The organism is Actinomadura chibensis NBRC 106107 (genome assembly GCF_001552135.1).
Lineage (GTDB): Bacteria > Actinomycetota > Actinomycetes > Streptosporangiales > Streptosporangiaceae > Spirillospora > Spirillospora chibensis.
In genome coordinates this window covers 111,476-167,062 of sequence record NZ_BCQP01000001.1, presented here as the reverse complement: position 1 = coordinate 167,062, position 55,587 = coordinate 111,476, and the positions used below count along the sequence as shown (strand labels likewise).

The following is a 55,587-nucleotide window of genomic DNA, read 5'->3' as shown; positions in this document are numbered from 1 at the left end:
CGCCGTACGCGCCGGAGCGGCGGATCCCGCTCGCCGGGCCGCAGGTCCGGATCGGGCGGCGCGGCTCGGCGCAGCCGACCCCGCCCGAGATCGACCTGCGCGACCCCCCCGAGGACCCCGGCATCTCGCACGTCCACGCCGTCCTGCTGGCGCGGCCGGACGGGACGTGGTCGCTCGTCGACCCCGGCTCCACGAACGGGACCTGCGTGAACGGGTCGACCGAGCCCATCCCCACCAACGTGGAGGTCCCGGTCTCCGACGGCGACCGGATCCACGTCGGCGCCTGGACCACCATCACTCTCGTCCGACACGAGGCCCCCCAGATAGGCAGGGCGACATGACGGCTGTGCAGCACGCTCCCCCGGCGGGGCAGCCCGCTCCCGCTCCCGCCCCCGGGCGGCCGGCCGCGCGGCGGCGCGGCGCGGCGCGGCCCTGGCGGACGCCCGAGCCGCCGCCGACCGGCGTCGCGCGGCTCGTGCCGCACACCGTCGCGGGCCGCGTCCGGGCGCTGACGGCGCTCGCGGCCGTGCTGCTCGTCGCGATGCTCGCGGTGTCGTGGTGGGCGATCGCGAACGCGCGCGAGGGCGTCCGGGTGATCGGGCACGACGCGGGCCCGCAGGTCGTCGCGACCGGCGACCTGTACTTCCAGCTCACCGACATGGACGCGCAGCTCGCCAACGCCCTGCTGATCGGCGGCGCGGCGGGCGGCGGGCGCGCGCAGGCCCTCGCCCGCTACGACGAGAACCGGCAGAAGGCGGGCGCCGCGCTGCTCAAGGCGGCGAAGCTCGCCGACGAGACGACCGAGGACAACACCGCCCGCGACGTCCTGGACGCCCTCGGCCGCTACGAGTACATCGCCGGGCGGGCGCTGCTGCTCGACGAGCAGTCGCAGCACGCGTCCGGGCCGCCGTCCGACAAGGTCATCGAGCTGTACCGGCAGGCGACCGACCTGATGAAGCTGGACGTGCTGCCGAAGGCGTACAACCTGACGCTCGACAACGGGACGCTCGTCCGGCACACCTACGAGGACAAGCGCTCGGCCGTCCTCGCGGGCCGCACCTGGATCATGGTCACCGGGGTGGCGCTGCTCGCCGTCCTGCTCGGCTTCCAGCTCTACCTGGCCCGGCGCTTCCGCAGGCTCCTGAACGTGCCGCTGGCGCTCGCGACGCTCGGCACGCTCGCGCTGCTCGCGGCGGGCGCGGCGATGCTCACCGGGCAGGCGGGCCACCTCCGCAAGGCCAAGGAGGAGGGCTTCGACTCGATCCTGGCGCTGTCGCGGACGCGCGCCATCAGCAACAGCGCCGCCGCCGACGAGACCCGCTTCCTGCTCGACCCGGGACGCGCGGACGCCTACGAGCAGGTCTACCTGAGCAAGTCGCAGACCGTCCTGTACCTGAAGGCGGGGAACCTGACCGAGTACAACCAGGCCGTGCAGAGCGACCTGTCGTTCGAGCCGGGACGCGCGAAGTTCCTGGGCTTCCTCGGCACCGAGGCCAACCGTCCCACCGAGTCCGACGAGCGGCGGGCGCAGCTCGCCGACGCGCTGGGCAAGGCGCTGAAGGACTACCAGAAGGTGCAGGCGAACGACAGCCGGATGAGGGCGCTCGTGCACGGCGGCCAGCGCGAGCAGGCCGTCGCCGGGCGGGCCGCGTCCGCCGCCGACTTCACCGAGTACGACCGGTCGCTGCAGGCGCTGGCGCGCGTCCACCAGAGGTCGTTCGACGAGGCCGTGAAGGACGGCGACGACGGGACGAGCGGCTGGTACGCCGTCCTGCCCATCGCGGGCGTCGTCATCGCCGCGCTGGTGTTCGTCGGGGTCCGTCCCCGGCTCGCGGAGTACCGGTGGTCGAAGTGAGGCGGCGGCCGGCGGCGGGGCGGCGGCCGGCGGCGGGCGCCCTCGCGGCGGCGCTGCTCGCCGGAGGGACGGCGTGCGGGATCGCCGACGCCGACGAGAACTCCGTGAAGGGCCGGGACCGGCTCGTCATCGGCGTCAACGCCGACCAGCCGGGCCTCGGCGAGCGCATCGCCGACGGCTCCTACCAGGGCTTCGACATCGACGTCGGGAAGGACATCGCGCGGCGGCTCGGCGTGCCCGGCGGGAACGTGACATTCAAGCGGGTCACGTCCGCGACCCGCGAGTCGATGATCCAGAACGGGGACGTGGACCTCGTCGTCGCGAGCTACTCCGTGACGCCCGAGCGCAAGGTGAAGGTCGCGTTCGCGGGGCCGTACTACGTCGCGCACCAGGACGTGCTCGTCCGCGAGTCCGACGCCCGGACGATCCGCGACGTCCACGACCTGCGCGGGCGGCGGCTCTGCCGGGTACCGGGGTCGGTGTCGTTCCCGCGCGTCCACGACGAGCTCGGCGTCGCCGCGCTGCCCGTCGAGGCGGACGGCTACACCGGCTGCCTCGACGCCCTGACGTCCGGACGGCTGGACGCGGTGTCGACCGACGACCTCATCCTCGCCGGGCTCGCCGCGAAGGCGTCCGGAAGCGGGCCGAAACTGAGGATCGTCAACGCGCCGTTCACCGACGAGCCGTACGGCGTCGGCGTCCGGCGCGGCGACGTGGACGGCTGCGAGGCCGTCAACAAGGCCATCACGCAGATGTACCAGGACGGTACGGCGCAGCGTCTGCTCCGCAAATGGTTCGCGCCCGTCGGGTTGGCGTTCACAACCACCGTCCCGCAATTCGAGGGATGCGTGTGAACGGCGATCACCCCCCGCACAATGGCGGTCACGGAATGGCGCGGGAAGGGCCGGTGCCACCGGCCGGTCACTGAGATCAGTCGGTTACGTAAGTGCCGGTCGGCGCGCGTGATCGTAAGTTATGGTCGCGTTCAAAACCCGTTCCGGTAACCACCGTCACGTCCGAGGAGTGCCATGACGACGGTCATCCTGGTGGTGATGTGCGTCGTCGTCGGGGCGCTCGAACTCTACGCGGGAAAGCAGAGCCGGGATCAGGCGAACGCCTTCACGCGGCGGATCGACGCGCTGAACGAGCAGGTCACGAAGCAGAACAACGTCCTTGTCACGGTCGGGGAACAGCTCACCGCCGAACTCGGACGGGTGAAGCAGGACGTCCTCCCCGCGCTCGACACGAGGCTCCGGCAGAACACCGGTCAGGTGGAGGAGCTCGCGGGCCTCGTCCACCAGGCCGACGACTTCCTGCGCACGCAGGCCGGGCGGCTCCGCGACCTGGAGCAGCAGCGGATCACGCTCGCCGCGCTGCGCCGCAAGCTCACCGAGGTGGAGACGTCGGTGCGGGCCGTCACCCGCGCGGGCTCGGACGAGGTCGAGGGCAAGGTCGACACCGCGCTCGACCGGCTCGCCGAACTGGAACGCGGCGGCGCCGAGATCCTGGAGCTCCAGCGCACCCTGACCCGCACCCTGGAGGACGTCGAGGACGTCGTCGCCGAACTCCTCCAGTACACCGAGGGCGAGCTTGACGACACCGTCACCGCCGCGCTGACCGGCCGCCCCCGCCCGGACGGCGAGTCGGTCACCGCGACCGGGCGGCTGTGGACGCGCGACGAGCAGCTCGACGACATCCTCGGCGAGATGTACGAGCGGTGCGTGCGGGCGAGCCGGCTGAACGTCCGGTTCCGCACGGCGGAGGGCCCGAACGGGTCGGCGCCGGGCGCGCCGGAGCGCCGCCGCTACTTCCTCGGCGGGCAGGCCGCCGACGACCTCGCGGGCGCGTTCAGCGCCCTGCTCATCTCGACCGGCGCGGACCTGCCGCACAACGGGAGCGCGGGCGGCGACGCGCGGCGCGGGCTGGCGCGGGTGGAGCCGGGCGTCCCGGCGGGCGTCGAGCCGCCCCGGCCGCCGGAGGACGAGGCCGCGCTGAAGGCGCTGCTGCGGACGCTGTCCGAATGCTCGGGCGCGGTCGCGCAGATCGGGCCGCTGATGGCCGTCCGGACGCGGGACGAGCTGCTGTGCGCCGTGCTGACCGCCGCGCAGTCACTGGAGCTGGAGAACGACGAGGTGTTCTGGGACCCGGCCGCCGCGACCGTCCGGCTGCGGCGGCTCCCGTCGCATCAGCTGTGGGACCTCACCGGTTGGGCGACCGCCCCGTAGGCGCGCACCGTCCGCACCGACGGGCTCCCGATCCGCACGTACAGCGGGCACGTCAGCGCGCGGGTGACCGGGTCGATCTCGGCGCACAGCCCGATCCCGGCGGCGCGGTCGAGGAACACCGCGTTCTCCACCGCCCGCGCCCCGCGCACCGCGTACGGGACCGAGTCGGGGTCGCCGGGGTCGAACAGCTCCTCGAACGTCAGCCGCCGCGCGAACCGCATCAGCGTGCCCGCGTCGACGACGCGGCTCCCGATCGCGGCGGCGGGGCCCGCGACGACGATGCCGAAGCTCGGGTTCTCCCGGCCCCGCACGTAGATCTCCCGGTCGGGCTCCAGGCCCTTGCGGCGGTCCGGGATCTGGACGCCGAACCCCGCGTCGCCGTTCAGGTAGGCGGGCGGGCCGAAGCCCGGGGACGGCGTCCCCTCCCGGACGCGGAGCGCGCCCGCGGGCATCTCCCAGCCCGGCAGGTACACGCCGAGGCCGCGCAGCAGGAGCCGCCACACGGGGCGTCCCGTCACGTCGGGCGCGAACTCGCCCTCCGGCCCGCGCGCCCCGCTCTGCCTGGCGGGGCGGCCGCCGTTGCCGTCCGCGTCCATCTAGTCGGGGGACTCGTCGATCGTGCCGAAGATGACCGAGGAGACCTCAAGGTAGAGCTGCTCCGGGTACGGCATGAAGCCGACGTTGCGGAGCGCCTGCTTCTGCCCGGCGGATTCCATCACGAATTCCCCGTACCCGAGAATCCGGCCGCCGACGGAGCGGTTCAACGCGATATCCGTCACTTTCGCGACGGGCATCATCGCCACCGTCCGGTTGAGCACCCCCATGACCACCATGACGCGGTGCTCGGTGACCAGGAAGAACTCCACCGACCAGGCGATGACCTTCCAGACCAGGTAGGCGATGGCGACGAGCCACGCCCACCAGATCCAGATCACGCCGCTGACCGCGCTGACCGCGGCGCAGGCGACGAGCCCGGCGACGACGATCCCGACGGGCAGCAGCAGGACGGCGGGGTGGCGGCGGACGGCGATGACACGTCCCTCGTAGGACATCAGGTACTTGTCGACGGTGCGCGACGAGCTGTCGTGCTGCACCATCATGTCCTGCAGGTTCACGGCGGCGTCCTCGTCATGATCCGGGTGGTTCAACGGTAGCCGACACGGCCCTGCCGGTGCAGTGATCAACCCATTGCCTCGCCCTCACTTCCGGCGCCCGGGACGGAGTTACGAGTCGAATCCGGCGCCGAGGCGGTCGAGGAGGCGGAGCCAGCGGCCGCGGCGTCCGGCGTCGCGGTCGGCGCGGGCGATCGCGCGGCGGGTCAGCTCGATGACGCCGTAGCGGAGCGGCTCCGGCGGGAACGGGACGGGCCTGCCGCGCACCATCGCGAGCCGCGTCCGCTCCGTCCGCTCGCCGGGGGCGAGGCCGACGCCGAGCAGGTCGAGCATGACGTCCGCGCCGAAGCGGGTCGCGCCGACGCCGAGCCCGGTGTAGCCCGCCGCGTAGGCGAGCCTGCGGTCGTGGGCCGTTCCGAAGAACGCGCAGAAACGGCTGCACGTGTCGACGACGCCGCCCCACTTGTGGCTGAACCTCACGCCTTCGAGCTGCGGGAACGTGGCGAGGAAATGCGCGGCGAGCGTCGCGAACGTGGCGGGGCGGTTCTCCAGTTCGGGACGCATTCCATTCCCGTAGTGGTACACGGCGTCGTAGCCGCCCCACAGAATCCGGTCGTCGGCGGTGAGCCGGTAGTAATGGAACTGGTTGGCGCTGTCGCCGACACCTTGCCGGTGCCGCCAGCCGATGGATTCCCGCTGGTCGGCGGTGAGCGGCTCGGTGACGAGCGCGTAGTCGTACACGGGGACGACGAAATGGCGCACGCGTTTCAGCAGCGGCGGGAACGCCCCCGTGCCGACCGCGACCCGGCGCGCGGAGACCGTCCCGCCCCCGCCTTTCCGGGTCGCGGTGGTCAGGTGGAGCGCGCGGGCGTCGGAGCGCAGGCCCGTGACGCGGGTGTCCTCGTAGACGCGGACGCCGAGCGAACGGCACGCGTCGGCGAGGCCCCACGCGAGCTTGGCGGGGTGCACCATCGCGACGGCGTCCCGGTCCCACAGCCCGGCGAGGTAGGTGGGCGAGGCGACCTCGGCGCGGACGGCGTCCGGTCCCAGCAGGACGGGCTCCCAGCCGTACTCGAACGCCTTCTCCGCCGCCTCCGCCAGCGCCGGGACCTGCCACTCCTCGGTCGCCACGCTCATCTCGCCGGTCGGCTCCCACTCGGCGTCGACGCCGTACCGGTCGAGGGTCGCGGCGATGGCGCGGAGGTTGTCCCAGCCGAGGCGTTCGAGGGCGTGCATGTCGTCCGGCCAGCGCGCGAGGCCGTTCTCGAGGCCGTGGGTGAGGCTGGCGGCGCAGAACCCGCCGTTGCGCCCGGACGCGGCGGCGCCGATCCGCCCGGCCTCCAGCACGGCGACGTCCAGGGACGGGTCGCGCTCCTTGGCGCGCAGGGCCGTCCACAGGCCGCTGTAGCCTCCGCCGACCACGGCGAGGTCGGCCTTCAGCGCGCCGGTCAGCGCCGGACCGGCGGGCGGACGGGCCGCGTCCCGCAACCAGAACGGGACCGGCTCGGCGTCGGCGAGCGCCTTCTCGGCGGCGTCCATCGCGTACCTCGCGTTCACGGCGTCCTGGCGTGCATGGCGTGCATGGCGTACCTGGCGTTCACAGCGTGCTTTGCGTTCACGGCGTCAGCGGGACGCGCGCAGGCCGCGCCGGGCCGAGACGACGGCGACCAGCACGCCCGCGAGGAAGATCAGCGTGCCCATGACGTTGACCTGCGGCGGGGTCCCGGTCCGGGTGGAGCCGTAGATCCACAGCGGGAACGTCACGGTCGTGCCGCTGGTGAAGTTCGTGATGACGAAGTCGTCGATCGACAGCACGAACGCGAGCAGCGCCCCCGCGACCACCCCCGGCCTGATCATCGGCAGCGTGACGAGCCGGAACCGCGTCCACGGACCGGCGCCGAGATCCTGCGCCGCCTCCTCCACGGCGGGGTCGAGCCCGACCACGCGTGCGCGCACGGTCACCGCCACGAACGCGATGGAGAACATCACGTGCGCGACGAGGATCGTCAGGTATCCGCGCGGCAGGTTGAACGTGACGAACATGGACAGCAGCGACGCGCCCATCACGATCTCCGGGCAGGAGATCGCCATGAACAGGACGAGGTTCGTCGCGCCCTTGCCGCGGAACCGGTAGCGGCCGAGCGCGATGCCCGCGAACGTCCCGAGCACGGTCGTGATCAGCGTGCTGAGCAGCGCGATCGTCAGCGAGTTGACGACGGCTGCGGTCAGGTCGCCCTTGTCGAACAGGTGGGCGTACCACTTGAGCGTGAAGCCCTCCCAGCGGAAGTTCTGCTTGCTGTGCGTGTCGTTGAACCCGAAGAGGATCATGACCGCGATGGGCAGGATCAGCCAGGCGACCAGCAGGAGGGTGTAGACGTGCAGGACGGAGATCCGGCGGCGGCGCTTCGTGCGGAGGGCCGGTCGCGTCTCGGTGGGGGTCGTCGTCATCGCCTCGCCGCCTCCAGGACGTCCTGCGTGCCGAGCGTGCGCGCGTACGCGAAGATCCCGACGAGCAGGATCGCCATCAGCGTGAACGACAGCGCCGACGCCGTCGGGTACGCGCTGTTGTCGAAGTACTCCGACTGGATCACGTTGCCGATCATCGTGTTCCGGGGGCCGCCGAGCACCTCCGCGTTGACGTAGTCCGCCGACACCGGCACGAACGTCATGATCACTCCGGCGAACACGCCGGGCAGCGACAGCGGCAGGACCACGCGCCGGAACACCTGGACGCGGCTCGCGTACAGGTCGTAGGCCGCCTCCACCACGCGCGGGTCGATCCGCTCCAGCGCGACGTAGATCGGCAGCACCATGAACGGCAGGAAGTTGTAGGCGAGCCCGGACACGACCGCGACGCCCGTGTCGAGGACGTGGAAGCCGTCCGGCAGCACGCCGTGGTCGCGCAGCGGACCGAGGATCGGCCCGTTGTCGGTCAGGACGAGCTTCCACGACACGGTCCGCAGGATGAACGACACGAAGTACGGGAGGAGGAGCAGGAACAGGTACGTGGGTTTGTGGCGTCCGCCCCGGAACGCGATCCAGTACGCGGCCGGGTAGGACAGGACGATGCACGCGAGTGTCGCCAGCAGCCCGTACCAGAGGGACCGGACGAACTTGTCGCCGTACACGTCCAGGCCGTCGGTGTAGTTCCGCCAGTGGAGCGTCTGCCGGAACCCGTCGATCAGGTTCCCGGTCTGCAGCGACAGCGAGACCATGAGCAGCATCGGGACGAGGAAGAACACCGCGAGCCACAGCCCGGACGGCAGCACCATGAGGTACGGCGTCAGCCGCGCCCGCCCCGCCGCTCCGCCGGAACGTTCCGACGCGCGGCGGCCGCGTGCCCGCGCCATCACGAGCCCTTGGCGATCGGCTCGAAGATCTTCTGGTACTCGGTCTCCTCCGCCTGGGTGAGCCGCCGGTAGTGCCGCAGCCGCGCCAGGTCCGCCTGCGTCGGGAAGATCAGCGGGCTGGTGCTGAGCCGGGTCAGGTCCTTCTTGTCGTCCCCGCGCGCCTGCTCCGCCTTCTGCGCGATGATCTGCTGCGTGGCGGGGATCGGCGGCATGTAGTTGATGAACTCGGTCAGCGGGACGTTGTTCTGCGGGACGTACAGCCAGTCCATGAGGGCGAGCGCGTCCACCGGGTTGGCGGCGGTCTTCGGGATGCACAGGTTGTCGGTCCAGATGGTGCCGCCCTCGCGCGGCACGACGAACTTCACGTCCGGGCTCGTCAGGCTGTACACGTCGCCGGACCACGCCATGGTCAGCCACACGTCGCCCTTGCTGACGGCGTCGACGTAGTCCTGGCTGTAGTACTTCCGGACGATTCCGTCGTCGCGCTGCTCGCGGAGCTTGGCGGCGGCCTTCTCCCAGTCGGACCTGGTCGACTTCTCCGGGTCGACGCCGAGCGCGAACATCCCGAAGTTGCCGAGTTCCTGCGAATCGGCCATCATCCCGACCCGGCCCTTGTACTTGGGGTCGAAGAGCTGGGCGATGCCGGTGATCTCCTCCTTGACGTACTTGGTGTTGTAGGCGATCCCGGTGACGCCCGACTCGTACGGGATCGTGAAGGCGTTGCCCGGGTCGTACGACGGGTTCTTGAACGCCGCGCCCGCGTTCGCCGCGAAGTTCTTCAGCCGGGCGTGGTCGAGCGGCGCCAGGTAGCCGAGCTGGCGGCACTGCTCCAACTGGATCCCGTTCGTCATCACCATGAGGTCGAAGCCGATGGACTGCCCGGCGGCGAGCGGCGCCTGGATCTTCCCGAACCACGGGCCCATCTCCTGGATGACCTCCTTGTAGGTCACCTGGATGCCCGTCTCCTTCTCGAACGCCTTGATGGTCGCGTGGTCGTCCTGCATGTAGCCGGGCCAGTTCGCCCAGCTCAGGCGGCCGCTCCTCGCCTTGCCCGCCCAGTACTCCTGGACGTCGCTCTGGCTGACCTTCTCCTTGCCGCCCTGCCCCTGCACACCGCACGCGGCGAGCGCGAGCCCGGCTCCGGCGGCCCCCATCATCCGCAACACGTCCCGCCGCGACGCTCCGCGCGCGATGGCCGCAGCGCGTGCATCAGCCACCGCGTGTGCGCTGAAGGCGGCGCGCGCACTGGACGCGGCGCGCGCACTTGACGCGGCGGGCGCGGAGGCGATGCGCGCGGAGGCGGCGCGCGCGCTTGAGCGCGGGCGCGTGAGGCCGCGCAGGAACGCGGGGTCGGCGTAGGGGTTCCGCTCGCCCTCGCCCGGCCCGGCCGGTGGGGGGACGTCCCGTGGGTTACCGCTCACTGGGGGCTCCTATGGCGTACGAGTGCCGGGGGTCCCACGACAGCCAGACGGCGTCGCCGCGCGCGGCGATGTCGTCGGCGGACGCGGCGTTCTGCAGGAACACGACGACGTCGGCGCCCGCCGACGTGGTGACGTTGTAGTTCGTGGACGTCCCGAGGTAGGCGACCTCGGTGACGGTCCCCCGGACGCGGCACAGGCCGTCCGCCGGCCGGTCCGCCCCGAGCCCGATCTTCTCCGGACGGACGGTCAGCTCCAGCCGCTCCCCCGCCGCGACCGTCATGCCGTCCCGCACGGGGACCTCGATCCGCCCGTCCGGACCGTGGGCGAGCACGGCGGTGCCCGCGCCGGTCTTGGCGACGTCCCCGCCGAGCAGGTTGGACGTCCCGATGAACCCGGCGACGAACCGGGTGGCCGGGCGCTCGTAGATCTCGCGCGGCGTGCCGAGCTGCTCGATCAGCCCGTCGTTCATGACCGCGATCCGGTCGGACATCGTCAGCGCCTCGCCCTGGTCGTGCGTCACATACACGAACGTGACGCCGACCTCCCGCTGGATCCGCTTCAGCTCGACCTGCATCGCCTGCCGGAGCTTCAGGTCGAGGGCGCCGAGCGGCTCGTCCAGCAGCAGGGCGCTCGGCCGGTTCACGAGCGCCCGGGCGAGCGCGACCCGCTGCTGCTGGCCGCCGGACAGCTCGGCGGGACGGCGCCGCTCCCGGCCCGCGAGGTCGACGATGTCGAGCATCTCCCCGACCCGCCGCGCGACCTCCGCCTTCGCGACGCCGCGCCGCCGCAGCCCGAACGCGACGTTCTCGAAGACGCTCATGTGCGGGAACAGCGCGTACGACTGGAACACCATGTTCACGTCGCGCCGGTTCGGCGGGACGCCCGTGACGTCCTTGCCGTGCAGCCGGACCTCGCCCGCCGTCGGCTCCTCGAACCCGGCGACCACGCGCATGGTCGTCGTCTTGCCGCACCCGGACGGGCCGAGCAGGGAGAAGAACTCCCCCTGCGCGATCTCCAGGTCGACGCCGCGGACGGCGGGCACGGTCTCGCCGTGGGCGTGGTACGCCTTCTCGACCCCGGTGAGCTGGATGGCGGGAACGGCGCGACCCGGGTCGTCGCGCGCCGTGGCGGTCTGGGTCTCGGTCATGACCGGGCTTCCTTCACGAACTAGTTGCACCACGCCCCCGACCGACAAGAAACCGCCCTACCGGATCCACCGGATCCACCGGACCGTCCGGCCTGGCCAGGCCGGGCCGGACGGCCGGATGGTCGGGCGTCAGGAGGCGGATCAGCCGCCGATGTAGTGCATGACGTGCTTGACGCGGGTGTAGTCCTCGATTCCGTACATCGACATGTCCTTGCCGTAGCCGGAGTGCTTGAAGCCGCCGTGCGGCATCTCCGACACCAGCGGGATGTGGGTGTTGACCCACACCGCGCCGAAGTCCAGGGCCTTGGTCATGCGCATGGCGCGGCCGTGGTTCTGCGTCCAGACACTGGCGGCAAGGCCGTACTTGACGCCGTTCGCCCACTCGACGGCCTGGGCCTCGTCCGTGAAGCTCTGGACGGTGATGACCGGGCCGAACACCTCGTCCTGGATCATCTCGTCGTCCTGGCGGAGTCCGCCCACGACGGTCGGCGCGAAGAAGTAGCCGCGGTCGCCGACCCGCTCGCCTCCGGCGAGGACGCGCGCGTGCCCGGGGACGCGGTCGATGAACCCCTGGACGCGGTCGAGCTGGTTGGCGTTGTTGACCGGGCCGTAGTAGGCGTCCGTGTCGCTGGGCGGGCCGACCCTCGTCCCCTTGGCGGCCTCGGTGAGCGCTTCGGTGAAGTCGTCGTGCAGCCGGTCGGCGACGAGGACGCGCGTGGCGGCCGTGCAGTCCTGGCCCGCGTTGAAGTATCCGGCCTCGGCGATGCCCGCGGCGGCGGACGCGACGTCCGCGTCGTCGAACACGACGACCGGCGCCTTGCCGCCGAGCTCCAGGTGCACCCGCTTGAGGTCCTTGGCCGCCGACGCGGCGACCTCCATCCCCGCCCGGACGCTCCCGGTGATGGACACCATCTGCGGCGTCGGGTGCTCCACCAGGGCGCGTCCCGCGTCCCGGTCGCCGCAGATGACGTTGAACACGCCGGGCGGCAGGAACTCGGCCGCGATCTCCGCCAGCAGCAGCGTGCTCGCCGGGGTCGTCTCGGACGGCTTCAGGACGACCGTGTTGCCCGTCGCCAGCGCGGGCCCGATCTTCCAGACCGCCATCATCATGGGGTAGTTCCAGGGCGTCACCTGGGCGCACACCCCGATCGGCTCCCGCCTGATGGAGGACGTGTGGTCCGCCATGTACTCGGCGGTCGCCTTTCCTTCCAGGACGCGCGACGCGCCCGCGAAGAACCGGAGGTTGTCCACCATGGGAGGCACTTCCTCGTCCATGGTCAGCTGGAGCGGCTTGCCCGTGTCGCGGCTCTCCGCGGCGACGAGGTCCCCGGCCCGTCTCTCGACGGCGTCGGCGAACCGCAGCATCGCGAGGCTCCGCTCGCCCGGCGTCGCGTCCCGCCAGGCGGGGAACGCCTCGGCGGCCGCGCGGAAGGCGGCGTCGACGTCACCGGGGCCGGACGCGGGGGCCTCCGCGTACGCCTCGCCGGTGCTGGGGTCGACCACCTCCATCGTCCGGCCGTCCTTGGCGTCGACGTACTCGCCGCCGATAAAGTTACGCAGCCGCTCGCCGCTCATCCTCAGGTCCCTCCTGGGCTCCGTCGCCCGTTGTGTCCTGTTGGCCCGACCCTTACAGAGGCTTCCGTCCAATACAAGTGATTCCGTTGTTACGATCCAGTTTCACGACTGATTCACTTGACGCAGACGCCTCATGCCCTCGATGCCGCAGATCAGGGAGACCACCGATGGAACGCGCAGCCCGCGTCCAGCTCGACGAGACCGCCAAGCAGATCATCGAGCAGCTCCAGCAGGACGGCCGCCGCTCCTACGCCGCCATCGGCAAGGCCGTCGGGCTCTCCGAGGCCGCCGTCCGGCAGCGCGTGCAGAAGCTCCTCGACACCGGGGTCATGCAGATCGTCGGCGTCACCGACCCGCTCATGCTCGGCTTCCACCGGCAGATGATGATCGGCGTGAAGTGCGAGGGCGACCTGGAGAAGACCGCCGACCAGCTCGCGGCCATCGACGAGATCGACTACGTCGTCATCACCGCCGGGTCGTTCGACATCCTCCTCGAACTCGTCTGCGAGGACGACGAGCGCCTCCTCGAACTCCTCGGCCGCATCCGCACCGTGCCCGGCGTCGTCTCCACCGAGAGCTTCGTCTATCTCAAATTGCGCAAGCAGACTTACTCCTGGGGTACTCGCTGACTCCTCCCCGGGGCGCGCAATTCTCGTCCTCAGTGGGGATGTCCAGTCCACACCTCGCGGCGTACGTTGAGATGCCGCAAGGAAGGAGACCGGCCATGTCTGAGTCGGTTCGCCAGGACCTTCCCGCCGCCCAGGCCGACCTCGCCCTCCGGCCGTCCGCGGAGCAGCTTCTCGTGATCCGCAAGGCCGCGGAGCTGATCGGCTGGACGGTCACCGACTACGTCCTCTCCACGGCCCTGGACCGGGCCGAACGCGACCTGTACGAGGCGGCGGCCCAAGACGCCGACCTCTCCCCCGACACGGACCCTTCGGGGCCCTTCACGGCCGTCCTACTCGCCCTGACCTGACCCGACCTCCCCGCCGTCCGCACCGAGCGCCGCCGCCAGACGCCCGGCGTACTCGGCCGCCTCGTTGTCCGACTCGTACTTCTGCCGCGGCCAGAAGAACCCGCGCAGCCCGTCCTTCCGGTTGCGCGGCACCACATGAACATGCAGATGCGGGACGCTCTGACTCACCCGATTGTTCATGGCCACGAACGACCCGGCGGCCCCGAGCACCGACTCCATCGCCCCCGCGAGCAGTTGCGCATATCCGAAGAACGGCCCCAGCAACTCCCCCGGCAGATCGGTGAGCGTCTCGTAATGCACCCGGGGCACCAGCAACGTGTGCCCCTTGAACAAGGGCCGCGAATCAAGAAACGCCACCGCCTCAGGCCGCTCCATCACAACATGCGCACCCCTCTCCCCCTTGACGATCTCGCAGAACAAACACCCCTGATCACCCATCCGAACCTCCACCCCAACCCAACTAAACCCCACCCCACCCCTCAACCCCCACCACCGACAAGAAGGCCAACCCCCAGCACACCGAGGCAACCGCCAGCTCACCCCGGCAAGACACCCAGAAAACCAGCGCCATACCCACCGCCCCCTCACCCCGCGCAACAACAGCCCCCACCAACCCGACCGGCCCGCCAACCACCCACCAACCGCTGCCGCGGACACCAACTGCTGTCGCGGACGGAAGGTGTGGGCGGAGGTGGTGGAAGGAGCTGGTGGCCGAAGGTGATGGAAGGAGGCCGCTGCGGAGCTGGTAAGCGAGCTTGGAGCTGGCGAGCAAGCTTGAAGGTGGCGAGCGGACTAGAGGGTGGCGAGCGGGCTCGAAGCTAGTGAGCAGCCTTGGAGCTAGTGAGCGGGCTTGAGGGTGGCGAGCGGGCTTGGAGGTGATGAGCGGCCTTGAAGGTGGCGAGCAGGCTTGGAAGTGATGAACAGGTTTGAAGCTGGTGGGCGGGCTTGAAGGTGGCGAGCAGCCTTGGAGCTAGTGAGCAGCCTTGGAGCTAGTGAGCGGGCTTGGAGCTAGTGAGCGGGCTTGAAGGTCGTGGGCCAGCTTGAAGGTCGTGGGCCAGCTTGAAGGTCGTGGGCCAGCTTGGAAGTGATGAGCAGGCTTGAAGCTGGTGAGCAGGCTTGAAGGTGGCGAGCAGGCTTGGAAGTGATGAGCAGGCCTGGAACTAGTGAGCGGGCTTGAAGCTGGTGAGCGGGCTTGAAGGTGGCGAGCAGGCTTGAAGGTGGCGAGCGGGCTTGGAAGTGATGAGCGGACTTGAGGGTGGTGGGCGGGCGGAAGTGGTGGGCGGGGGTGAAGGTCGTGGGCGGGGTTGGGAGTGGTGGGCGGGGGTGGGGTTGGTGGTTAACGGTGGGCTTACTCGTGGGCGGCTACGGTTCGGGTTTCATGCGGTTGGAAGGTGTCGCGTTTCGATATCGCCGGAAAGACCCGTGGGTGTTCAGGGACGTGACGTTGTCGCTTCCTCCCGGCGGTGTGACGGAAGTGACCGGACGCAACGGTGCCGGGAAGTCGACTTTGCTCCGAGTGATCGCCGGTTTGCGGAATCCGGGTCAGGGGGTCATCAGCGACCGGCCCAAGCGCGTGGGCTACGCGCCGGAGCGCTTTCCGGTGAACCAGCCGTTCACCGTCCGGAGCTACCTCGACCACATGGCAGCGATACGCCGCGCCCCCGCAGAATCCGTCGGGATGTGGGTCGAGCGTCTGGGACTTGATCACCTCCTTGGGGTACGGCTCCCCGAGTTGTCGAAGGGCAGCGCGCAAAAGATCGGCCTCGCACAAGCCCTCCTGGACGATCCGGGACTGCTCATCCTGGACGAGCCCTTCGCCGGTCTGGACGCGGCCACCCGCGACCTCCTGCCCGCCCTGATCTCCGAGATCGCGACGGGCGGCACCACGGTGGTCGTCAGCGACCACCAGCGCTGCATCGAGGCTCTCCCGGAAATCGACCGGCTCCGCGTGGCCGACGGAAAGGTGACCCCCCTCTCGTCCATCAAGACGGAATGGACCGTCCTGGAAATCGACGTCCCAACCGATCAGGCCGACACCGTGGAGACCAAGCTTCGCGCGGACGGCTACCGAGTGCGAAGGCCAGAGCGGTGACGGCGCTCGTCAGATTCCAGGTCGCGGGCTATGTCCGTTCCCTGCGCGTGCTGTATCCGTTGATCGTCGTAGCGCTCGTCGTGGTGCTCGTCCTCGTCCAGGGGCCCGCCGGACGGAAGGCCTCCGATCTCGCCATCGGCACCTTCGGGGACGTGGCGGCGTTCATGTTCCCCATCTGGGCCTGGGCGGCCCGCGCCCTCCTCGACACCCAGCCGGACGAACAGCGCGCGCTGACCGCCCTCGCCGCCCGGCGCCCCTCGACTCCCACATTGGCAGGACTGCTCTCGGCCTACTGCGTGAACCTCTCCCTGGGGGTCGTCGCATTGGTCATCCCTCTCTTCCAGGCGGTTCAAGTGGGGTCGCCGGGATCGGCGATCCTCGCGGGTTGTGCGCTCAACCTCCTCGTCGCCGTTCCCGGCACGCTCATCGGCGCATGGACGAGCCGAGCCCTGATCCCCGACCCCGGCGTCTCCCTGCTCGCGCTCCTCGGCACGCTCACCGCCACGACCCTCCTGGGCATTGGACGTCTCTCCTGGCTCTCTGTCCCTCTAATCGGTTGGCTCCGCGCCGCCCACGACGGCGCCAACGAATTCACCTCACATTTCCCAGAGATCGCACTGCATCTAGCCGTCTGGTCTGCGGTGGTAGGAGTCGCCTACATCACCACTGCGGTCCGCCACCGTCCCTGATCTCGCGGCACCCTGCGCACTTGCCCGGTCGAATAACCGGGCCGCGCGTCACGTGGCTTGCAGGCTCAGCCAGGATTCCTCTAAGGGGACGTTGGGGCGGGCACAGAAGTAGACGCGGCCCGGGTCGCCCCAGTACCACCCCAGGCGCTGGTCGGAGTCGAGTTGGAGCAGGAGGCTCCAGTCGTCCACGGTGCCCTCCTCATCGGGTGACAGCCTCGGGGGCTGGGGCGAGTCCAGCGCGCGGCCCGTGGAGGCGTACAGGCAGTCCGGCCCGAGGGGGCGCTGGACGAGCGTCGGCCAGCCGCCCAACTGGTGCGCGGGCATCCCGTCCGGCCAGGCGTACTGGGACCAGGCGGCATGCAACTGCTCGTAGACCGGCAGGAATCCCCGGCACGCGGCCTCCAACCGGCGCATGGGCAACTCCTGCGGCGAGGGCAGCGACAGGAACGGGCTGGCGTACAGGTGCGTCTCGCGGAAGGTCAGTGCGTCAGCGGGCGGCGTCGCGGGCCTGAGGTCGCCGCTCAGGACGCGCCAGCCGTCCCGCTGCGCCGCCTCGTCGCCCCAGGGGCGCGGCGTCGCCGTCGCGTAGTAGAAGGCGGCCCGGCCGGACGTCGGAAGACCCCGGATGTCACCGAACCCGGCGAGTTCGGCGAAGTCGATCGCGCCGAGGAAGTCGAGCGGACGGCCGTTCCAGCGCGGCCACGACACCCCACGCGGAAGGAGCGGCGTGCCGCCGAGGTGGACGGGCGCCCCACCGCCCGCGCCGAGCCTCAGCGCCGGCCTGATCAGCGGGAGCAGCGCCGCCGTGAACTCGGGGAGCAGGAAGGCCGCGAGGAGGGCGCGGAGCCGCCGGTACTGTGCCGCGAAATCGTCCATGCACGTAGCGTGACGCGCCCCGCGCCGCCCGCACACCCTCCGCCGAAATTGTGGATAACTTCGTCAGCGGCCTTCGAGGGCGCTCGCGAGCTGCACCAGGAAGCGGTCCACTTCCTGCTCGTCGTAGCCGGGTCCGAGGCGGACGACGCGGAACGCGCTCTCCCGGATGTCGCGGGCGCTGACCGGCGGGGCGGCCCCGCGCAGCCCGGCGATCACGCGGTCCAGGAAGGCGTCTACGTCGCGGACGTCGTAGCCCGAGCGCAGACCGGCGCCCGAGAAGCGGGCGTTCTGGATCCAGTTGATCAGCCAGCTGGGGTTGGCGCGCGGACGGCCGGGACGCTCCGCGATCGGCCCCCTGGCCTCGAGCTCCCTGATGCACTCGCGCACCAGCTCGTCCACGGCGCGGGGCTCGTAGCCGCGCAGGACGACGTCGAACCGCGTCGTCCGTATCTCGTCCGCGTCCATGGGCGGGCCGCCGTTCAACGCCTGCGAGATCCGCTTCAGCAGACCGTCCACCTGGCCCCGGTCGTACCCCCGCAGGACCACCGGCAGCCGCGCACTGGGTCGCACCGCGCACCGCTCCTCAGCCGTATCCCCGGCGCCCGCGGGACGACAGGGACACGCCCGCGCCGCGCTCAGTCCTTCGTCGCCGCGGCCAGCTGGCCGCAGGCCCCGTCGATCTCCCTGCCCCGAGTGTCGCGCACCGTGACCGGGATCCCGTGGGCCTCCAGGCGGCGGACGAACTCGCGCTCGTCCGACGGCCTGGAAGCGGTCCACTTGGAGCCCGGCGTCGGGTTCAACGGAATCAGGTTGACGTGTACGAGATTCCCGCGCAAGAGCCTTCCGAGAAGATCGGCCCGCCATGCCTGGTCGTTGACGTCCTTGATGAGCGCGTACTCGATCGAGACACGGCGTCCGCTACGGTCCGCGTAGGCCCACGCCGCGTCCAGTACTTCGGAGACCTTCCACCGGTTGTTGATGGGGACGAGTTCGTCGCGCAGTTCGTCGTCGGGCGCGTGCAGGGACACCGCCAGCCGTACGGACATGTCCTCGGCGGCGAGCTTCTCAATGGCCGGGACGAGCCCGACCGTGGACACGGTCACCGCACGCTGAGAGATGCCCAGTCCCGCCGGGGCCGGGTCGGTGATACGCCGTACCGCGCCCATCACCGCCTTGTAGTTGGCCAGCGGCTCACCCATGCCCATGAAGACGATGTTGGAGACGCGACCGGTCCCGCCAGGGATACGGCCACGAGCCAGAGCGCGCGCGCCCGCGGTGACCTGTTCCACGATCTCCGCCGTGGAAAGGTTGCGGGTGAGCCCTGCCTGACCGGTCGCGCAGAAGGGGCAGTTCATACCGCACCCCGCCTGGGACGACACGCACATGGTCGCCCTGTCCGGGTACCGCATCAGCACTGACTCGAACAGGACGCCGTCGAACGCCTTCCACACCGACTTGAGGGTCGTGCCACCGTCACACGTCAGCTCCCGTACCGGGGTCAGCAGCGACGGCAGCAGCTCGGACACGAGACGTTCCCGGACGGCCGCTGGAAGGTCCGTCATCTGGGCCGGATCGTCCACGAGGCGCGCGAAGTAGTGCCGGGACAACTGGTCGGCCCGGAACGGCTTCTCGCCCAGCTCGGCCACCGCCTCGCGGCGCTCCGCCGCGGTGAGGTCGGCGAGGTGCCTCGGCGGCTTGCCGCGCCTGGGCGCGGCGAACACGAGCTTCGCCGGGGTCTTCTTCGGCGCAGGGTCGGCGGGGGCGGATCGGGTGGCAGCCATGGTCCCTCCAGTGTGGCAAACACCTGGGTGTGCGTCGTCCGCCTGCGGACACGCCTTCTCGTCCGCCACGCGACATCGCTGCAGATGACCTTGTCTGCGACTAAGGTCTCGATCATGTCGGTATTGCGCAGGGGAGCGTCCCCGCCCCGGGGATCCACGGCCGCGGTCCTCCACACCGCGGCCAGCCCGTACGGCAGCCGGCGGCTCACCGTCGAGACCGACGGCGACGTTACGGCGGCCTTCCTGAAAGACGCGCGGGACTCGGTGGTCGGGGCGGTATGGGTCGCGAACCACCGCAAGGCCCCACCGGACCTGGACCGGTCCCGCCTGGACGCGGGCCGAGCGCCCCTCATGCCGGAATCCCATGTACGCCACCCGGCGGGACGCAAGGAACTGGACGTCGACGCCCTAGAAGTCGTGTGGTTCGAGGAGGGCGACGGGGTCGCCGTCCTGGAGGCGGGCGATCCGCTGTTCGTGATCCCCGGCTGGTCCGACATGGGGCGCGGCATCCCCGGATACGCCCGCGACGCCGTCCGGCAGAGCCCGTTCGCCTTCCCCCTGGAGGAGGAGATCGAGGACTTCGGACCACGCGTCGACCGGGCCCGCGAGCACTGGAAGATGTGCCGCGCGGATGGTTCCTGGGCCGAGTTCCAGCAGTCCGTGCTCGGCCACCTCCTGCAGAGGCTCGGCCCGGGTGGCCACTACTGGCACGATGTCGGACGCCAACTGGGCGGCGGCCGGACGAGCGTGGCCCCGACCGTAGGGGTCTCGGAACGTCCGGCAAGAGGCGACCGGGGATTCACCGTGCTGAGCACGGTCGGGATGTGCCGCCAACGGATGCCCACGGTCGAACTGTACGAGGACGACGTCGCCCCCTTCGGACGCATCGAACTCGCCGTAGCGAGCACCCTGCCGAGTCAGCGCGCGGGCAGCATCTTCCCCTGGCTGGCCCAGTACCCGTGGCGTTCGGTGACGTGGTTCGCCCCAGGGGACGTCGTCAAGTGGTACCACGAGGCCCGCACGTTCCCCTTGCGCAACGGCGAGTCCGCCTGGGAAGGCGTCCTTCTCCTGGACGATCCGAGCCGTCTGCCTGGCCCCGCCTCCCCCGACCTGACCGGGTTGACGCAGAACGAGGACCCCGTCCGGTGGCTGTGGCTCGTGCCCATCACCGGTGACGAACACCGCTTCGCCAAGAGCGAGGGATCGGACGCGCTCGTCCGCCGCCTCGCCCAGCAGGGCCGTTCCTGGGTCGTCTCCTAACGCCCACGCCCCAGTTCGCAGCACCCCCGCCTAGGAGCCCCTACGGGCGGCCCTAGGCGGGAACGAACAGTTCCAAGAGAAGCCACACGACGGGTGCGGTCGCGACCAGTGAGTCCAGGCGGTCCATGACGCCGCCGTGGCCGGGCAGGATCGTTCCCAGATCCTTGATGCCGAGATCCCTTTTGATCATCGACTCGACGAGGTCGCCGGCGGTCGCGGTCACCACGGCGGCGAGGCCGATCAGGACGCCCTGCCAGACGTGGCCGCCCTCCATCAGCCACCAGACGAGCCAGCCGCCGACGGCCATGCAGGTGAGGGCCGATCCCGTCACGCCCTCCCAGGTCTTCTTGGGGCTGATCGTGGGCGCCAGCTTGTGCTTGCCCAGGAACGACCCCGCGAAGTACCCGCCCGTGTCGCTCGCGACGGTGATGGCGATGAAGATGACGATGCGGTGGTCGCCGTCGTCCGGGCGCAGCAGGAGCGCCACGGTGCCGCCCATGAGGACCAGGTAACCGGCGACGAGGGCGCCCGCGGCGACGTCCCGCACGTACCCCTCGGCGCCCTCGGTCATCCGCGTCATCAGCAGCGCGAGCACCGTGAGGGACAGCGCCGCGACCGTCGCGGTCGGCCCCCACACGTAGGTCACGACGGGCGTACCGACCATGCCCGTCGCGACCGGGATGAACGGGACGCGGATGTCGCGGCTCTTGAACGCCTCGGTCAGTTCCCGCATACCGACGAACAGGAACACGACCATCACGGCCAGGAAGATCTCCTTGACCGTGTAGAGAGAGAACAGGACGAGGGCCCCGAGCCCGAGGCCCACGGAGATGGCGAGCGGAAGGTTACGGCCCGCCTTGCCTTCGCGCTTGCCGCCGGACGTCCCGTCGGCGGACGCCTCGTCTCCGGGCGTCCCGCTGCCGGACGTCGCCTCGGGGGACGTCCCGTTGTCGGAAGGGCCCGCATACGCGTGCGCGCCCGTGGAGGGGGTGGGGCCGGAGGACGAGGTGTCCCCGGTGGACGTATCCGGCGTCCGCCCGGCCATGTCGGCCTCCGGCTCATCCGGGGAGCGGGAGGGCTCCCCGGCGTCGTCGAGTCCCATCAAACTTCGAGCAGCTCAGCCTTCTTGTGCTCAAGGAGCTCGTCGATCTGCGCCACGTAGCGGTGCGTGGCGTCGTCGAGCTCCTTCTCCGCACGCCGGACCTCGTCCTCCCCCGCCTCGCCGTCCTTGGCGAGCTTGTCGAGGGTGTCCTTGGCGCGGCGGCGGATGTTGCGGATGGAGACCCGGCTCTCCTCGGCCTTGTGGCCCGCGACCTTGATGAACTCCTTGCGCCGCTCCTCCGAGAGCTCGGGGAAGACGACGCGGATGACGTTGCCGTCGTTGGTGGGGTTCACGCCCAGGTCGCTGTCCCGGATCGCCCGCTCCACCGCCTGCATGGACGACTTGTCGAAGACCTGGACGATGACCATCCGGGGCTCCGGCAAGGTGAACGACGCGAGCTGGTTGATCGGCGTCGGCGTCCCGTAGTACTCGGCGGTGATCTTGTTGAACATGGCGGGGGTGACCCGTCCGGTGCGGATGGCCTGGAAGTCCTCCTTGGCGACCGCGACCGCCTTCTCCATCTTCTCCTCTGCTTCGAGGAGGGTCTCGTCGATCACTGTGACTCCCGTGTCATCTGGTCGGCCTGGTCGGACGGTTCCGCTCCGCGCCCGGCTCCGCGTCCGGCGCCGCGACGCGTACTGCGGCTGGAGGGCTGCCGGTCAGCCCTCCTCCGGGCTGACCAGCGTGCCGATCTTCTCACCCCGGACGGCCCGGACGATGTTGCCCTGCCCCATGAGGTCGAAGACCACGATGGGGAGCGCGTTGTCCATGCAGAGGCTGATGGCCGTCGCGTCCATGACCTTCAGCCCCCGCTGTAGGACTTCACCGTAATCCAAACGGTCGAACTTGACCGCGTCAGGATTCTTTCGCGGATCGGCATCGTAGACGCCGTCCACTTGGGTGGCCTTCAGGACGGCCTCCGCACCGATCTCCAGCGCGCGCTGGGCGGCGGTGGTGTCGGTGGAGAAGAACGGCTGCCCGAGACCGGCGCCGAAGATGACGACACGCCCCTTCTCCAGGTGCCGGATGGCGCGCCGCGGGATGTACGGCTCGGCCACCTGGCTCATGGTGATGGCGGTCTGCACGCGGGTGTCGAGCCCCAACTTCTCCAGGAAGTCCTGGAGGGCGAGGCAGTTGATGACGGTCCCGATCATGCCCATGTAGTCGGCGCGGCCGCGGTCCATGCCGCGCTCGGCCATGACCGCGCCGCGGAACATGTTGCCGCCGCCGCAGACGACCGCGACCTGGACGCCGTCCCGCACTGCCTCGGAGATGGCCTCCGCCACGTGCTGGACGACCTCCGGGTCGATCCCCAGCGGGTCGCGTCCGGCGAACGCCTCGCCGGACAGTTTCAGCAGGACCCGCCTCCACCCGGCACGCGGCGCGTGCTGCCCGGGTACGGGCGACGAGGCCGCCGTCGCGCTAGTGGTCGTGTTGTCCGGCACGTCGGCGGCCTCCTCTTTGCCTCGCGTCGTCTTTCGGGTGTCCGTCTCCAGAGCGCCCTTACGCCTGCCCGACCTTGAACCGGGCGAAGCGGACGACCTTGACCCCGGCCTCGTCCAGGACCTTCGCGATCGTCTTCTTGTTGTCCTTCACGAACGCCTGCTCCAGGAGGACGAAGTCGCGGAAGTAGGCGTTCACCCGGCCCTCGACGATCTTCGGGATGGCCTGCTCGGGCTTGCCCTCGTCCCGGGTGAGCTGCTCGGCGAGCGCCCGCTCCTTCTCGACCGCCTCGGCGGGGATCTCCTCGCGGGTGAGGTACTTCGGGGCCATCGCCGCGATCTGCTGGGCGACGTCCTTGGCGACCTCGGGGTTCTCCTTGTCCAGCTCGACCAGCACGCCGGTGGTCGGCGGCAGGGACGGGTCGGACTTGTGCAGGTAGCTGGCCACGTAGGCGCCCTGGTAGTGGGCGAAGCGGCGCAGCTCCAGCTTCTCGCCGATCTTGGCGCTGTTCTCCTCGATCAGGGCCTGGACGGTCTTGCCCGGCTCGATCTCGGCGCCCAGCAGGCCCGGCGCGTCGGCGGCGCCGCTGCCCGCGGCGAACTCGACGAGGCGGTTCGCCAGCTGGATGAACTGCTCGTTCTTGGCGACGAAGTCGGTCTCGCAGTTCAGCTCAAGGAGCGCCCCGTCGCCGGAGTTCGCGAAGTACTCGGCGACCAGGCCGTTGGCGGCGGTGCGCTCGGCGCGCTTGCCGACGTCCTTGGCGCCCTTGAGACGCAGCAGCTCGGTGGCCTTCTCGAAGTCGCCGTCCGCCTCGGTGAGGGCGTTCTTCACGGCCATCATTCCGGAGCCGGTCAGGTCGCGCAGCCGCTTGACGTCGGCGGCGGTGAAGTTAGCCATTGCTCTCTTCGCTTCTCTCGTCGTCGTTGGTCGTGGGACCCGCGACGGTCCCGGCGCCGTCCGCACCGGACGGCCGGGACCGCGGGATCAGGCCTGCTCGGCCTCGGCGGGCTTCGGCGCCTCCTCGGCCGCGGCCTCCTCGACCTTGGCCTCCTCGGCGGGAGCGTCCTCGGCCGGGGCCTCCGCGGCGGTCGCGGCGGCCTCCGCCGGAGCCTCGGCGCCCTCCTCGGACGGCTTCAGCAGGTCCCGCTCCCACTCGGGAAGCGGCTCCTCGGAGACCGCGGTGGCGGCGCCCTCGGCGGGCTTCTCGTCCCCGCCGGGCGCGGCGCCCGCGCGGGCGATGAGGCCGTCCGCGACGGAGTCGGCGACGACGCGGGTCAGCAGGCTGACGCTGCGGATGGCGTCGTCATTGCCCGGGACCGGGTAGTCGACCTCGTCCGGGTCGCAGTTGGTGTCCAGGATCGCGACGACCGGGATACCGAGCTTCTTGGCCTCGTTGACCGCGATGTGCTCCTTCTTGGTGTCCACGATCCAGATGGCGCTCGGAACCTTCGCCATGTCGCGGATACCGCCGAGGGTGCGCTCCAGCTTGTCCTTCTCGCGGCGGAGCCCGAGGAGCTCCTTCTTGGTCATGCCCGAACCGGCCACGTCGTCGTAGTTGATCTCCTCCAGCTCCTTGAGCCGGGTGAGGCGCTTGTGGACGGTGGAGAAGTTCGTGAGCATGCCGCCCAGCCAGCGCTGATTGACGTAGGGCATGCCGACCCGGGTCGCCTGCTCGGCGATGGACTCCTGGGCCTGCTTCTTGGTGCCGACGAACAGGATCGTCCCGCCGTGGGCGACCGTGGCCTTGACGAACTCGAAGGCGCGGTCGATGTAGGACAGGGACTGCTGGAGGTCGATGATGTAGATGCCGTTGCGCTCAGTGAGGATGAAGCGCTTCATCTTCGGGTTCCAGCGGCGGGTCTGGTGGCCGAAGTGGACGCCGCTCTCAAGGAGCTGCCGCATGGTGACGACGGGTGCCATTGCCCGTGTTCTCCTTCTCTGGCCCTGCCGGGCCGCATTTGGTTGTCCTCTGCGCCCGGGTGCCGTCCCACCGTCGCCGCGGCGACGGACCTGGGGACGGCGCCCCACCATGTCTGCGGTGGCATGCGGGCGCGTGAAATCAGCCGCCGGGACATCCCCAGGCGGCTGTGACCCGTTTCCGGGTCTGTGACCTCGCCGCTCACCGCGGCTTCTCGTCTCTCCCCCCTGCGGACGGATCGTCGACGGCCTGGCCCTGGCCGGTGCCCTCTCGGACACTGCTACAGATTATCAGGGCGCGGGGGTGTCCGGGAATGAACGGCGGGCGAGGTTATCCACAGTTGGCGGAGCCTCTGCCGCCGCGTCCGGCGGGGCGGCAGGCTGCGATTCATGACGTTGCTGACACTGCTCCTCACCTGCACGATCGCCCTCGGGACGCCGAGTCCCGGAGTCTGGCGCTGGCCGCTCGGACCGCCCGCGCCGCCGGTCGTCCGGGGCTTCGCACCGCCCGCCTCGCCGTGGGGTCCCGGCCACCGGGGCGTCGACCTGGCGGCCCGGCCGGGGCAGCCCGTCTACGCCGCCGGTGCGGGACGCGTCTCCTACGCCCGGCCACTGGCGGGACGGGGCGTGGTCGCGATCGATCACGGCGTGCTCCGGACGACGTATCTGCCCGTCCACGCCAGCGTCCGCGTAGGGCGGCGGGTATCGCCGGGCACGCGGATCGGGGTCCTGGAAGGAGGCGTGGCACACTGCCGGGTGCCGTGCCTGCACTGGGGGCTGCTGCGGGGCTCGCTCTATCTGGATCCGCTGAGCCTGGTCCAGCGCCAGGTGCGGCTGCTGCCCTACTGGCCGAAGTCCACGGCGTCGCCTGCTCCTGCCCCGAGGGCGTCACACGAGCCCGCCATGGCGCTCCGGGACGCCACCATGGCGACGGGAGGAGCGCTGACCGGGGTGTTACTCACCCTCGCGTTGGCGTTCGTCTGGCGCCGGACCGGGCTCCGGTTCCGACTGCACCGGCGGCGCCGCCCGCCGCCGGGGGTGATCAACCTGTCCCGGGAACGCCGCCTCCGCCGCGCCCGCTGACACTCGCTCCCGCCGTCCCGCCCCCCAGACGCGGGACGGCGCACTACTCCACCACCGACCTCCGGCCACAGCCGCCAGTGCTGCCGCGCGTCCTTGCTGGCCTTGGGGATCGAGCAGGGCTCGTAGCAGCAGATCGTCCCGCTCACCAAGTCGCGCCCGCTGCCACACCCCGTTCTGTCCGGGACATGGAAGCCGCCTGATACGCCTTAGCAGTCGTAGTTGGGTGGGGGCGGTCAGGTGGGTTGGGCCCCGCGGGGGTGGGCCTGCCGATGGACGTGCTTGAGGCGTTCGGGCGACACGTGGGTGTAGATCTGGGTCGTCTGCAATGAGGCGTGGCCGAGGATCTCCTGGACGCTCCTCAGGTCCGCCCCGCCTTCGAGCAGATGGGTGGCGGCGCTGTGGCGCAGGCCGTGCGGGCTCAGGTCGGGGACTTCGCCGACCTCGTTGATCCGGTCGTGGACGATGCGGCGCGCGCTGGTCGGGTGCAGGCGTCCGCCGCGCACGCCCAGGAACAGGGCGGGGCCGCTGCTCTCGGTCGCAAGGGCGGGGCGCCCGGCCCGGAGCCAGTCCTGGACGGCCCGGACGGCCGGTTCTCCCACCGGGACGGTCCGCTCACGTCCGCCCTTGCCCAGGACGCGGACCGTGCGACGGCCGGTATCCAGGTCGTCGATGTCCAGACCGCACAGTTCGCTGACCCGGACGCCCGTCCCGTAGAGCAGTTCCAGGACGGCCAGATCGCGGAGGCCGAGAGGGCCCTGGGCGTCCATAGTTTCTAGGAGACGTGCGGCTTCTTCCTGGGTGAGTGCGGTCGGCAGGTCCCGTTGCCGTTTCGGAGTGCCGAGCAGCAGCCCGGGATCGTCTTCGAGCAGACCTCGCCGGTGCAGGTGGCGGGTGAAGGCGCGGACGGCCGCCGTCCTGCGGGCCAGGGTGGCGCGCGACCGGCCCAGCGCGTGCTGGCGGGCGAGCCAGGCGCGCAGGAGCGGGACGTCCAACTCCCCCGGTTCCGTCACGCCGACGCCGGCGGCGTATCCGACCAGGTCGTTCAGATCGCCGAGGTAGGCGCGCAGCGTGTGCGGCGAGACGTCGCGTTCCGCGCGCAGATGGCGGCCGAACTCGGAGACGGCTTCCTCCAGCGCAAGGGTCACAGGCGTCACGCTGCGCCAGACACCCGGCCGAAGCAAGGACCCGCCGCCGTTTCGCCGTGATCGTCGCGAATGTTCCCGAGGTTATCCACAATTCGCGTTCCCTCTGTCACGCGCCGTCACCGCACGGCATCGTCGAAGTCCGGAGGTGAGGCCATGAAAGCCCACATCAGCCTCGGCAGGCGCGGCGAGGACGCCGCCACCGACTACCTGCTCGGACTCGGCTGGAGGATTCTCGACCGCAACTGGCGGTGCCAGGAGGGCGAGCTCGACATCGTCGCCCACGACGGCCGCCGACACGTCGTGTGCGAGGTGAAGACGCGCGGTTCCACCCGCTTCGGCGACCCCCTCGAAGCGATCACGGCGGACAAGGCCGCCCGGTTACGGCGGCTGGCCTGGCGGTGGGCCGCCGCACACGGCGTCGGGTCGGCGACCGTGCGGGTGGACGTCCTCGGCCTGATCTCCGACGGGACCGGCTTCTCCATCGACCACCTGAAGGAGGTGTGCTAGATGACGCTCGCGAAGACCCGTTCAGTGTCGCTCGTCGGGGTGGACGGCCTCGTCGTGGACGTCGAGGCGGCCATCACCAGCGGTGTGCCCGGCCTCCACCTGGTCGGCCTCCCGGACACCGCGCTCAGCGAGGCCCGCGACCGCGTTCGGGCCGCCATCTTCAACTCCGGCGAAGATTGGCCCAACCGGCATGTCACGGTGTCGCTGTTCCCGGCGAGCGTGCCTAAGAAGGGCTCGACCTTCGACCTGGCCATCGCGATCGCGTTGCTCGCGGCGGCGGAGGCCGTCCCGGCCCGCGCCTGCGCCGACCTCGTGCTGATCGGCGAACTCGGCCTGGACGGCCGGCTGCGGCCGATCCAGGGCGTGCTGCCCGCCGTGCTGGCGGCGGCGAACAACGGCTGCCAGACGGTGGTCGTCCCGCAGGCGAACGCCGCCGAGGCGGAACTCGTCCCGGACATGAAGGTCGTGTCGGCGAGGACGCTGCGCGCTCTCCTCTGTGTGCTGCGCGACCAGCCACCGCCCATCGAAGAGGAGCAGGACGAGGGGACGCCCTCCCCCGTCGACGGGTATTCGGTGCGGCGGCACGACATCCCGCCCGACCTGGACCTGGCCGACGTCCGCGGGCAGGCGGAGGCACGCCGCGCCCTGGAGATCAGCGCGGCGGGAGGGCACCATCTCTTCTTCGCCGGGCCTCCCGGCTGCGGCAAGACCATGCTCGCGGAGCGGCTGCCGACGCTGATGCCGCCCCTGGAGCCCGACGTCGCACTGGAGGTCACGGCGATCCACTCCGTCGCGGGCACGCTGCGGCCGGGCCAGCCGCTGATCGTCCAGCCGCCGTTCTACGCGCCGCACCACTCGGCGTCCCGGGCGTCGCTGGTCGGCGGCGGGTCGGGGCGCGTCCTCCAGCCCGGAGCCGTGTCCCTGGCCCATCGAGGGATCCTCTTTCTGGATGAGGCTCCGGAGTTCTTGGCCGGAACGCTCGACGCGCTGCGTCAGCCGCTCGAAGAGGGCGAGGTGCGGATCAGCCGGATCGAGGGCATGGCGCGGTTCCCCGCGCGGTTCACGCTCGTCCTGGCGGCGAACCCATGCCCGTGCGCCGCCGCCAAGCAGATCGACTGCTCATGCGCCCCCGGCGCCCGCCGCAAGTACGCGTCCCGCGTGTCCGGCCCGCTGCTCGACCGCATCGACCTCAAGCTGGAGCTGACCCCGGCCAGCCGCGCCGAACTCCGCTACGACCTGGAGTTCGCCGAGTCCAGCAAGGTGGTCGCCGAACGCGTCCTGCTCGCCAGGGACCGGACGCTCAGACGCCTGGCGGGCACCCCGTGGAGATCCAACTCCGAGATCCCCGGGCCGGAGCTGCGCCGCCGCTTCACCCCGCCGGCGGAGGCGATGCAGGGCGCCGACCAGGCCCTTCAGCGCGGCGCGCTCAGCGCCCGCGGGCTCGACCGCGTCCTGCGGGTCGCCTGGACGCTCGCCGACCTCGCGGGCCACGACGAGCCCGGGCCGGACGACGTCGGCGGCGCGCTCGCCCTCTGGTCGGCGGTGCGCCAATGAGCGACGAGCGCACCGCCCGCGCCACCCTGACCGCCGTCGCCGAACCCGGCGACGCCTTCCTCAACCGGATCATCGACAGGTCCGGTCCGGAGCGGGCCCTCGAAGCCATCCACACCGGACGGCTCCCCGACGACGTACCGGCCAACCCGAAGGAGATCGACCGCCTGGCACACTGGCGGATCCGGCTGATCGCCGCCGAACCCGACCAGGACATGGCCGTCTGCGCCCGCTTCCACGGACGTCTCGTCTGCCCCGGCGAGCCCGAATGGCCGACGACCCTCGACGACCTCGGCAGTGGACGCCCCTACGCCCTGTGGCTGCGCGGTCCCGGCGACCTGCGCTACAACTGCCTGCGCTCGGTCGCCGTCGTCGGCTCCCGCGCCGCGTCCCCCTACGGCATGCGCGCCGCCTCCGACTTCGCCTCCGAACTCGCCGACGAGGGCTGGACGGTGATCTCCGGCGGCGCGCTCGGGATCGACGCCGCCGCCCACCGGGGCGCGCTCGCCGCCGACGGGCGCACCGTCGCGGTCCTCGCGAACGGTGTCGACGTACCTTATCCGGCATCCAACGAGGGGCTCTTCGCCGAGATGGCCCGGCGGTCCCTGCTGGTGAGCGAGTCGCCGCCCGGCACCCACCCGCACCGGCTCCGCTTCCTGATCCGCAACCGGGTGATCGCCGCCCTCTCGCGCGGGACGCTCGTCGTCGAGGCGGAGGCCCGCAGCGGCGCCCTCAACACCGCCGCCTGGGCCGCCAAACTCGGCCGCATGGTGATGGCCGTCCCGGGTCCGATCACCAGCCGGACATCGGTCGGCTGCCACCGGCTCCTGCGCGAGGAGAACGCCACCGTCATCACCCGCACCGAGGAGATCATCGAAACGGTCGGCCGCCTCGGCACCGACCTCGCTCCGCCCCCGCACACCCCGGTCTTCCCGCGCGACCGCCTGGAGCCGGTCACCCGGTCCGTCCTCGAAGCGTTCCCGTCCCGTGGCGCGGTCGGTCCCGCCCAGCTCGCCGTCAAGGCGGGGACGGACCTGCCGACCGTCAACGCCAAGCTGGGCCTCCTGGCCGCCGCGGGCTTCGTGGAACGCACTTCCAATGGCTGGCGGTTGGCGACGGCGGCGAAGTCCGCCAGCACCGCCACGCCCGCATCCCAGGGCCCGCCGGAATGAACCGCATAGGCACGGAAGGAGGGCGGCCCTTCGCAATCCGCGACTACGGGTTCCCACCGTTTTCGCCGGTCAGCCCAACACGTCAGGAGTCGAACGACCGCAGTTCTGAGGAGGTCCGATCGCTTTGGAGGAGGCCGAGTCTGTCCTGGCCAGGGGGTGGTCAGCCGCGTCCAGGCGGGAGACGGCTATTGGTCGGACGGGAGTTCGAAGTCGCTTTTGGCGAGTTCTTCGACGTTGACGTCCTTAAAGGTGACGACACGCACGTTCTTGACGAAGCGGGCGGGGCGGTACATGTCCCAGACCCAGGCGTCCTGCATCGTGACCTCGAAGTAGACCTCGCCGTTCTCGACGCTGCGCACCTGGAGGTCCACGGAGTTGGTGAGGTAGAACCGGCGCTCGGTCTCGACGACGTAGCTGAACAGCCCGAGCACGTCGCGGTACTCGCGATAGAGCTGCAGCTCCATCTCGGTCTCGTACTTCTCGAGATCCTCGGCGCTCACGCTCGTGCCCCTTCCGTCCGGCCCTCGCCGGGGACCTCTCCTTCGGTCTCCTCCTCCAAGGCCACCTCTCCATTGTTACGCAAGGCACGCCCAACGTTGACGTAGGAGAACCGATGCTCTGGACAGGGTCCGTGCACCGAGAGCGCCTTGCCGTGCGCGCGGGTGACGTATCCCTTGTGAAGGTCGAAGCCGTACTCCGGGTACCGCTCGTGGAGGTCCACCATGATCCGGTCCCGGGTGACCTTCGCGACGATCGACGCCGCCGCGACGCACGCCGCAACCTGGTCGCCCTTGATCATCGGGAGGCCGGGGACGTCCAGGCCGGGGACGGGGAAGCCGTCGCTGAGTACGTAGCCGGGCCGCTTGTCCAGAGCAGCCAGGGCCCGGCGCATCCCCGTGACGTTGCAGCGGTGGAGGCCGATCCGGTCGATGTCGTGGCACGGGATGACGACGGCGCTCCAGGCGTAGGCGCGCCGGGTGATCTCCTCATAGAGCTCCTCGCGGCGCGCTGGAGTGAGCATCTTGGAGTCGGTGAGGCCGTCGATCCTGCCCCGTCCGCCCTGAAGGATCACCGCGCCGACGACCAGCGGCCCGGCGCACGCCCCCCGTCCCGCCTCGTCGACCCCGGCCACCGGGCTGAACCCGGCATGCTCCAGAACGCGCTCGTACGCGTGCAACCCCGCGTCACGACGCGGCGTGAAACGAAGTGGGCGACCCTTCATGCTCCGCAGCGTACGTCCCCGTCCCCGGCCGCCGCTCGCCGATCCGCATCCTTCCCGCCATGGCCCTGATCACCCCCATCCCAGACACCTGCTCAGAGGAATCGCGATGACCGAGTACACGGAATCAGCCCCCGCCTTGACCTGCCCACATCCCCAAACCGGTAGGGCGCTACACACAACCGTCACCCAACGCGCCGCCCCAGTGCAGCAACACCACCCACCCGACGACGTGTTACGCGCAGCGCTCGACCAGAGCCCCACTCGGCCGCACCGCCCCGATTCCGCCTTCCACACCCCCGCCGATCAACGCCCCGGCCTGCCGAACCCACACCGCCGACCCGACCAGGCGCCATGCGCTGCGCATGGTCAACACCCCAGCCCAGCGGGCCCACACCACCGACCCGACCACACGCCATGCGCGGCAGATGATCAAAAGTCCATCCCAGCGGCCCCGCACCGCCGATCCGACCAGGCGCCATGCGCGGCAGATGATCAACCACCCAGCCCGGCAGACCCGCACCGCCGACCTGACCGGGCGCCATGCGCTGCGGATGGTCAACAACCCGGACCAGCGAGCCCACACCACCGAGCTATCCAGGCGCTATGCGCTGCGGGTGATCAACGGCCCGGCCTGACGGGTCCGCACCGTCGGGTCGAGCAGGCGTTATGCGCTGCGGGTGATCAACGGCCCGGGTTGGCGGGGTGGCATTGTCCGGTCGACCTGGGGTTGTGGGCCGTGGGACGGCGGCGTCGTGGGTGGGCGCGGTGGCTTCGGCTGGTCGGCCGTGTGCTGCGCGTCGCGGTCCTGTGCGGGGTCGGCCGTTGCCGTCAGGAGTCTCTCAGGCGGCGGCGACGCAGGAGGTAGGCGAGGGGCAGGGTGCCGATGACGCCCAGGGCGTACGGCGTGGCGGGAAGGGCCGCGGCGGAGGACTTTTCGAGGGCCTTCTGCTTGAACGTGTCCGGGATCGGGAGGTTGTCCATGCGGTCGAGGGGCCAGACGATGACGAAGGCGCGGCCGATCACGCGGTCGATCGGGATGGTGCCGCCGCCCGGGTCGCCGCGGTGGGAGCGGGAGTCGAAGGAGAGTTCGCGGTGGTCGCCCATGACCCACAACTGACCCGGCTTCACGGTGACGTCGAAGGGGTCGTTCGACGGCTTGTTCCGCTCGTGCGTGATCGGGTCGGTGTAAAGGTAGGAGTTCTCGTCCAGCGGGACGCCGTTGACGGTGACGCGGCCCTGGGCGTCGCAGCACTTGACGTGGTCGCCGGGGATGCCGATGACGCGCTTGATGTAGTCCTTCTCGTTGGGCGCGACGCCGAAGGCGGTGCCGACGGCGCGCAGCGCCTTGGAGACGGGGTTGCCCGGCTCCTTGACCTGGACCTCCGGGTCCCAGGAGTCGAGGCCGTTGAAGACGATGACGTCACCGCGGGCGATGTCGCGGGTGTGGTAGACGATCTTGTTGACGAGGACGCGATCGCCGACCTGGAGGGTGTTCTCCATCGAACCGGACGGGATGTAGAACGCCTGGACCGCGAACGCCTTGATGACGAGGGCGAGCACGACGGCGACGACGATGAGGACGGGGAGCTCTTTCCAGAACGAGCCCTGCCGCTTCTTCTTTTTGCCCTTGGCGTCGTCTTCGGAGTCGTCGGCCGCGTCCTCGGTCGAGTCCACGGGCTCCTTCTCTTCGGGCACCGCGCCCTCGGCTTCGGATCGCACGTCTCTCCGATCGTCCTCGTCAGTCATCAGAGCGAAAGCCTAGCGGCGCGCGGCACGCGGGACGCCGCACGCGGGCGTGTCGCCGCCGTCCTGGCCGACCATCTCCGTCCGAAACGGGCAACGCCCCGGTCACCGTCGCGGGTTCCCGGGGCGTCATCGTTCATCGGCTCAGTGGTCGCGCTTCTCCTTGATGCGCGCGGCCTTGCCGCGCAGGTTCCGCAGGTAGTACAGCTTGGCGCGGCGGACGTCGCCGCGCGTCACGACCTCGATCTTGTCGATGGAGGGGCTGTTGAGCGGGAAGGTCCGCTCGACGCCGACGCTGTAGCTCACCTTGCGGACGGTGAAGGTCTCGCGGGCGCCGCCGCCCTGGCGCCGGATCACCACGCCCTGGAAGACCTGAATTCGGCTCCGGTTGCCTTCGGTGACGCGCACATGCACCTTCAGGGTGTCGCCCGGACGGAAGTCCGGGACGTCGGTGCGCATCGCGGCCTTCTCGATCTCCTGGATCAGGGTGTGCATCGCAGCGGTTCCTCATGGTCGAACGCGGGCGTCGAGAGGCCCCGGCAGGTCTGGCGTGGGGGCGTCGCGCCGCGGAAAGTGGTCCTGGGGCGCCGTGCGGTCTGGACGCACGGACGCTCTAGTCTGCCATACGTTCGCCGTCAACCGGAAAACCGGCAGCACGGAGGACCTCCCGGTCCCGCTCGTCGAGGGACTCGGGGGCGAGGCGCGCGAGAAGCTCCGGACGGTGCCGCGCGGTGCGGCGGAGCGCCTCGTCCCGCCGCCAGCGGGCGATCGCGCCGTGGTGCCCCGACAGGAGGACGTCCGGGACGCGCCGTTCTCGCCAGACCGGGGGCTTCGTGTACACGGGGCCCTCCAGCAGCGACTCCATGGCGCCGGGCGCGAAGGAGTCGTCGGCGATCGAGTCGGCGTTGCCGAGGACGCCGGGAAGCAGGCGCCCGATCGCCTCGACCATGACCAGGACGGCGACCTCTCCCCCGGCGAGCACGAAGTCACCGAGGCTGATCTCGTCCACGGGCATGCGGGTGCGGGCCTCGTCGGCGACGCGCGAGTCGATGCCCTCGTAGCGTCCGCAGGCGAACAGCAGCCAGGGCTCGGACGCGTATTCGGCGGCCAGCGCCTGGGTGAACGGCCGCCCGCTCGGGGTCGGGATGACCAGCCGCGGGACAGCTCCAGAAGACGAGGAGGCACCCGGCGTCCGCGAGACGGAGGCAGCGGACGGACCAGGCGGGTGGAAGCCAGAAAATGCGGACATTTCGGGCGGCCCGGAAGTGCGGGGCGCGGAGCTGTCCGGTGGCGACGGGGCTGGTTCCGAGAGCGGCTCTGGGTGGTCGTCTGAGGCGGACGGTCCTGAGGGACCTGGTTCGGAAGGAGGTTGATCTTGTCCGGATGGTGGTGCGGGAGGGGCGATGGCGTCGAGGGCCTCGCCCCAGGGGTCCGGCTTCATGACCATGCCGGGGCCGCCGCCGTAGGGGGTGTCGTCGACGGTGCGGTGCCGGTCGTGGGTCCAGTCGCGGAGGTCGTGGACGTGGACGTCCAGCAGCCCCGTCCGCCGCGCCTTGCCGATGAGGGAGATGTCGAGGGCGGCGAAGTACTCGGGGAAGATCGTGACGATGTCGAGTCTCATGGGCCGTCGAGCAGTCCGGGGGGCGGGTCGATCACGAGCCGCCCCCCGGGGACGTCCACCTCGGGGACGAGCGCGGCCACGAACGGGACCAGCGTCTCCCCTGCCGGTCCGGTCACGACGAGGAGGTCCTGGCCGTGATGGAGGACGTCGGCGACGCGGCCGACATCCGCGCCGTCCGCCGTGACGACGGCGAGACCGATCAACTCCCGGTCGTGGAAGTCGTCCGGGTCGGCGGACGGGGGGATGTCGTCGGGGTCGACGACGAGCCAGACGCCGCGGAGGGCCTCCGCGGCGTCCCGGTCGCCGACCCCGGCGAAGCGCAGGAGCAGGCGTCCCGAATGCCAGCGGGCACGCTCGACGGTGAGGGGGCCGGCGGCCGCCGGGTCGGTGCGGATCTCCGCGCCGACGGCGAACCGGGACTCCGGCTCGTCCGTGCGGACGTCGACGGTGATCTCACCGCGTATTCCGTGCGGCCGTCCGATCCGTCCCACCACGAGCGGTTCGCTCATCGGGACGCCACTCAGCGGACCTCGTTGACGTCGAGGAGGTCGACACGCACGTACCGGCCCCCGGAAAGGGCGCTGATCACGGTGCGGAGGGCCTTGGCGGTGCGACCGCTGCGGCCGATGACCTTTCCGAGGTCCTCGGGGTGCACGCGCACCTCAAGGACCCGGCCGCCCCTGATCCGGCGGGCGCGGACCCGGACGTCGTCCGGGTTCTCCACGATCCCGCGGACCAGGTGCTCGAGCGCTTCTTCGAGCACGTCAGCCCTCGCTCTTAGCTTCGGTGTTCTCGGCGGCCTTCGCCTCGGACTTCTTCGGCTCGGCCTTCTTCTTGCTCCGGGTCGCGGTGGCGGCGGCCTCGTCCTCGCCCAGCGACTCCTTGACCGCGGCCTCGAACGCGGCCTTCTTGTCGGCCTTGGGCTCGGCGACCTTGAGGGTGCCCTCGGCGCCCGGCTCGCCCTTGAACTTCTGCCAGTCGCCGGTGATCTTCAGCAGGTTGAGGACGGGCTCGGTCGGCTGCGCGCCGACGCCGAGCCAGTACTGCGCCCGCTCAGAGTCGATCTTGATGAGGGACGGGTCTTCCTTGGGGTGGTAGAGCCCGATCTCCTCGATCGCACGCCCGTCACGCTTGGTGCGGGCGTCGGCGACGACGACCCGGTACTGCGGGTTCCGGATCTTCCCCAGACGCTTCAGCTTGATCTTGACTGCCACGGGTGTGGTGTACTCCAGACTTCATTACAGGGTGGACGGGCCCGTGCCAGGTGGGGAACACCGGCTCACGGCCGCCCATGGACTCCGGCCGCACAGGACGAGAGAGGGCGCCTGGCGACTCCGGGTTTCCAGCGTGTCATTCTGCCAGACGATGACGCCAAAAGCGCAATCGCGCGCTCCTGTGTCGACACCGCGGACCGGGCTCTTTCCGACACCGGCGTTCGCCCGGAGGTCAGGGCCGCTCCGCCACGTGCTGTGACGCGAGCGGACAGGGTCACCCGCGCGCCCCGCATTCCGCCGACGCAGGTGTGGTTACTTCTTCTTGCGGCTCTGGAGCTTGCCCAGATCGGGCATTTGGAAGCCGGGCGGGAGCTGGCCGCCCAGGCCCGGCGGGAGCGCGCCCGGCTTGCTGCCGGGGGTGCCGCCCAGACCTGGGGGAAGGCCCTGGGGAGCGCCGTCCGCGGCGGGCTGCTGGTCCTGGCGGGGCTTGCCGGCGGCGCGCTTGCGCGGGTCGCCGCTGCGCTGCTTGCCCTTCTTGTTCTTGGCCGCCTTCGCCGCCTTCGTGGCCTTCCGGCGGCCGCCCGGCATGCCGGGGATGCCCATGCCGCCCGCCATCTGGCGCATCATCTTCTGCGCGTCGAAGAACCGGGTGACGAGGCTGCTGACCTCACCGACGCTGACGCCGGATCCGGCGGCGATGCGGGCCCGCCGCGAACCGTTGATGATCTTCGGCTGGCTGCGCTCCTGCGGGGTCATCGAGCGGATGATCGCGGCGATGCGGTCCAGGTCGCGGTCGTCGATCTGGCTGATCTGGTCGCGGACCTGGCCCATGCCGGGCATCATCCCGAGCAGGTTCCCGATCGGGCCGAGCTTGCGGATCATCATCATCTGCTCGAGGAAGTCCTCGAGCGTGAAGTCCTCGCCCGAGGCGAACTTGCTCGACATCTTCTCGGCCTGCTCGGCGTCGAACGCCTGCTCGGCCTGCTCGATCAGGGTGAGGATGTCGCCCATGTCGAGGATCCGGCCCGCCATGCGGTCCGGGTGGAAGACGCTGAAGTCCTCAAGCTTCTCGCCCGTCGAGGCGAACATGATCGGACGTCCGGTGACGTGCCGGACCGACAGGGCCGCGCCGCCGCGCGCGTCGCCGTCGAGCTTGGTGAGGACGACGCCGTCGAAGCCGACGCCGTCCATGAACGCCTGCGCGGTGTTGACGGCGTCCTGGCCGACCATGGCGTCGACGACGAACAGGACGTCGTCGGGCTTGACGGCGTCCCGGATGTCGATGGCCTGCTGCATCATCTCGGTGTCGACGCCGAGGCGTCCCGCCGTGTCGATGACGACGACGTCGTGCTGGGCGTGCCTGGCCTGCTCGATGGACCGGCGCGACACGTCCACCGGGTCGCCGACGCCGCTGCCCGGCTCGGGCGCGAACACCGGCACCCCGGCCCGCTCGCCGACGACCTGGAGCTGCTGGACGGCGTTCGGACGCTGCAGGTCGGCGGCCACGAGCAGCGGCGCGTGCCCCTCCTGCTTCAGCCAGCGGGCCAGCTTGCCCGCGAGGGTCGTCTTACCGGCGCCCTGCAGACCGGCGAGCATGATCACGGTCGGCGGGTTCTTGGCCAGCCGGATCCGGCGCGTCTCGCCGCCGAGGATGTTGATGAGCTCCTCGTTGACGATCTTGACGACCTGCTGCGCCGGGTTCAGCGCCTGCGAGACCTCCGCGCCCCGCGCCCGCTCCTTGACCTCGGCGATGAAGTCCTTGACGACGGGCAGCGCGACGTCGGCCTCAAGCAGCGCGACACGGATCTCGCGGGCCGTGGCGTTGATGTCTGCCTCGGAGAGCCTGCCCTTGCTGCGCAGCGAGGAGAAGACCGTCGTCAACCGGTCGGAGAGCGTCTCGAACACGTGTCTGGACCGTCCTTGAAAGCTTCTGGGATCGCTTATCAGCGTATCGGGTCACCGGCCGCATCCTGCCCGTCCGGCAAAGCCCGTTCGCCAAGGGGCCCGCCCAGCCCGCCCGCCCGTCCGCAGACCGCGCCCGCTGAGCCCACCGGAACCGAGCCGCCCAACCGCCTACTCAGGCCGGGGGGGTTAGTGGAGGGTGGCTAGGACGCGGGAGCGGAGGTGGGCTAGGGCGGCGGGGTCGTTCAGGGGGAGGCCGGTCTCGTCGACCACATAGAAGACGTCGACGGCCTCCGCGCCCAGCGTGTCTACCTGCGCGGCGCGGACCTGGAGGCCGCAGGCACCGAGCGTCCGGCCGATCCGCCACAGCAGGCCCGGGCGGTCGTGCGCGCGGACTTCGACGACGGTCGCCGTGCGGGACGCGTCGTCCACGATCACCACGCGGGGCGGTGGGACGGTCATTCCGGGACGGGGCGTCCGTGCCGATCGGGCGCGGCGCTCCAGGCGTTCGGCGACGTCGAGGCGGTCCGCGAGCATGCGGCGCAGGTCGGCCTCCAGATCGGCCGGGTCCGGCGGCGTCCCGAACTCGGGGACGGCGGTGAAGTCGAGCACGGCCGTCCCGCCCGCCCGGTGTCCGCCGGGAGTGGACGAGACCGTGCGGGCCGTCTTCACCGCCAGCCGGTGGAGGGCGAGGACTCCGGCCGCGCGCCAGAGGAGGCCGGGACGGTCCGGCGCGGCGATGGTGACGCGGGGGCCGATGACGCGGACGGCGGCGCCGTCGTGGCGGGCCAGTGCCAGGTGGGCGGGGTCCAGGACGGGGGCGGGCGGCGTCCCACCGGAGAGGGCCGCGGCGGCGCGGCGGGCCAGTTCGGCGACCAGCCCGGCTTTCCACGCGCCCCAGGCGGCGGGGCCGGTGGCGGTGCCGTCGGCCACGGCGAGAGCGGCGAGGAGGTCGAGGGTTTCGCGCTCACGGCCGGGCACGGCGGACAGCGCGTCGGTCACCGAGCGGACGGTCATCGGGTCGTCGAGGTCGCGGCGGGTCGCGGTCTCCGGGAGGAGCAGGTGGTGCCGGACGACGGTCTCCAGCACGCGGACGTCGTCGTCCGGGAACCCGAGGTGGGCGGCGATGTCGCGGGCGACGGCCGCGCCGCTGACCGAGTGATCGCCGGGGCGGCCCTTCCCGATGTCGTGGAGGAGCGCGCCCACGAGGAGGAGGTCGGGACGGGAGACCTCGCGAGTGAGCGCGGCGGCGCCCGCGGCCGTCTCCACCAGATGACGGTCGACGGTGAAGCGGTGGACTGGGTTGCGCTGAGGGCGGTTCCGGACACGTTCCCACTCGGGCAGCAGGCGGACGACAAGCCCTGCCTGGTCGAGCGCCTCCCATACGCCGATGGCCGCCGGGCCCGCGCCGAGCAGCGACACGAGGGCGTCGCGCGCTCCGATCGGCCACGGCGAGCCTGGAAGGGCGGCGCCCTCAGCGAGCCGGGCGACGGTCGCGGGCGCGAGCGGCAGTCCCTCTTGGGCTGCGGCAGCGGCGACGCGGAGCACGAGCGCCGGGTCGCTCAGGTCGGCGCCACGAGCGAGGACGACCTCGCCGTCATGTTCGACGGCCCCGTCCCCCACCGGCCGCCGCTCGACTCCACCAAAACGCCCGCCACCGTCACCAAGACGGCGTCCACCCAAGACAGCACGACGCGTCCGCCCAACAAGACGACCTTCGCCCCCGGCGGCGGCTCTCTCGATGTCAGCGCGACGGTCATCGTCAATGGGGCGGCGTTCATGCCCAGCGAAACGGCCTTCGCTTCCTGCGGGGCTGCGCTCGTCGTCAGCGGACCGCCCCTCGTCCGGGACCGAGTCGCGATCGGGTCCGGCGGGACGGCGGTCATCGTCGTGACGGTCATCCCCGGCCAAGGGGTCTTTGATTCCCGCAGGACTGCGGTCGCCCTCGGCGCGCTGCCCTTCATTCCCGGCGGAGTCGCGGTCGAGCCCGGCGGGACGGCGGTCATCGTCGATGGGGCTGGGTTCGGCGTTGGGGGGATGGCGGTCGATGTCAGGGGGGCGGTGGTCGTCGCTGGTGGAGCTGGGATTGTCGCTGGCGAAGCGGTTCTCGGCCTCGGGTGGGGTGTGGTTGGCGTTGGTGGGGTGTTCTCCATCCTCGGTGGGGTCGCGGTTGAGTACGGCGAGGTGGCGGCCGTTGCCGGTGGTGGGGTGGGGGGTGGGCTTGCGGCGTTTGCGGGTGTAGCGGTCTACGCGGCGCCATAGGTGGGTGCTTGTGTAGGCGATCGTGCGGGCGGCTTCGGCGATGGAGCGTTGGAGGGCGTTCGCGTCCGGCAGGCCGAGGGCGTGGGCGACTGGGTCTTGTTCTTGGAGGACGAGGCGGTCCGAAGACCGGCCGGTGGTCTCGTGGAGGGCGTGCCGGACGTCCAGGAGGAGGTCGTGCGCGGCGCGGACGCGGGAGCCGGGCACGGACGCGACCCACGACGCGGCGACCGCGTTCATGGCGTGGACGTCCCGCAGGCCGCCGTGCGCCTCCTTCAGGTCGGGCTCCAGCAGGAACGCCAGCTCGCCCTGTGCCTCCCACCGCTCGCGGGTCAGCGCGGACAGCTCGGCCAGCCGGACGGGGGCGTCCGCCCGCCAGTCGGCGAGGACGGCGGCGCGCAGTTCGTCCACGATCGCGGGGGCGCCCGCCACGTGGCGCGCGGACAGGAGGCCGAGCGCGACCTTCAAGTCTTGGCGGGCGACGGTCCGCGCCTCGCTCACGGTGCGGACGGAATGGTCGAGCCGGAGTCCGGAGTCCCAGATCGGGTACCAGATCCGCTCCGCGACCGCCGCCACGCCGGGGGCGTCGCGGTGGAGGAGGACCAAGTCGAGGTCACCGCCGGGGGTCAGCTCGCGGCGGGCGTGACTGCCGACCGCGGCGAGCGCGACGTCCGCGGTGATGTGCCCCGCACCGTCCCTTGTGATGTCCTCCCCGCTGTTTCCCGCGACGACCCCGGTGTCGTTCCCGGTCTCGTCCGGGAGGAGGGTGGCGAGCCAGTGGTCCAGTTCGGCGGCGCGCGCGGCCCGCGCCGCCGCGAGGGCCGCGCGGGCCGCGCGCGCGTTTGCCGAGCGGGCCATGGCCGAGCTCTCCGTCACCGGACGATCCCCCGACAAGTCACCCTCCGACACGCCAGCCGCCGACATACCGCCTGACTACCGCCTGGTGCCGCCCCGCCGAGCCCCGGCCTGTCTGGGATCGGCCCGTCCGAGTCCGGCCCGACTGGGACCAGCCCGACTGAGCCCGGCCCGGCTGAGCCCGGCCCATCTGGGTCCGGCCCGGCTCGGACCGCCCCGGCTGAGCCCGGCCTGTCTGGGTCCGGTCCGTCCGACCCCGCTCGGACCGACCCGGCTGGGACCGCCCCGGCTGAGTCCGACCCATCTGAGTCCGACCCAGCTGAGTCCGACCCGACTGGGACCGCCCCGGCTGAGCCCGGCCCGGCTGAGTCCGACCCGGCTCGGACCAGCCCGGCTCGGACCAGCCCGGCCGGGATCGGCCCGGCTGGGACCGGCCCGGCTGGGACCGGCCCGGCTGGGACCGGCCCGGCTCGGACCAGCCCGGCTGGGATTGGTCCGGCTGGGATTGGGAGGTTTGGGACCTGACCGTGTGGGGTGGGTGGGGGTGGTTGGGTGGGGTAGGCATTACAGGGCCTCGGGGCCGGTTTCGCCGGTGCGGACTCGGACCACCGAGTCGACCGGGACGGCCCAGACCTTGCCGTCGCCGATCTTGTCGGTGCGGGCCGCCTTGACGATGACGTCGATGATGTCGTCGGCGTCCGCGGCCTCGACCAGGACCTCGATCCGGAGCTTCGGGACGAGGTCGACCTGGTACTCGGCGCCCCGGTAGACCTCGGTGTGGCCCTTCTGGCGGCCGTAGCCGCTGGCCTCGCTGACCGTCATGCCCCTGACGCCGAACGCCTCCAGGGCCTTCTTGACCTCGTCCAGCTTGAACGGCTTGATGACCGCCGTGATCAGCTTCATTTCTTCGCCTCAACCTTCTTCGCGGCGGTCTCGGTGGCCGTGGCCCGGACGTGCGGCGCGGCGGTGGCGCCGGGGCCCGCGCCCGAGGCGGTGCCCGCGCGGATGGAGCCGAAGTCGTAGGCCGTCTCCGCGTGCACCGTTCCGTCGATGCCCGCCGTCTCGTCGTCCACGCTGATCCGGAAGCCCATGACCAGGTCGATGACCTTCGCGATGGCGAACGTGACGACGAACGAGTAGGCGAGGGTCGCGAGGACGGCGACCGCCTGCTTGCCGAGCAGCCCGAACCCGCCGCCCGCGAGCAGCCCGTCGGCGCCCGCGCCGTTGACGGCGGTGGTCGCGAGGAGGCCGATGAGCAGGGCGCCGACGATCCCGCCGACCATGTGGACGCCGACGACGTCGAGCGCGTCGTCGTAGCCCAGCTTGTACTTGAGGCTGACGGCGAACGCGCAGACCGCGCCCGCGACGAGCCCGAGGGCGATCGCGCCGAGCGGCGTCACGAACGCGCACGCCGGGGTCACCGCGACGAGCCCGGCGACGATGCCGGACGCGATCCCGAGCGTGGTGGACGCGCCGTCCCGCACCTTCTCGACGACGATCCAGGCGACCGCGGCGGCGCAGGCCGCGGCGAGCGTGTTGACGAACGCGACGGCCGCGGTGGCGCCCGACGACAGCGCCGACCCCGCGTTGAACCCGAACCACCCGAACCACAGCAGCCCGGCGCCGAGCAGGACGAACGGCAGGTTGTGCGGCCGCATCGGCTCCCGCGGCCAGCCCTTGCGGCGGCCGAGGACGAGGACCAGCGCCAGCGCCGCGACGCCCGCGTTGATGTGGACGACCGTCCCGCCCGCGAAGTCCAGGGCGCCGAGGTCGAACAGCCAGCCGGAGCCGCCCTTGCCGTCCGTCCACCAGACCCAGTGCGCGATCGGGAGGTAGACGAGCGTCACCCAGGCCAGGGAGAACACGACCCAGGCCCCGAACTTGGCGCGGTCGGCGACGGCGCCGCTGATGAGCGCGACCGTGATGATGGCGAACGTCGCCTGGAAGGCGGCGAAGACGAGCTGCGGGACGCCGGTCCCGTCGCCCGCCGTCGCCGCCTTCTCCAGGCCGACGAGCCCGAGGTCGCCGAACCCGCCGACGAACGAGCCGACCGGGCCGCCGTCGCCGAAGGCGAGGGAGTAGCCGTAGACGACCCACGCCATCCCGACGACGGCGATGCTGACGAAGCTCATCATCATCATGTTGAGGACGCTCTTCGCCCGGCTCATGCCCCCGTAGAAGAAGGCCAGGCCGGGCGTCATGAGCAGGACGAGCGCGCTGCTCGTCAGCATCCATGCGGTACTACCGCTATCGATCTTCATCTCCGAGACAGTCCCTCCTCGCCGGAGAACACGACTGCTCAGAGATTCGGACGCGGCGGTTTCACCGGGAGGACTCGGGTGTTTCGGTGATGTGAAACCCCGTACCGGTGTGTTTCACCGGTGTTTCCGGAACCTCACAAACCGGATCTACCGAATCATCGGCGGGATTTCAGTCCCCCAGGATCGCGTCCACGAACGCCTCGGGCTCGAACGGGGCGAGGTCGTCCGGGCCCTCGCCGAGGCCGACGAGCTTGACCGGCACGCCCAGCTCCCGCTGCACCTGGACGACGATGCCGCCCTTCGCGGTGCCGTCCAGCTTGGTCAGGACGACGCCGGTGATGTTGACGACCTCGGCGAACACGCGGGCCTGCTGCATGCCGTTCTGCCCGGTCGTCGCGTCCAGGACGAGGAGGACCTCGTCGACCATGGCCTGCTTCTCCACGACGCGCTTGACCTTGCCCAGCTCGTCCATCAGGCCGGTCTTGGTGTGCAGGCGGCCCGCGGTGTCGACGATGACCACGTCGACCTTGGAGTCGATGCCCTGCTTGACGGCGTCGAAGGCGACGCTCGCCGGGTCGGCGCCCTCGCCGCGCCGGACGACCTGCGCCCCGACCCGCGTCCCCCAGGTCTCCAGCTGGTCGGCGGCGGCGGCGCGGAAGGTGTCGGCGGCGCCGAGCACGACGGTCTTGCCGTCCCCGACGAGGACGCGGCCGAGCTTGCCGCACGTGGTGGTCTTGCCGGTGCCGTTGACGCCGACGACCATCATCACGGCGGGACGCTCCCCCGGCGCGTCGGTGTGCAGCGAGCGGTCGAGGTCGGGGCCGATCTGCTTGACCAGCTCCTCCTTGAGCATCGCGCGCACCTCCTCGGGGCTGCGCGTCCCGAGGACCTGGACCCGCGTGCGCAGGTCGTCGGTGACCTGCCGGGCGACGGTCGTGCCCATGTCGGCGGTGATCAGGGTGTCCTCGATCTCCTCCCAGGCGTCGTCGTCCAGCGTGTCGCGGGACAGCAGGCCGAGGAGGGTCTTGCCGAACGTGTTCTGGGAGCGCGCGAGCCGGGCCCGCAGCCGGACGAGCCGCCCGGCGCCCGGCGGCGGCTTCTCGATCTCGACGACGGGCGGCGCCGCCTCCACGGGCGGGCGCTCGGCGACGGTCGCGCCCGCCTCCGCCTCGTCGACGGCGGTGGCGCCGCCGGTCCGTTCCGCGGGACGCTCGACGGGCGGGCGCGGCCGGGTGCGGCGGGGCCCGAGCAGCCAGACGCCGCCCGCGATCAGCGCGACGGCCGCCAGCGCGGCGATGACGATCACATATTCCATAGCGCCCCCAGTTTTACAGAAGGTGTCCGCCCGGCGGCACAGTCTGCCCCCAGGGGCGCGCCGCGCGAAACCGCGACCACGCGAAACCGCGGCCGCGAGACCGCGAACCCCAGGTCAGCGGGGCAGGGAGGACTGTTCGGACGCCTCCCACTCGGCGACGTTGCGCAGCAGGGCCTCCAGGTAGCTGCGCAGGTGGCTGCGGTAGACGTCGCTGTAGGTGCGCAGGTAGGCGACCTCGCGCTGGAGGGCGAGGCGCTCGTCGTCCGGCATGCCCCGGGCGCCGTCCGGCATGCCCCTGGTTCCGTCCGGCATGGCCCCGGCGCGGGACGCCGCGGGCGGCGGCGCCTGCTCGGCGTGCCGGACGGCCGCCTCCGCGACGGCGACGGCCTTGCGGTGCGCGTCCTCCAGCATCTGCTCGGCGCGGCCCTTCGCGTCGGACAGGATCGCCTCCCGCTGCAGCCGCGCCTCGTGGGCGAGCTCGCGGGTGTAGCGCTCGGCGTCCGCCACGTACAGGTCGGCGGTCTGCTGCGCCTGCGACAGGATCCGGACGGCCTGGAAGTGCGCGTCCTCGGGCGCCATCACGCCGCGGGTCCCCTTGGCGGCCTGGGCGCGCAGCCGGTTCACCTCGTCGGCGAGCACCGCCTGGTCGTTGAAGATCTGGACGAGCTCCCGCTCGACGTAGGCGAGGAAGTTGCGGACCTGCTCCTCGTCGTAGCCGCGGCGGCCGAGCGCCGCCCGGGCGAACACCACGGAGTGGAGCTCGCCCGGGGTCAGCCGCGTTCCCTCGGAGACGACGGGAAGGTTCGGGGAGTTCATCGCGCTCACCTCTGTGCGTCTGCGAAGGTTTCCAGCCGGATGCGGTCCCTTGGGACGCCGAGCCGCGCGAGCTGCTCGACGGTGTGCCCGACCATCGCGGCCGGTCCGCACACGTAGGCGTCGTGGCCGTCCCACGGACCGTGCCGCGCCACGACGTCCGACAGGTTCCCGTGCTCCACGCCGTCGCCCCCGTCCGGCGGCACGCCCGGGGACACGCCCGGCGGCGCGCCCGGCGGCTGGGCGCCCGGGGAGGGCGGGCCGGGGACGTCGAACCAGGACCGCGACGCGGGCTGCGCGCCCGGCGGCGGCCCGGACTGGAGGACGGTGGAGAAGCCGTGCCCGCCCGACTCGTCCGACACGGCGGGCACCACCCTGAGCCAGGGGAACCGGCCCGCCATCTTGGTCAGGTCCTCCAGGTCGTAGAGGCCGTCGCGGGTGCGGGCGCCGAAGAACAGGTGGACGCGCGGCGGGGCGGGGCGGCGGGCGATCTGCTCCAGGATCGCCTTCAGCGGGGCGAGGCCGGTGCTGCCCGCGACGAGCAGGACGTCCCGCCCGGACTCCTCGTCCAGGGTGAGGGTGCCGACGGGCGCGCCCATCCGGACGCGGTCGCCGGTCTCCGTCCCGCGCACGAGGACGGGGCTCACCGGGCCGCCGTCCACCAGCCGGACGTGGAAGTCCACGGTCTGGTCGGGACGCGGCGCGTTCGCCATCGAGTAGTACCGCCAGTGCCGCAGCCGCGACGGCACCTCCAGCGCGACCGACTGGCCCGGCCGGTAGGGCAGCGGCCGGTCCGGCTGGACGCGCAGGACGGCGATGTCGAACCGGCGCCGTTCGACCGCGACGACCTGGCCGTTCCACCAGGCGGGGCTGCTCAGCGAGTCCTCGTCGGCGGCTTCGAGCATGACCTTGGCGACCAGGCCGTAGGCGGCGTTCCAGTCGCTCTCGACGTCCTCGTTCCAGGACGTCCCGGAGAAGTGCCGCAAGGTGGCGACGAGGCTGGCGCCGACGTGCGGGTAGTGCTCGGCGATGATCCCGAACCTGCGGTGGTCGCGGCCGAGCTGCTGGAGGAACGGGACGAGCGCGGGCAGGTCGTCGACCTGGGCGACGATGGTCCCGAGGGCGCGCAGCAGCTTGTCGCGCTGGTGGCTCATCCCGATGGGGAACATGTCCCGCAGGTGCGGGTTGCGGACGAACAGGTCGGAGTAGAAGAAGAGGGCGACCGCGTCGCCCTGCTCCGCCACGCGGGCGAAGCTGTCCTTGAGGCGCTGGGCGTCCACGGCGGATTCAGACGGCCTGCTCGGCGGCCGCCTCCGTCATGACCTGGGCGACGAGGCCGTAGGCGGCCGTCCAGTCGCGTTCGAGCGCGGCGTCCCAGCCGGGGCCGGTGAAGTAGGCGAGGGTGGCGAGCAGGCTCGCGCCGACCGGCGCGTAGTGCTCGGCGGTGACGCCGAAGCCGACGTGCCGCTTGCCGAGGTCCCGTAGGAACGGGACGAGCGTGTCGGGGTCGTCGACGGACGAGACGATCTGGGACAGCGCGGCGAGCAGCACCTCGTGCTGGCGCCCCATCCCGGCCGGGAACAGCGATCTGAGCTGCGGCGCCCGCGCGAAAAGGTCGGCGTAGAAATATTCGGCGACCTCGACGCCGTTCGCGCCCACCAGGGCGAAATTGTCTTTGAGTTTCCGCGGGTCCATGGGCATCACCTCTCGGTGGTCCTCCGCACCGGGCGGGGTGTCCGGTGTGGTGGCGGGGGCGGCGGAGAACCACGGTGCACATGCGTAGTGGATGGCTCCGGGGCGCACAAGCCCGCCAGCGTCGCCGCGTTGTCACGGTCGGTGCACGGCCGTCCCGGCGATCAACCGATAACCGGCGGGAATGCGCGGAGCGCAATGCGCCATTGGCGGCCGGAAATCAACGGGAACCCGGGCCCGCGATGAGCCTGAAATGCGGAACGCCGACCGGCGGAACGTTCCGGAAAACGTGGTCCATATCACTTCGATGGAATTCACCGGACCACCCGCCCGGCGGAGCGATAGACGCCGGGCCGCCGGTCCGGCGGACCACAGGGTCGGCGGAGCGGCGGACCACAGGACCGTCGGCGGGCCGCCGGTGCGGCGGACCGCGGGCCGCCGGGTCGGCGCCCGCCCCCGGGCAGGGCGCCGGGCCCGGAGGCCGCGCGGCGCGGGACGCGCGCGGAAAACGCGCCGCCGCCGCGGCCGTAGCCGGATACGGCGAGCGGCGCGCCCGGTGCCGCGAGTTCCGCGCTCCCTTTCACGAGGAATTCCCCTCCCGCTGGTCTTGCCGTCGACCGGAGACGCTACGGGCGCGCAATTCCCGGGCCCAGGGCCCTAGGGCCCCGATTCGGGAATAGGGGGCCCTGCCCGCGCTGGTCCGGCGGGCGGCGGGACGGCGCGTGTCCGCGCCGATCTGGCCCGTGTTCTGACCTCTGGTCACCGACCGGGAAAGGCGTTAATCTTCGGCTGGCCGCCTGATCATGGTGAAAGGCGGCCGCCGGGCATTGTCCGGACACCCCGCGTTCATGGAGGCATCCCATGGCCCGACGATTCGCCGCCCATGCCGGTCACGGACCTCACGGCCTCGCCGGGACGGCGCTCGCGCTGGCATTCCTCGCCGCCGCCCTCACCGGCTGCTCGGGCGACGATTCCGGCGGCGGCTCCAAGGGCGCCGAGGCGGGCGCGTCGTCCGCCGCCTCGCCCACCGCCTCGTCCGGCGAGCCCACCGGCGCGGAGAGCTCGCCGAAGCCGGTCGAGCGCTCCACCGACCCGGCGATGCAACCGGGGATCAAGGGCGCGCGGCAGGCGCTCCAGGCGTTCCTGCGCGGGCAGGCGGCCGGGGATCCGGCGGTCTGCCGCTACGTCGCCCCGGGAGGGAAGTTCGTCCGCGGCGACGCGCTCAAGGGCAACTGCGAACGGGGGGTGCGCAACACGCCGCACCTCGTCCGCCCGGCGGAGCGCGAGGCCCTCCGCACCGTCACGGTGAAGGGCGGCCGGATCGTGGGCGAGGAGGCGGTCATCCCCTTCAATGCCCTGCACTGGACGAGCGGCTCCATGGTGGCGAGCACCCTCCAGGACAAGTTCGTCCTGCGCCGCGAGAACCAGCTCTGGCAGATCGTGAGATAGCCCCCTCAAGCCCCTGGGCTCACGGACGGTACATCGCGATCCAGTCGACCGACATCGTGACGGGCGCCGTCCGGCTGACGCCGGGCTTCGTCCGCTTGGTGAGCCCGGGGAACCAGTCGAGCTGGACGGCCTGCCCCATCTTCCCCGGCGGCAGCGCCGCGCGGTCTGAGGTGTGGAAGGTCTTCCGCCCGTCCATGAAGCCGGTCACGCCCCGCGAGTTCCACTCCACCGCGAAGACGTGCCACTTCCGCAGGTCGACGCGGACGTGCGCGTCCTTGCGCCGGTGGTCGTCCTCGGGGCCGTAGTGCAGGAAGAAGTTCGTGCCCTCGCGCAGGCCGCGGTCGCCGAAGGTCTCCATCCAGTCGATCTCACCGCCGCCGCCGCGCGGGTCCGTCCCGCCGCCGCCGTCGACCGGCCACAGCAGCAGGTTCGCGTTGTAGCAGGCGCAGCCCCGGCTCACCTTGACCCGCGCCTCCCAGCGGCCCTCCTTCTGCGCGCCGCGCAGCCAGGCGAGGCCGCCGGTGTCGCCGCCGCGCGTCCCGGTGATCCGCAGGACGCCGCCCTTCACCGTCACGGCGCCGGCGAGGCGCCGGCCCTTCCCGTTGTTACCCGGCCCCTCGTAGACCTCCCACGCGCGCCGGTCGAGCGTGCGGAACCCGTCGACGGCGATCGGGCGCCCCCACCCGTAGCGCTTCGCCGCCGTGGTCGGGACCGGCTTCTTCGCCGCCTTCGTCGCGGCGGCGCCCTCCCGGTCGCGCGGCCCCGGCTTCGTGTAGGAGACGGCCGGGGCGGAGCGCTCCAGCGCGCCGAGCGCGATCGCGCGGGACGGGTCCGGGCCCGGCGCCGACGACGACGGGACGGCGAGCGCGAGCGAGCAGCCGGCGGCCACGATCCCGCCGCCGACCGCGGCCATTCTGTTGCGCGGCGGAAAAAGCACGGTGCACCTCCGGGACGAAATGAGACGGCGGCCCGGAGAAAGGCACCGTCCGATGTGTTCACCATTCGTCCGAAAGGCTAGGGCGCGGGCGCCGGACGCGGTTAGGGCCCTAGGGCCCTAACGCCGGCGGCCCCGGGCCCCAATCGCGTACGCGCAGTTCAACCGCCCGGCGGCAGCCCGATCCAGGTCACGATGGCGGTGGCCCGGTTCGGCGCGCCCAGTTTCGCATATATGCGGTTGATGTAGTTCTTGACGGTCTTCTCGGTGAGAAATAGCTTGGCCGCGATGTCCTGATTGGCCAGACCGCGCACGATCAGTTCCATGACCTCGGCCTCGCGGGCGGAAAGGCCGTACCGCGCGCGCCGCTCCGCCGGATCGGCGGCGGGCGCCGCGGGACGCTCGGCCCGCGCGGCGTCGATGAGGGCGGCGCTGGCCGCGTGCGAGAGGGGGTGGGCCCGGTGCCGGACGGTGTCGCGGATCGCGGCGGCCAGCTCGTCCACGGTGAAGGTGTTGTGCACGAGGTACCCGACGGCCCCGTTGCGGACGGCCGACAGCACCACGTCGGGGTCGTCCACCTGGGTCAGCATGATGACCCGGCTGATCTTGCTGAGCACGGCGGCGGCGCTGATCCCGTCCACCCGGGGCATCCGCACGTCGAGCAGGACGACGTCGGGCGTCAGCCGCCACGCCATCTCCTCGGCGGTCCGGCCGTCCCCGGCCTCCCCCACGACCTCGATGTCGTCGGTCGCCTCCAGCGCGGACGTGAGCCCGGCGCGAATGAAGGTGTTGTCGTCCACGACGAGGACGCGGTAGCGCGCGTCCGGGGCCCGCGGCTCGCCCATCAGCCGCTCCCGAGCTCGGCGCGGGCGGGCTCGGCGTCCGCGCCCGCCGCCGGGACCAGCACCGTGATCTCGGTGCCGCCGCCCGGGACGGAGGCGACCGCGAGCCGCCCGCCCGCGCGTCCGGCCCGCTCGTGCATCCCGACGAGGCCGTAGTGTCCGCCGCGGGCGAGCGCGTCCAGCCAGCCGGGGTCGTCGGGGCGTCCGGGCAGCCCCCGGCCGTCGTCGCGGACGCGCACCTGCACCCCGTCCGCGACGGCGCGCGTGGCGATCTCGACCCGGGACGCCTCGGCGTGCCGCCGGACGTTCTCCAGCGCCTCCCGGACGATCGTCACGAGCTCGCGCCGCGCGGGCGGCGGGAGGTCGGCGTCCGGCGCGGCGGTGACGCCGACCGGGACGCCGGTGCGGCCCTGCCACTCGTCCGCGAGTTCCCGGACGGCCTCGGCGAGCGGCGTCCCGCCCGCCTCGTCGCGCAGCTCGGCGATCAGCGAGCGGGCCTCCCGGGTGGCGACCTGCGCGGCGGTGGCGATCCGCGCCGCCTCCTCGGCGGCCCGGTCCGGCGACTTGCGGACCCAGGCGGGCAGGCCGGTCGCCGACAGCGCGATCCCGGACAGCGTCGCGGTCAGCGAGTCGTGCATCTCCCTGGCGAGCCGGGTGCGCTCCTCGGCCGCCATGGCGAGGGCCTCCATCCGCCAGCGCCGCTCCTCGGCGGCGGCGTGCTCGTCGAACAGGCGGCGCAGGACCGTCCCGACCAGCGCGGCGACGCCGTAGAACACGGGCAGGACGAGGAGCAGCGGCATCGTGACGCGGCCGTCGTCGTCCGGGGCGTTCCGGTAGAGCGCCGTGTAGTACAGGACGGTCTGCTGCGCGCACAGCAGCGCGGTCACCTGCCACCGGTAGAGGAGTCCGGCGAGGCCCGCGGTCACGACGGTGACGAGGAAGTACGGCCCGAAGATCCCGCCGACGCGCAGCACGGCGTAGCCGATGAGGACGTCGAAGGCCAGCAGGGCGGGCTGCTCGAACAGCCGCAGGACGACCTTCTCCCATCCCGCGAGCGCGACACCCGACACCACCACCGCGAGGACCAGCACGCCGAGCGCCCACCGGTCGCCGCGGACCTGCCCGTCCACGAGGACCGTCACCCCGACGACGAGCACGCGGAGCTGCATGAGCAGAACGAACGTGGTGCCGACCCGGGTCTCGACGGAACGCCGGAGCGCGGGCGGGAGCTGAGCACCGGAGTCCGGCATCGCGGGCCCCTCCCTGTGACGGGCGCCGAACCTCATGACGCCATGGATCTTGATCTTGCCAAAGACCGCATAACGAACATTAGCCATTAGGGGACAGGAGATCGCTACGATGCCCACTAATACCCGCGTTCCCGTACACGGAAGGACACCGTTGGCGGTTCCGAGGGCGGTGCCGCAGCCGGAGGAGGCGCGCGTCCCCGCCGACCTCCTCGCTCTGCTGAGCCGCCTGCGCCAATGGTCCGGCCTGCCGCTTTCCGAGATCGACGAGCGGCTGCGCGCGGCCGGGATCACCATTTCGGACGGGGTCGCGGGAATGCTCGGCGCGGAAACGCTGCCGGACCGTGTCCTGCTGTCCGCTTTTGTGACCACATGCGGCCTCGTGCCCGAGGAGCGGGACCGGTGGCTGCGCGTCCACGACCGCCTCTGCGCACCCGCGGAACCCGCGGTCGCCGCGCCCGCGGTCGGGGCGCCGGCCGCCGTTCCGGCGGACGGCGACCGGCGCGTCGCCGGACGGCCCGCCGCGCTGAACATGGGACCGCAACCCGCACCCGAGAAGGCGGTGGAGAAAGCGAAGGAGAACCCGGCGGAAAGGCCCGCCGAAAAGCCCAGGGAGACCGGGTCGGGACGGCACGCGCGGTCGTCGTCGGCGGCGCCCCGGCACCGCCGGACGTCCCGCCGCGTCCCCGCCCCGCACCGGCGCGTGTCGCTGCTGGTGGCGGCCCCGGCGATCATCACGATCGCGGTGGTGGCCTCCACCCTGCCGGACCTCCTCGGCGGCGACGGCGGGGGCGGGCACCGGGCCGCGCCGTCGAAGGCCACGGTCCAGGCGGGCCCGAAGCCGGCGCCGCCCGCGCCCGGCTGGTACACGATCACCCCGGTGACCGACGACGAGAAGTCCGGCAACTGCCTGTCGGTCCTGCCGGACGACCGGTTGAAGCCGCAGCTCGCGCAGGACAAGTGCACCGACGACGACAACCTCCAGCGGATCAAGCTCGTCAGGGCGGGGGCCGCGGCGGGGACGTTCCAGCTCCGGGCGTGGACGCCGGCCTCGAAGCTCTGGTGCGCGACGCTCGACTCCCGCGAGAAGGACGCCGCCCTGCACATGGCGGAGTGCGGCGACGACGACGCGATGCAGCGGTTCGGGCTGACGCAGTCCGCCGGGCAGGCGAAGGCGGGGCGGGTGTTCGACATCGTCCCGGAGGCGACGCGCGCGGAGGGCATGTGCGTGGGCGTCGACCTCCGCGAGACGGGCGGGCTCCAGGCCGTCCACGCAGAGTGCGGCAAGACCGGCGTCCGCGGGTACCTGCTCAAGCCCGTCGCCGAGCCCGCGTCCTGACCGGGAGCCGCCCCGGTTCAGACGTGCTCGCGGAGCCGCTGGCTGACGACCTGCGTGACGCCGTCGCCGCGCATGCTGACGCCGTAGAGCGCGTCGGCGCCCTCCATGGTCCGCTTCTGGTGCGTGATCACGATGAGCTGGGACGACTCGCGCAGCTCCTCGAAGACGGTGATGAGGCGCTGGGTGTTGGTGTCGTCGAGCGCGGCCTCGACCTCGTCCAGGACGTAGAACGGCGACGGCCGCGCCTTGAACACGGCGACGAGGAACGCGATCGCGACGAGCGACCGCTCGCCGCCGGACAGCAGCGACAGCCGCTTGACCTTCTTGCCGGGCGGGCGGGCGGCGACCTCGACGCCGGTGGCGAGCATGTCGCCGGGCTCGGTCAGCGACAGGCTGCCCTCGCCGCCGGGGAACAGCCGGGCGAAGATCCGCTCGAACTCGCGGGCGGTGTCGTCGTAGGCGGCGGCGAACACCTGCTGGACGCGCTCGTCCACCTCCTTGACGAGGCCGAGCAGCTCCCGCTGGGTCTTCTTCAGGTCTTCGAGCTGGGACGTGAGGAAGGCGTGCCGCTCCTCCAGCGCCGCGAACTCCTCCAGGGCCAGCGGGTTGACCTTGCCGAGCTGGTTGAGCTGCCGCTCGGCGGTCCTCGCGCGCTTCTCCTGCACCGTCCTGTCGTAGGAGGCGGGCAGGGCGTCCTCGCCCTTGTCCGGGTCGGGCGGGACGGGCTGGTCGGGCCCGTACTCGGAGACGAGCGAGTCGACCTCAAGGCCGAACTCGTCCAGGGCCCGCTGCTCGTACTGCTCCAGCCGGAGCCGCTGTTCGGCCCGCGCGACCTCGTTGCCGTGCACGACGTTGACCAGCCGTTCGAGGGTGCCGGACAGCTCGCGCACCTGCGTCCGGACGACCTTCAGCTCCGCCTCGCGCGCGGCCTTCGCCCGCTCGGCGGCCTCCCGGCGGCGGACGGCCGCGGCGAGGGACAGCTCGATGCGCTCCAGCGCCGTCCGCGCGCCGCGCAGGACGGCCTTCGCGACGCGGGCCTGCCGCTCGCGGCGGGCCCGGCGCTCGGCGGCCCGCGCCCGCTCCTCCCGCTCGCGCCGGGCGCCGCGTTCGAGGGCGTCGGCGCGTCCGGCGATCGCCTGGACGCGCTCCTCCGCCGTGCGGACCGAGAGCCGCGCCTCCATCTCGACGCCGCGCAGCTCCTGGCAGCGGGCGTTCAGCTCGTCGCGGGCCTCGGTGTCGTGCCCGGCCTCGTCGGCGACCTCGGCGGCCTCCTCCGACTCGGCGAGCCGCAGGGCCAGCTCCTCGGCCGCCTCCGTGTCCCGCTCCAGGGACTCGCTCGCCGCGTCCAGCGCCTTGGTGAGCCGCTCCGCCTCGCCCCGCGCGGCGCGGGCGTCGGCCTCCAGCCGGGCGGCGCGCTTGGCCTCCTGCGCGGCCTGCGCGTCGAACTCGCGCAGCCGGGCGCGGACGCGGTCGAGCTCGGACTGCGCCGCGTTGACGCCCGCCTGCGCCTCGGTCGCGGCGGCCTCGGCGGCCTCCACCGCCGCCTGCGCGGACTGCTCGCGCTCCAGCGCGGCGGCCAGCTCGTCCCCGGCGGCCATGGCGGCGGTCTCCGCCGCCGCGAGGTCCTCGGTGGCCTCGTCCAGCGTCGCGCGCATCCGCAGAAGACTCTGCCCGCCCCCGGAAGCACCGCCCTGCGCCCAGTGCGCCCCCACAAGCTCGCCCTCACGTGTGACGGCCCGCAGAGACGGCTCCCGCCGGACGAGAGCAGCCGCAGCGGAAAGATCGTCCACAACGGCCACATCACCCAACAAATGCTGAACCGCCGGACGCACGACCTCCGGCACGTTCACCGCGTCGACCGCGTAGTCGACACCCGGAACCCGCCGCACCTCCGCGACGGGCCCTCCGCCGACCAGCAGCCCGGCACGTCCCGCGTCCCGCGACCGCAGCAGCGCCAGCGCGGCCTCGGCCGTCGCCAGCGACCCGACCGCGATGGCCTCGGCCGCGTTCCCCAACGCGGCCGCGACGGCGGTCTCGTATCCAGCCCGGACGTTCAGCAGCGAAGCAACGGTGCCGAGCACCCCGTCGAGCGAGCCGTCAGACCCCGCCGACAACAGCGCCTCGCCACCGTCCGCGGCACTGGCGAGCGTGAGGTTGAGCGCTTCGATCCGCGCCTGCAGCGCGGTGACCTTCTTCTGCGCGCCCTGGTCGGCGGAACGGGCCGCGCCGACGGCGGCGCGGGCCTCCTTGAGCGCGCGGCGCGGGCCGTCGACGGCCGCCCGCGCGGACTCGGCGGCGTCCTTGGCGGTGGCGAGCGCCTCCTGCGCGGCCTCGTGCTCGGCGGCGAGCGCCGGGTCCTCGACGACGTCGGCCTCGAACGCCTCGAACTCGGCCTGCGCGGTCCCGGCCCGCCGCGCGGCCTCCTCGCGGGCGTCGGCGAGCCGTCCGATCTCCGCCCGCCCGGCCTGCGCCTTGCTGCGCAGCGCCTCGACCCGGCCGCGCAGCCGGGCCAGCTCCTCGCGCCGGTCGGCGGCGGCGCGGGCGGCGGCCTGCAACCGGCGCTCCTCGGCGGCGAGCGCCTCCTCGGCGGCCGTCCGCTG

The 55,587-nt window shown here is 71.8% G+C and carries 54 protein-coding genes (2 of these 54 only partly in view); 16 read left to right on the top strand and 38 right to left on the bottom strand.

From position 1 onward, the window contains the following. From ACH01S_RS00825 to ACH01S_RS00810, 4 genes are all read left to right on the top strand, one after another. A protein-coding gene (locus ACH01S_RS00825) for an FHA domain-containing protein (RefSeq protein WP_067884010.1) crosses the window boundary here: on the top strand, positions 1–341 show its 3' end. Its footprint begins 520 nt before the window's first position; only the last 341 of its 861 coding nucleotides appear in the window; the start codon falls outside the window, past its left edge; the stop codon is at positions 339–341. Beyond that, positions 338–1,855, top strand: a complete 1,518-nt coding sequence (locus ACH01S_RS00820; RefSeq protein WP_246236889.1) for a GlnX family signal transduction membrane protein — start codon at positions 338–340, stop codon at positions 1,853–1,855. The genes ACH01S_RS00825 and ACH01S_RS00820 overlap by 4 nt, the downstream gene beginning before the upstream one ends. After that, positions 1,843–2,709 (top strand): glutamate ABC transporter substrate-binding protein, encoded by an 867-nt coding sequence (locus tag ACH01S_RS00815; protein ID WP_246236887.1) that lies wholly within the window; start codon positions 1,843–1,845, stop codon positions 2,707–2,709. The genes ACH01S_RS00820 and ACH01S_RS00815 overlap by 13 nt, the downstream gene beginning before the upstream one ends. 174 nt (positions 2,710–2,883) lie before the next feature. Continuing rightward, positions 2,884–4,080 carry a hypothetical protein gene (locus tag ACH01S_RS00810; protein ID WP_067884009.1) on the top strand — a complete coding sequence of 399 codons (1,197 nt, stop codon included), beginning with the start codon at positions 2,884–2,886 and terminating at the stop codon, positions 4,078–4,080. Here ACH01S_RS00810 and ACH01S_RS00805 read toward each other — a convergent pair. The 8 genes from ACH01S_RS00805 to ACH01S_RS00770 form a co-directional block, all read right to left on the bottom strand. Continuing rightward, positions 4,041–4,676 (bottom strand): hypothetical protein, encoded by a 636-nt coding sequence (locus tag ACH01S_RS00805; protein WP_067884007.1) that lies wholly within the window; start codon positions 4,674–4,676, stop codon positions 4,041–4,043. The genes ACH01S_RS00810 and ACH01S_RS00805 overlap by 40 nt on opposite strands. Further along, the gene (locus tag ACH01S_RS00800; protein ID WP_306303226.1) at positions 4,677–5,195 is read right to left on the bottom strand and encodes a PH domain-containing protein; all 519 of its coding nucleotides are present in this window, start codon (positions 5,193–5,195) and stop codon (positions 4,677–4,679) included. Between the two features lie 108 nt (positions 5,196–5,303). Beyond that, positions 5,304–6,731, bottom strand: a complete 1,428-nt coding sequence (locus ACH01S_RS00795; RefSeq protein ID WP_067884006.1) for an NAD(P)/FAD-dependent oxidoreductase — start codon at positions 6,729–6,731, stop codon at positions 5,304–5,306. A gap of 84 nt (positions 6,732–6,815) precedes the next feature. Continuing rightward, positions 6,816–7,640 (bottom strand): ABC transporter permease, encoded by an 825-nt coding sequence (locus tag ACH01S_RS00790; RefSeq protein ID WP_067884005.1) that lies wholly within the window; start codon positions 7,638–7,640, stop codon positions 6,816–6,818. After that, positions 7,637–8,542 carry an ABC transporter permease gene (locus ACH01S_RS00785; RefSeq protein WP_083980096.1) on the bottom strand — a complete coding sequence of 302 codons (906 nt, stop codon included), beginning with the start codon at positions 8,540–8,542 and terminating at the stop codon, positions 7,637–7,639. The genes ACH01S_RS00790 and ACH01S_RS00785 overlap by 4 nt, the downstream gene beginning before the upstream one ends. Beyond that, positions 8,542–9,963, bottom strand: a complete 1,422-nt coding sequence (locus ACH01S_RS00780) for a polyamine ABC transporter substrate-binding protein (RefSeq protein WP_306303225.1) — start codon at positions 9,961–9,963, stop codon at positions 8,542–8,544. The genes ACH01S_RS00785 and ACH01S_RS00780 overlap by 1 nt, the downstream gene beginning before the upstream one ends. After that, positions 9,953–11,110, bottom strand: coding sequence for an ABC transporter ATP-binding protein (locus ACH01S_RS00775; RefSeq protein ID WP_067884003.1), 1,158 nt, complete (start codon positions 11,108–11,110; stop codon positions 9,953–9,955). The genes ACH01S_RS00780 and ACH01S_RS00775 overlap by 11 nt, the downstream gene beginning before the upstream one ends. Positions 11,111–11,251: 141 nt before the next feature. Further along, positions 11,252–12,685, bottom strand: a complete 1,434-nt coding sequence (locus tag ACH01S_RS00770) for a gamma-aminobutyraldehyde dehydrogenase (protein ID WP_067884002.1) — start codon at positions 12,683–12,685, stop codon at positions 11,252–11,254. Between the two features lie 167 nt (positions 12,686–12,852). Between ACH01S_RS00770 and ACH01S_RS00765 the strand changes: the two genes are divergently transcribed. Then, positions 12,853–13,314, top strand: a complete 462-nt coding sequence (locus tag ACH01S_RS00765) for an Lrp/AsnC family transcriptional regulator (protein ID WP_067884000.1) — start codon at positions 12,853–12,855, stop codon at positions 13,312–13,314. A gap of 95 nt (positions 13,315–13,409) precedes the next feature. Beyond that, complete coding sequence (locus ACH01S_RS00760; RefSeq protein WP_067883998.1) at positions 13,410–13,661, top strand: type II toxin -antitoxin system TacA 1-like antitoxin; 252 nt, start codon at positions 13,410–13,412, stop codon at positions 13,659–13,661. Here ACH01S_RS00760 and ACH01S_RS00755 read toward each other — a convergent pair. Continuing rightward, the gene (locus tag ACH01S_RS00755) at positions 13,644–14,099 is read right to left on the bottom strand and encodes an HIT family protein (RefSeq protein WP_067883996.1); all 456 of its coding nucleotides are present in this window, start codon (positions 14,097–14,099) and stop codon (positions 13,644–13,646) included. The two genes, ACH01S_RS00760 and ACH01S_RS00755, sit on opposite strands and share 18 nt — an antisense overlap. Positions 14,100–15,015: 916 nt before the next feature. On the opposite strand from ACH01S_RS00755, the gene ACH01S_RS00750 reads away from it, so the two are divergent. Then, positions 15,016–15,753, top strand: coding sequence for an ABC transporter ATP-binding protein (locus tag ACH01S_RS00750; protein WP_246236885.1), 738 nt, complete (start codon positions 15,016–15,018; stop codon positions 15,751–15,753). Continuing rightward, positions 15,750–16,442 (top strand): hypothetical protein, encoded by a 693-nt coding sequence (locus ACH01S_RS00745; RefSeq protein WP_067883994.1) that lies wholly within the window; start codon positions 15,750–15,752, stop codon positions 16,440–16,442. Before ACH01S_RS00750 ends, ACH01S_RS00745 begins: the two co-directional genes overlap by 4 nt. A 48-nt stretch (positions 16,443–16,490) precedes the next feature. On the opposite strand, the gene ACH01S_RS00740 is transcribed toward ACH01S_RS00745, so the two are convergent. From ACH01S_RS00740 to rlmN, 3 genes are all read right to left on the bottom strand, one after another. After that, positions 16,491–17,318 (bottom strand): DUF1963 domain-containing protein, encoded by an 828-nt coding sequence (locus ACH01S_RS00740; protein WP_067883992.1) that lies wholly within the window; start codon positions 17,316–17,318, stop codon positions 16,491–16,493. A 63-nt stretch (positions 17,319–17,381) separates the two neighbouring features. After that, positions 17,382–17,888 carry a DivIVA domain-containing protein gene (locus ACH01S_RS00735; protein ID WP_148344549.1) on the bottom strand — a complete coding sequence of 169 codons (507 nt, stop codon included), beginning with the start codon at positions 17,886–17,888 and terminating at the stop codon, positions 17,382–17,384. A gap of 65 nt (positions 17,889–17,953) precedes the next feature. Further along, positions 17,954–19,099 (bottom strand): dual-specificity RNA methyltransferase RlmN, encoded by a 1,146-nt coding sequence (gene rlmN / locus ACH01S_RS00730; RefSeq protein ID WP_067883988.1) that lies wholly within the window; start codon positions 19,097–19,099, stop codon positions 17,954–17,956. A 114-nt stretch (positions 19,100–19,213) separates the two neighbouring features. Here rlmN and ACH01S_RS00725 point away from each other — a divergent pair, with 114 nt between their 5' ends. Beyond that, positions 19,214–20,359: a suppressor of fused domain protein gene (locus tag ACH01S_RS00725; RefSeq protein ID WP_083980122.1), complete on the top strand. Its 1,146-nt coding sequence runs from the start codon at positions 19,214–19,216 to the stop codon at positions 20,357–20,359. Between the two features lie 52 nt (positions 20,360–20,411). Here ACH01S_RS00725 and ACH01S_RS00720 read toward each other — a convergent pair whose 3' ends face one another. The 5 genes from ACH01S_RS00720 to rpsB all read right to left on the bottom strand — a co-directional run bounded on the left by ACH01S_RS00720 (position 20,412) and on the right by rpsB (position 24,824). Beyond that, positions 20,412–21,461, bottom strand: a complete 1,050-nt coding sequence (locus tag ACH01S_RS00720; protein ID WP_246236883.1) for a phosphatidate cytidylyltransferase — start codon at positions 21,459–21,461, stop codon at positions 20,412–20,414. Further along, positions 21,461–22,018 carry a ribosome recycling factor gene (gene frr, locus ACH01S_RS00715; protein WP_067883986.1) on the bottom strand — a complete coding sequence of 186 codons (558 nt, stop codon included), beginning with the start codon at positions 22,016–22,018 and terminating at the stop codon, positions 21,461–21,463. Before frr ends, ACH01S_RS00720 begins: the two co-directional genes overlap by 1 nt. A gap of 102 nt (positions 22,019–22,120) precedes the next feature. After that, positions 22,121–22,819: a UMP kinase gene (pyrH, locus tag ACH01S_RS00710; protein ID WP_246178889.1), complete on the bottom strand. Its 699-nt coding sequence runs from the start codon at positions 22,817–22,819 to the stop codon at positions 22,121–22,123. A 145-nt stretch (positions 22,820–22,964) separates the two neighbouring features. Beyond that, a complete protein-coding gene (gene tsf / locus ACH01S_RS00705) occupies positions 22,965–23,801 on the bottom strand; it encodes a translation elongation factor Ts (RefSeq protein WP_067883982.1) in 837 nt (278 codons plus the stop codon). Positions 23,802–23,888: 87 nt separating this feature from the next. Further along, the gene (gene rpsB, locus ACH01S_RS00700) at positions 23,889–24,824 is read right to left on the bottom strand and encodes a 30S ribosomal protein S2 (RefSeq protein ID WP_067883980.1); all 936 of its coding nucleotides are present in this window, start codon (positions 24,822–24,824) and stop codon (positions 23,889–23,891) included. A 387-nt stretch (positions 24,825–25,211) separates the two neighbouring features. Here rpsB and ACH01S_RS00695 point away from each other — a divergent pair, with 387 nt between their 5' ends. Next, complete coding sequence (locus tag ACH01S_RS00695) at positions 25,212–25,904, top strand: murein hydrolase activator EnvC family protein (protein WP_067883978.1); 693 nt, start codon at positions 25,212–25,214, stop codon at positions 25,902–25,904. 233 nt (positions 25,905–26,137) lie between these two features. Here ACH01S_RS00695 and ACH01S_RS00690 read toward each other — a convergent pair whose 3' ends face one another. Beyond that, complete coding sequence (locus tag ACH01S_RS00690; protein ID WP_246236881.1) at positions 26,138–27,049, bottom strand: tyrosine recombinase XerC; 912 nt, start codon at positions 27,047–27,049, stop codon at positions 26,138–26,140. Between the two features lie 153 nt (positions 27,050–27,202). On the opposite strand from ACH01S_RS00690, the gene ACH01S_RS00685 reads away from it, so the two are divergent. Genes ACH01S_RS00685 through dprA form a run of 3 tightly spaced genes read left to right on the top strand, consistent with a single transcriptional unit; the run spans position 27,203 to position 30,279 of the window. Further along, a complete protein-coding gene (locus ACH01S_RS00685; protein WP_067883973.1) occupies positions 27,203–27,556 on the top strand; it encodes a YraN family protein in 354 nt (117 codons plus the stop codon). Continuing rightward, on the top strand, positions 27,557–29,110 hold the full coding sequence (locus ACH01S_RS00680; protein WP_067883971.1) for a YifB family Mg chelatase-like AAA ATPase: 1,554 nt from the start codon (positions 27,557–27,559) through the stop codon (positions 29,108–29,110). Then, positions 29,107–30,279 carry a DNA-processing protein DprA gene (gene dprA, locus ACH01S_RS00675; protein WP_067883969.1) on the top strand — a complete coding sequence of 391 codons (1,173 nt, stop codon included), beginning with the start codon at positions 29,107–29,109 and terminating at the stop codon, positions 30,277–30,279. Before ACH01S_RS00680 ends, dprA begins: the two co-directional genes overlap by 4 nt. Before the next feature lie 185 nt (positions 30,280–30,464). Here the strand turns inward: dprA and ACH01S_RS00670 are convergent, their stop codons facing one another. Together ACH01S_RS00670 and ACH01S_RS00665 are read right to left on the bottom strand one after the other, a co-directional pair. After that, on the bottom strand, positions 30,465–30,779 hold the full coding sequence (locus ACH01S_RS00670; protein WP_067883967.1) for a DUF2469 domain-containing protein: 315 nt from the start codon (positions 30,777–30,779) through the stop codon (positions 30,465–30,467). Next, positions 30,776–31,501 (bottom strand): ribonuclease HII, encoded by a 726-nt coding sequence (locus ACH01S_RS00665; protein ID WP_067883966.1) that lies wholly within the window; start codon positions 31,499–31,501, stop codon positions 30,776–30,778. The genes ACH01S_RS00670 and ACH01S_RS00665 overlap by 4 nt, the downstream gene beginning before the upstream one ends. 362 nt (positions 31,502–31,863) lie before the next feature. Between ACH01S_RS00665 and ACH01S_RS43155 the strand changes: the two genes are divergently transcribed. Next, entirely contained in the window at positions 31,864–32,136 is a 273-nt protein-coding gene (locus ACH01S_RS43155) for a hypothetical protein (RefSeq protein ID WP_148344548.1), read from the top strand. Between the two features lie 193 nt (positions 32,137–32,329). On the opposite strand, the gene lepB is transcribed toward ACH01S_RS43155, so the two are convergent. From lepB to ACH01S_RS00595, 14 genes are all read right to left on the bottom strand, one after another. Further along, the gene (lepB, locus tag ACH01S_RS00660; protein ID WP_246236879.1) at positions 32,330–33,220 is read right to left on the bottom strand and encodes a signal peptidase I; all 891 of its coding nucleotides are present in this window, start codon (positions 33,218–33,220) and stop codon (positions 32,330–32,332) included. A gap of 168 nt (positions 33,221–33,388) precedes the next feature. Next, positions 33,389–33,739, bottom strand: coding sequence for a 50S ribosomal protein L19 (rplS, locus tag ACH01S_RS00655; RefSeq protein ID WP_067883960.1), 351 nt, complete (start codon positions 33,737–33,739; stop codon positions 33,389–33,391). 118 nt (positions 33,740–33,857) lie between these two features. Next, positions 33,858–34,865, bottom strand: coding sequence for a tRNA (guanine(37)-N(1))-methyltransferase (gene trmD, locus ACH01S_RS00650; protein ID WP_067883958.1), 1,008 nt, complete (start codon positions 34,863–34,865; stop codon positions 33,858–33,860). Then, a complete protein-coding gene (gene rimM / locus ACH01S_RS00645) occupies positions 34,862–35,374 on the bottom strand; it encodes a ribosome maturation factor RimM (RefSeq protein WP_067883956.1) in 513 nt (170 codons plus the stop codon). The genes trmD and rimM overlap by 4 nt, the downstream gene beginning before the upstream one ends. An 11-nt stretch (positions 35,375–35,385) precedes the next feature. Beyond that, entirely contained in the window at positions 35,386–35,628 is a 243-nt protein-coding gene (locus ACH01S_RS00640) for an RNA-binding protein (protein WP_021598307.1), read from the bottom strand. Between the two features lies 1 nt (position 35,629). Then, complete coding sequence (gene rpsP, locus ACH01S_RS00635) at positions 35,630–36,079, bottom strand: 30S ribosomal protein S16 (RefSeq protein WP_067883953.1); 450 nt, start codon at positions 36,077–36,079, stop codon at positions 35,630–35,632. A gap of 312 nt (positions 36,080–36,391) precedes the next feature. Next, positions 36,392–37,984, bottom strand: a complete 1,593-nt coding sequence (ffh, locus tag ACH01S_RS00630; protein WP_067883950.1) for a signal recognition particle protein — start codon at positions 37,982–37,984, stop codon at positions 36,392–36,394. A 186-nt stretch (positions 37,985–38,170) separates the two neighbouring features. Further along, on the bottom strand, positions 38,171–41,098 hold the full coding sequence (locus ACH01S_RS45070) for a [protein-PII] uridylyltransferase family protein (RefSeq protein WP_246236877.1): 2,928 nt from the start codon (positions 41,096–41,098) through the stop codon (positions 38,171–38,173). A 561-nt stretch (positions 41,099–41,659) separates the two neighbouring features. Beyond that, the gene (locus tag ACH01S_RS00620; RefSeq protein ID WP_067883948.1) at positions 41,660–41,998 is read right to left on the bottom strand and encodes a P-II family nitrogen regulator; all 339 of its coding nucleotides are present in this window, start codon (positions 41,996–41,998) and stop codon (positions 41,660–41,662) included. Then, positions 41,995–43,356 carry an ammonium transporter gene (locus ACH01S_RS00615; protein WP_067883946.1) on the bottom strand — a complete coding sequence of 454 codons (1,362 nt, stop codon included), beginning with the start codon at positions 43,354–43,356 and terminating at the stop codon, positions 41,995–41,997. The genes ACH01S_RS00620 and ACH01S_RS00615 overlap by 4 nt, the downstream gene beginning before the upstream one ends. Before the next feature lie 169 nt (positions 43,357–43,525). After that, positions 43,526–44,671, bottom strand: a complete 1,146-nt coding sequence (gene ftsY / locus ACH01S_RS00610; RefSeq protein ID WP_067883944.1) for a signal recognition particle-docking protein FtsY — start codon at positions 44,669–44,671, stop codon at positions 43,526–43,528. Positions 44,672–44,785: 114 nt separating this feature from the next. Beyond that, complete coding sequence (locus ACH01S_RS00605; protein WP_067883942.1) at positions 44,786–45,487, bottom strand: DivIVA domain-containing protein; 702 nt, start codon at positions 45,485–45,487, stop codon at positions 44,786–44,788. A gap of 5 nt (positions 45,488–45,492) precedes the next feature. Further along, a complete protein-coding gene (locus ACH01S_RS00600) occupies positions 45,493–46,764 on the bottom strand; it encodes a globin domain-containing protein (RefSeq protein ID WP_067883939.1) in 1,272 nt (423 codons plus the stop codon). Between the two features lie 7 nt (positions 46,765–46,771). After that, entirely contained in the window at positions 46,772–47,179 is a 408-nt protein-coding gene (locus tag ACH01S_RS00595) for a globin domain-containing protein (protein ID WP_067883936.1), read from the bottom strand. A gap of 858 nt (positions 47,180–48,037) precedes the next feature. Between ACH01S_RS00595 and ACH01S_RS00590 the strand changes: the two genes are divergently transcribed. After that, on the top strand, positions 48,038–48,625 hold the full coding sequence (locus ACH01S_RS00590) for a hypothetical protein (RefSeq protein ID WP_067883934.1): 588 nt from the start codon (positions 48,038–48,040) through the stop codon (positions 48,623–48,625). Between the two features lie 19 nt (positions 48,626–48,644). Here the strand turns inward: ACH01S_RS00590 and ACH01S_RS00585 are convergent, their stop codons facing one another. From ACH01S_RS00585 to ACH01S_RS41770, 3 genes are all read right to left on the bottom strand, one after another. Next, the gene (locus tag ACH01S_RS00585) at positions 48,645–49,562 is read right to left on the bottom strand and encodes a glycoside hydrolase family 16 protein (RefSeq protein WP_148344547.1); all 918 of its coding nucleotides are present in this window, start codon (positions 49,560–49,562) and stop codon (positions 48,645–48,647) included. Between the two features lie 158 nt (positions 49,563–49,720). Continuing rightward, positions 49,721–50,404, bottom strand: a complete 684-nt coding sequence (locus ACH01S_RS00580; protein ID WP_067883930.1) for a response regulator transcription factor — start codon at positions 50,402–50,404, stop codon at positions 49,721–49,723. Beyond that, entirely contained in the window at positions 50,404–51,651 is a 1,248-nt protein-coding gene (locus ACH01S_RS41770) for a sensor histidine kinase (RefSeq protein ID WP_169809184.1), read from the bottom strand. Before ACH01S_RS41770 ends, ACH01S_RS00580 begins: the two co-directional genes overlap by 1 nt. A 151-nt stretch (positions 51,652–51,802) precedes the next feature. Between ACH01S_RS41770 and ACH01S_RS43150 the strand changes: the two genes are divergently transcribed. Continuing rightward, positions 51,803–52,987 carry a hypothetical protein gene (locus ACH01S_RS43150; protein WP_169809183.1) on the top strand — a complete coding sequence of 395 codons (1,185 nt, stop codon included), beginning with the start codon at positions 51,803–51,805 and terminating at the stop codon, positions 52,985–52,987. A gap of 17 nt (positions 52,988–53,004) precedes the next feature. Here ACH01S_RS43150 and smc read toward each other — a convergent pair whose 3' ends face one another. Next, positions 53,005–55,587 carry the 3' portion of a chromosome segregation protein SMC gene (gene smc / locus ACH01S_RS00565; RefSeq protein WP_067883926.1) on the bottom strand. It continues 1,080 nt past the right edge of the window, so only the last 2,583 of its 3,663 coding nucleotides appear in the window; its start codon lies off the right edge, out of view; the stop codon is at positions 53,005–53,007.

What these genes read in the sequence shown, in the direction of transcription:
- ACH01S_RS00695 (WP_067883978.1), top strand. Translation starts at nt 25,212, where the DNA reads ATGACGTTGCTGACACTGCTCCTCACCTGCACGATCGCCCTCGGGACG.
- ACH01S_RS00795 (WP_067884006.1), bottom strand. Translation starts at nt 6,731, where the DNA reads ATGGACGCCGCCGAGAAGGCGCTCGCCGACGCCGAGCCGGTCCCGTTC.
- ACH01S_RS00770 (WP_067884002.1), bottom strand. Translation starts at nt 12,685, where the DNA reads ATGAGCGGCGAGCGGCTGCGTAACTTTATCGGCGGCGAGTACGTCGAC.
- ACH01S_RS00775 (WP_067884003.1), bottom strand. Translation starts at nt 11,110, where the DNA reads ATGACCGAGACCCAGACCGCCACGGCGCGCGACGACCCGGGTCGCGCC.
- ACH01S_RS00790 (WP_067884005.1), bottom strand. Translation starts at nt 7,640, where the DNA reads ATGACGACGACCCCCACCGAGACGCGACCGGCCCTCCGCACGAAGCGC.
- rlmN (WP_067883988.1), bottom strand. Translation starts at nt 19,099, where the DNA reads ATGGCTGCCACCCGATCCGCCCCCGCCGACCCTGCGCCGAAGAAGACC.
- ACH01S_RS00580 (WP_067883930.1), bottom strand. Translation starts at nt 50,404, where the DNA reads ATGGGCGAGCCGCGGGCCCCGGACGCGCGCTACCGCGTCCTCGTCGTG.
- ACH01S_RS00680 (WP_067883971.1), top strand. Translation starts at nt 27,557, where the DNA reads ATGACGCTCGCGAAGACCCGTTCAGTGTCGCTCGTCGGGGTGGACGGC.
- ACH01S_RS00740 (WP_067883992.1), bottom strand. Translation starts at nt 17,318, where the DNA reads ATGGACGATTTCGCGGCACAGTACCGGCGGCTCCGCGCCCTCCTCGCG.
- ACH01S_RS00725 (WP_083980122.1), top strand. Translation starts at nt 19,214, where the DNA reads ATGTCGGTATTGCGCAGGGGAGCGTCCCCGCCCCGGGGATCCACGGCC.
- ftsY (WP_067883944.1), bottom strand. Translation starts at nt 44,671, where the DNA reads ATGGAATATGTGATCGTCATCGCCGCGCTGGCGGCCGTCGCGCTGATC.
- tsf (WP_067883982.1), bottom strand. Translation starts at nt 23,801, where the DNA reads ATGGCTAACTTCACCGCCGCCGACGTCAAGCGGCTGCGCGACCTGACC.
- ACH01S_RS00755 (WP_067883996.1), bottom strand. Translation starts at nt 14,099, where the DNA reads ATGGGTGATCAGGGGTGTTTGTTCTGCGAGATCGTCAAGGGGGAGAGG.
- ACH01S_RS00685 (WP_067883973.1), top strand. Translation starts at nt 27,203, where the DNA reads ATGAAAGCCCACATCAGCCTCGGCAGGCGCGGCGAGGACGCCGCCACC.
- ACH01S_RS00605 (WP_067883942.1), bottom strand. Translation starts at nt 45,487, where the DNA reads ATGAACTCCCCGAACCTTCCCGTCGTCTCCGAGGGAACGCGGCTGACC.
- ACH01S_RS00820 (WP_246236889.1), top strand. Translation starts at nt 338, where the DNA reads ATGACGGCTGTGCAGCACGCTCCCCCGGCGGGGCAGCCCGCTCCCGCT.
- ACH01S_RS00805 (WP_067884007.1), bottom strand. Translation starts at nt 4,676, where the DNA reads ATGGACGCGGACGGCAACGGCGGCCGCCCCGCCAGGCAGAGCGGGGCG.
- ACH01S_RS43155 (WP_148344548.1), top strand. Translation starts at nt 31,864, where the DNA reads ATGGTCAACACCCCAGCCCAGCGGGCCCACACCACCGACCCGACCACA.
- trmD (WP_067883958.1), bottom strand. Translation starts at nt 34,865, where the DNA reads ATGAGACTCGACATCGTCACGATCTTCCCCGAGTACTTCGCCGCCCTC.
- ACH01S_RS00760 (WP_067883998.1), top strand. Translation starts at nt 13,410, where the DNA reads ATGTCTGAGTCGGTTCGCCAGGACCTTCCCGCCGCCCAGGCCGACCTC.
- rpsB (WP_067883980.1), bottom strand. Translation starts at nt 24,824, where the DNA reads ATGGCACCCGTCGTCACCATGCGGCAGCTCCTTGAGAGCGGCGTCCAC.
- ACH01S_RS00720 (WP_246236883.1), bottom strand. Translation starts at nt 21,461, where the DNA reads ATGGGACTCGACGACGCCGGGGAGCCCTCCCGCTCCCCGGATGAGCCG.
- ACH01S_RS00665 (WP_067883966.1), bottom strand. Translation starts at nt 31,501, where the DNA reads ATGAAGGGTCGCCCACTTCGTTTCACGCCGCGTCGTGACGCGGGGTTG.
- ACH01S_RS41770 (WP_169809184.1), bottom strand. Translation starts at nt 51,651, where the DNA reads ATGCCGGACTCCGGTGCTCAGCTCCCGCCCGCGCTCCGGCGTTCCGTC.
- rimM (WP_067883956.1), bottom strand. Translation starts at nt 35,374, where the DNA reads ATGAGCGAACCGCTCGTGGTGGGACGGATCGGACGGCCGCACGGAATA.
- ACH01S_RS00765 (WP_067884000.1), top strand. Translation starts at nt 12,853, where the DNA reads ATGGAACGCGCAGCCCGCGTCCAGCTCGACGAGACCGCCAAGCAGATC.
- rplS (WP_067883960.1), bottom strand. Translation starts at nt 33,739, where the DNA reads ATGCACACCCTGATCCAGGAGATCGAGAAGGCCGCGATGCGCACCGAC.
- ACH01S_RS00615 (WP_067883946.1), bottom strand. Translation starts at nt 43,356, where the DNA reads ATGAAGATCGATAGCGGTAGTACCGCATGGATGCTGACGAGCAGCGCG.
- ACH01S_RS00595 (WP_067883936.1), bottom strand. Translation starts at nt 47,179, where the DNA reads ATGGACCCGCGGAAACTCAAAGACAATTTCGCCCTGGTGGGCGCGAAC.
- ACH01S_RS00590 (WP_067883934.1), top strand. Translation starts at nt 48,038, where the DNA reads ATGGCCCGACGATTCGCCGCCCATGCCGGTCACGGACCTCACGGCCTC.
- dprA (WP_067883969.1), top strand. Translation starts at nt 29,107, where the DNA reads ATGAGCGACGAGCGCACCGCCCGCGCCACCCTGACCGCCGTCGCCGAA.
- ACH01S_RS00785 (WP_083980096.1), bottom strand. Translation starts at nt 8,542, where the DNA reads ATGGCGCGGGCACGCGGCCGCCGCGCGTCGGAACGTTCCGGCGGAGCG.
- ACH01S_RS00620 (WP_067883948.1), bottom strand. Translation starts at nt 41,998, where the DNA reads ATGAAGCTGATCACGGCGGTCATCAAGCCGTTCAAGCTGGACGAGGTC.
- ACH01S_RS00810 (WP_067884009.1), top strand. Translation starts at nt 2,884, where the DNA reads ATGACGACGGTCATCCTGGTGGTGATGTGCGTCGTCGTCGGGGCGCTC.
- ACH01S_RS45070 (WP_246236877.1), bottom strand. Translation starts at nt 41,098, where the DNA reads ATGGCCCGCTCGGCAAACGCGCGCGCGGCCCGCGCGGCCCTCGCGGCG.